Here is a 56834-nt window from a genome sequence, read left to right on the forward strand (position 1 = left end):
CAGGCTGCTCCACCCCGCGTCCGTGGATGCGCACTATACTCCGCTCGCGTTTTCATGCAACCTTTTTTTTACCCGGATCACGGATTCGGCATGATTTTGAACAAAAACAAAGCACTGAAGACTATTTTTTGTGCAAAGTTTGCATAAGGGAACGCTACGCATTTCATTAAAGGCAACGGTTTGTTATCTTCATTACGCCTTATTTTTTAACCTGAAGAAGAGAACAATGAAAGGACGTTGGGTAAAGTACCTTCTTATGGGCGCGGTTGTGACGATACTAGCTGCCTGCTCCTCCAAACCAACCGATCGCGGACAGCAATATAAAGACGGGAAATTTACCCAGCCTTTCTCTCTGGTGAACCAACCAGATGCCGTTGGCGCGCCGATTAACGCCGGTGATTTTGCCGAACAAATTAACCATATCCGTAACGCGTCGCCGCGTCTGTATGGCAACCAGAGTAGCGTTTATAACGCCGTGCAGGAGTGGCTGCGTGCGGGCGGTGATACCCGTAATATGCGCCAGTTCGGCATTGACGCCTGGCAGATGGAAGGCGCGGATAATTACGGTAACGTGCAGTTTACGGGCTATTACACGCCGGTGATTCAGGCACGCCATACTCGTCAGGGCGAGTTTCAGTATCCTATTTACCGTATGCCGCCAAAACGTGGGCGTTTGCCGTCTCGTGCAGAGATCTACGCGGGAGCATTGAGCGATAAATATATCCTCGCTTACAGCAACTCTCTGATGGATAACTTCATTATGGATGTGCAGGGTAGCGGGTATATCGATTTTGGTGATGGCAGCCCGCTTAACTTCTTCAGCTATGCCGGAAAGAACGGTCATGCCTACCGTAGTATTGGCAAGGTGCTGATCGATCGCGGCGAAGTGAAAAAAGAAGATATGTCGATGCAGGCGATTCGTCACTGGGGGGAAACACACAGTGAAGCTGAAGTTCGCGAACTGCTGGAGCAGAACCCGTCTTTCGTCTTCTTTAAACCGCAGTCTTTTGCGCCGGTGAAAGGAGCAAGTGCGGTGCCGCTGGTTGGTCGCGCGTCGGTAGCGTCTGACCGCAGCATTATCCCGGCGGGGACAACCTTGCTGGCAGAAGTGCCGCTGCTGGATAATAACGGCAAATTTAATGGTCAGTACGAATTGCGTCTGATGGTGGCACTGGATGTCGGTGGCGCAATCAAAGGCCAACACTTCGATATTTACCAGGGGATTGGACCGGAAGCCGGACACCGCGCAGGTTGGTATAATCACTATGGTCGTGTTTGGGTGCTGAAAACGGCTCCGGGCGCAGGTAACGTCTTTAGTGGCTGATGTGTTATTCTTTATGCCGTTTTTACGGATAAGGCAGGGTGAGGGGTAACCTCACCTCCTGATTGTTGACTAAGTGTGCGTTGTTCGTGCCGGATGCGGCGTGAACGCCTTATCCGGCCTACAAATTATGCAAATTCAATATATTGCAGGAGTTATGTAGGCCTGATAAGCGTAGCGCATCGGGCATTTATGCGTTTAGGGTGAGGGATAACCTCGCCCTTTTTAATTCTGAGGTGCTATGTCTGTTGTAATTAGTGATGCATGGCGTCAGCGTTTTGGTGGCACAGCGCGTCTGTATGGTGAAAAAGCGTTGCAACTGTTTGCTGATGCGCATATTTGTGTGGTGGGTATCGGTGGCGTCGGTTCCTGGGCGGCGGAAGCGCTGGCGCGCACGGGGATTGGCGCAATCACGCTTATCGATATGGATGATGTGTGTGTCACTAATACCAATCGGCAAATTCACGCCCTGCGAGATAACGTTGGGCTGGCAAAGGCGGAAGTAATGGCGGAGCGTATTCGCCAGATTAACCCGGAGTGCCGTGTAACGGTGGTGGATGACTTCGTGACGCCGGATAACGTAGCGCAATATATGAGTGCCGGTTATTCGTATGTAATTGATGCCATTGATAGCGTACGACCCAAAGCAGCCCTTATTGCTTATTGCCGTCGCAATAAAATCCCCCTGGTCACGACCGGCGGTGCTGGCGGGCAGATTGATCCGACGCAGATTCAGGTTACCGATCTGGCGAAAACGATTCAGGACCCGCTGGCGGCGAAGCTGCGCGAGCGTCTAAAAAGCGATTTTGGCGTAGTGAAAAACAGTAAAGGTAAGCTCGGCGTGGATTGCGTGTTCTCTACCGAAGCATTGGTGTACCCGCAGTCAGACGGCACGGTCTGTGCAATGAAAGCCACGGCAGAAGGGCCAAAGCGGATGGATTGTGCATCTGGATTTGGCGCGGCGACGATGGTGACCGCCACCTTTGGTTTTGTTGCGGTTTCCCATGCGCTGAAGAAGATGATGGCGAAAGCGGCGCGTCAGGGGTAAACATTAGGTCGGATGCGACGTCTGGTGTGTCTTATCCGACCAGGAACTGTGTAACATCAAGCTTGCTTCGCCGCGGCGAGAATTGCCTCGCTTAGCGCATTCAATCCCTGACTGCGAGAGGCGCTAAGTTGCGCACGCAATCCCAGCTCATCAAACAATGCCAGCGGCGACTGTGCCTGTAACTCGGCGGCAGTTTTGCCCTCAACGGCGGTCAATAATACGGCCAGCAGGCCGCGCACAATGCGCCCTTCGCTATCACCAAAGAAATGCATCCTACCGTTTTCTGCAACGGTATATCCAAGCCAGACGCGGTTTTCACATCCGGCAATCTCTTTAGCCTGTGCTTTTAATTCGTCTGGTAAAGCAGGAAGCTGTTTCCCCAACATAATCAGCTGGCGATATTTGTCTTCCCATTGCGTCAACGGCGCGAAAGTATCGCGTAACGTCTCTACGGTAACGGTTGTGCCGAACGGATGTCCGGCGAATTGCGGGTTCGTCATTAATCCACCAATAATTCCAGCGCACGGTCAACGGCATTCACCAGCGCATCCACATCACTCTTTGTATTATATGGCGCAAAAGAGGCGCGCAGTGTGCCGGTTACGCCTAATTCTGCCAGTAGCGGCTGAGCGCAATGCTGCCCGGCCCGCAGGGCAATACCGTACTCCGCCAGCAGCGTCACCATATCGCTGTGATGAATGCCAGCGAAATCAAAGGCCAGCAGGCTGGAATCCTGGCAGCGAAATGAGCGGAAGCCCGGACGTTTTGCCAGAGCGTCTTCTGCAAGCGTAGCTAAGCTACGGCTCCAGCTTTCGGCCTGGTTGATATCGTAATCTGCCAACCATTCCAGCGCCGCGCTTAATCCTATGACACCAGCGACATTTGGCGTTCCTGCTTCCAGTTTCCACGGCGCCGATTGAGTAGTGAAGCCGTCAAAACTCACTTCGTGAATCATTTTGCCGCCGCCCAGCCAGGGCGACATTGCTTCCAGCAGTTCTGGTTTGCCGTAAAGTACGCCGATACCCGTCGGGCCATACATTTTGTGACCAGAGAAAGCATAGAAATCGATGTCCAGTTTCTGAACATCGGCAGGGAAATGCACTGCGCCCTGAGCACCATCAACCATCACCACCATCCCGGCTGAATGAGCAAAGGTAATCGCTCGCGCCAGATCCGGGCAACCGCCAGTGACATTCGACATCTGGCCCAATGCCAGAATTCGACTACGGGGGGTAATCAACTCCGGCAATAAATCGACATCCGGCAACCACTGCGCATTAAGCGGCAATTTCACCACTTTGGCTCCGGTTTGTTGGGCGACCATTAGCCAGGGCACGAGGTTAGCGTGATGTTCTGCCACGCTGACAATAATTTCATCACCCGGCTGCAAGCGCGGACGGGCATAACATTGCGCCACCATGTTGATGGATTCGGTGGTGCCGCGCGTCCAGACGATAGTTTTATCATCCGGTGCATTTAGCAATTGCGCCACTTTCTCCCGAGCGGCCTCATAACGCGCGGTCAGGCGTTGGGCTTCGGCAAACTGGCTGCGATGAACGTTTCCGGCGCTCAGACTATAGAACTGCCGGGTTGCTTCAACCACAGCTTCGGGTTTGAGTGCGGTCGCGGCACTATCGAGATAAACGCCCGCATCCTGTAGCGCGGGAAACTGGGCGCGAAATTGCGCGGGATTAAAAACGTTCATGAGACTCCTCGGCTTGATTCGCCGATCGTGACGCAAAATTCACTTTGATACAAGGAGAGTGCTAACCATCGGAATCGTCTGGATATCCTGTCGAAGCCGCGTCAGTAACATATGCTGAATAGTGTTAGGCGTTAATTTTAGCCTGTTAATCAATATTATTAAGATTTAGTAATCGTTTTAAGGAGAAGAAGATGAAAAAGACTGCCGCAATTATCTCTGCCTGTATGCTGACTTTTGCCCTGAGCGCCTGTTCCGGTTCGAACTATGTGATGCACACCAATGACGGACGTACCATTATATCTGATGGTAAGCCGATGACGGATGATGAAACCGGTATGATTTCTTATAAAGACGCTAATGGCAACAAACAGCAGATCAACCGTACCGACGTGAAAGAGATGGTCGAACTGGATCAGTAATTCGCGATCGCAAGGTAAAAAAAAGCACCGCAATTAGGCGGTGCTACATTAATCACTATGGACAGACAGGGTAAATGTACAGGAAGTGAAAAAAGGTAGCTTTGCTACCATGGTCTGAATCGCAGACCAATTGCAAACACAACAACACAACATCACAACCGTAAGCCAAAAGTTCACCAGAACACGCATTCCGATAAAACTTTTCGTTCCGGCTCAGGAAGTGCCGCCACTATAGGTATTTGCTGGTAGAAGCTCAACGGACAAATTATAATGGCTCAGATTAAAAAAACTAATAGGTTGCACAATGCGGCCTAATTGTTAAATTCTTTTAACATCAAAGTTTAAAAGCCATGTCAAAACGATTACCACCGCTAAATGCCTTACGAGTTTTTGATGCCGCCGCCCGCCATTTAAGCTTCACGCGCGCAGCAGAAGAGCTTTTTGTGACCCAGGCCGCAGTAAGTCATCAAATCAAGTCCCTTGAGGATTTTTTGGGGCTAAAACTGTTTCGCCGCCGTAATCGTTCACTTCTGTTGACCGAGGAAGGGCAAAGCTATTTTCTCGATATCAAAGAGATATTTTCGCAATTAACCGAAGCGACGCGTAAACTCCAGGCCCGTAGCGCCAAAGGGGCATTGACGGTCAGCTTACTCCCCAGTTTTGCCATCCACTGGCTGGTACCGCGACTTTCCAGCTTTAATTCAGCTTATCCGGGAATCGACGTTCGAATCCAGGCGGTTGATCGTCAGGAAGATAAACTGGCGGATGATGTCGATGTGGCGATATTTTATGGTCGAGGCAACTGGCCGGGACTTCGGGTGGAAAAGCTTTACGCTGAATACCTGTTGCCAGTGTGTTCGCCTTTACTATTAACCGGTGAGAAATCCTTGAAGACGCCGGAAGATCTGGCTAAACATACGTTATTACACGATGCCTCCCGGCGAGACTGGCAGACATATACCCGCCAGTTGGGGCTAACTCATATCAACGTACAGCAAGGGCCTATCTTCAGCCATAGCGCCATGGTGCTACAAGCAGCCATTCACGGGCAGGGCGTGGCGCTGGCAAATAATGTGATGGCGCAATCTGAAATTGAGGCCGGACGCCTTGTTTGCCCGTTTAATGATGTACTGGTCAGTAAAAATGCTTTTTATCTGGTATGTCATGACAGCCAGGCAGAACTGGGTAAAATAGCCGCCTTTCGTCAATGGATCCTGGCGAAGGCCGCTGCTGAACAAGAAAAATTCCGCTTTCGTTATGAACAATAATTTATGTAGGGTACGACCATGACCAGCCGTTTTATGCTGATTTTCGCCGCCATTAGCGGCTTCATTTTTGTCGCTCTGGGTGCTTTTGGTGCGCATGTTTTAAGTAAAACTATGGGCGCCGTTGAAATGGGCTGGATCCAGACCGGCCTCGAATACCAGGCCTTCCATACGCTGGCGATTTTAGGTCTGGCGGTGGCGATGCAACGTCGCATCAGTATCTGGTTTTACTGGAGTAGCGTTTTCCTCGCGTTAGGCACGGTGCTGTTCAGCGGCAGCCTTTATTGTCTGGCGCTGTCCCATCTGCGTTTGTGGGCGTTTGTCACACCGGTTGGCGGCGTGAGTTTCCTCGCGGGCTGGGCGTTAATGTTAGTGGGTGCTATCCGTTTAAAGCGCAAGGGCGTAAGTCATGAATAAGGTTGTATTGTTGTGCCGTCCGGGCTTTGAAAAAGAGTGCGCCGCAGAAATTACCGATAAAGCCGGGCTGCGGGAAATATTCGGTTTTGCCCGTGTAAAAGAGAATGCGGGTTATGTGATTTATGAATGTTATCAAGCGGAAGATGGTGATAAGTTAATCCGTGAACTGCCATTTAGTTCATTAATTTTTGCCCGCCAGTGGTTTGTGGTGGGTGAACTGCTCCAGCATTTGCCGCCGGAAGACCGTATTACGCCAATAGTTGGCATGTTGCAGGGTGTGGTAGAGAAGGGCGGTGAACTTCGCGTTGAAGTTGCGGACACCAACGAAAGCAAAGAGTTACTGAAATTCTGCCGCAAGTTTACCGTACCGCTACGGGCTGCTTTGCGTGATGCGGGCGTCCTGGCGAACTATGAAACGCCGAAGCGTCCGGTGGTGCATGTCTTCTTTATCGCACCAGGCTGCTGTTATACCGGCTACTCCTACAGCAATAATAATTCGCCGTTCTATATGGGCATTCCACGGCTGAAGTTTCCGGCAGATGCGCCGAGTCGTTCCACGCTCAAACTGGAAGAGGCATTTCATGTGTTTATTCCTGCGGATGAATGGGATGAACGCCTGGCGAACGGGATGTGGGCTGTGGATCTGGGCGCTTGCCCGGGTGGCTGGACCTACCAACTGGTGAAGCGCAACATGTGGGTTTACTCCGTTGATAACGGCCCGATGGCGCAAAGTCTGATGGATACCGGACAAGTAACATGGCTGCGGGAAGATGGTTTTAAATTCCGCCCGACACGTAGCAATATCTCGTGGATGGTGTGTGACATGGTGGAAAAACCGGCGAAGGTCGCGGCTTTGATGGCGCAGTGGCTGGTTAATGGCTGGTGTCGTGAAACCATCTTCAACCTTAAGTTGCCGATGAAAAAACGCTACGAAGAAGTATCACACAATCTGGCGTACATTCAGGCACAGCTTGATGAACATGGCATTAACGCCCAGATTCAGGCGCGTCAGTTGTATCACGATCGCGAAGAAGTGACGGTGCATGTCCGTCGCATCTGGGCTGCGGTAGGTGGTCGTCGCGACGAACGCTAATCGCTGACTACGTGTGCCGGAAGCTCTTTCTGTCTGCTTCCGGCATTGGTTTATCAGCGTTTAAGTCTTAGCTGTTGTAAATTGCCGTCGATATGCAAATCGGTTTGTAAGCGGGCAATATCGCGGCACAGGAACGCCATCTCTTTATGAGCTTCTAATTTCTTGCGCCACTTTTCGGCAACCGCATCCAGATTCGCATAGATCCCTTCCAGACTCTGAAACTCGACCAGCAGCTGCGTGGCGCTTTTTGGTCCGATTCCCGCAACACCCGGTACCTTTGAACTGCTGATCCCCGCAAGCCCCCAGTAATCGGGCAACTGCTGCGGTTGAACGCCAAATTCTTTATCAATAAATGGCGCATCCAGCCAACGTTTCTGGAAGTAATCACGAATACGTAATGTAGGTGAAAGTAACTGACAGTAGCCTTTATCTGTCGAAACAATCGTTGCCTGATGCCCGGCCTGTGTCACTTTGACCGCCAGCGTGGCGGCTAAGTCATCGGCTTCGTTGCCGCTGGCTGACCAGCACGGAACACCGCGTTGCTCAAAGGCGGCGCGTAACGCGGGCATTTCGTTGTGCAACTCTTCCGGCATTGGCGGGCGACCCGCTTTGTAATCTGGCAGGCGCTGATGACGCCAGCCGCTACTACGGTTTTCATCATCGAAAACGGCGACCGCGTGGGTTGGCTGGCTGTGCATAATGAGCTGATCGAGCGCGTGCTGGCAGGTTTCGATACAGGGCGAGCCCTGAACGGCATGAATGCGACGAATAAGATTCAGTGCATCGACGATGAGCAAATGAACAGCCACGATAACCCCCTTAAAGATCAGGCGATAAGGGTAACATTCGATGCCGGAACAGGCTATGGCTGGTTGAGAAAACAGGAAGAGGCCTCGCAAAACGAGGCCTCTGGAGAGCGATTAATCGCAGGCAACGATCTTCATCGCCAGGCCGCCGCGAGAGGTTTCGCGGTACTTGGCGTTCATATCTTTACCTGTTTCGTACATGGTTTCGATAACTTTATCGAGGCAGACGCGTGGTTCGCTGGTACGGCGCAGCGCCATACGTGCAGCGTTCACCGCTTTCACTGCCGCAATGGCGTTACGCTCAATGCACGGTACCTGAACTTGCCCAGCGACTGGGTCACAAGTCAGACCGAGGTTGTGCTCCATGGCGATTTCTGCCGCGATGCACACCTGCGCCGGGCTTGCGCCTAACAGTTCTGCCAGACCAGCCGCCGCCATTGAGCACGCCACGCCAACTTCACCCTGGCAACCCACTTCGGCACCGGAAATCGACGCGTTCATCTTATAAAGAGAACCAATCGCGCTGGCTACAAGCAGGTAGCGAGCCAGTGAGTTAGCGTTCACTTCGCGGATAAACTTATCGTAGTATGCCAGCACTGCCGGGATAATCCCGCATGCACCGTTAGTCGGTGCAGTCACCACACGACCACCTGCCGCGTTCTCTTCGTTCACTGCCAGTGCGAACATGTTGATCCAGTCAACAACCGCCATCGGGTCAGTGGTGGTTTTATCCTGGCTGACCAGCATCCGGCGCAGTGCCGCGGCACGGCGTGGAACGCGCAGTTTGCCTGGCAACACGCCTTCGGTGGAAATACCGCGTTCAATACCGCCGCGCATCACTTCCCAGACGTTCGCCAGGTGCTGTTCCAGCTCTTCTTTGCTGTGCAGCGCCAGCTCGTTTTTCATCATCAGGCCAGAGAGTGACAGCCCGGTTTCCTGACAATGTTTTTGCAGATCGGCTGCTGAACTATACGGATAAGGAACTTCAACCGGTGCGCTATCTTGCTGACCAAAATGTTCTTCATCAACGATAAAGCCACCGCCGATAGAGTAGTAAGTCTGGCTGTAAACGACTTTATCGCCCGCCAGCGCGGTAATGCGCATACCGTTCTCATGCAGAGAAAGGTTATCGGCATGGAAGTTCATGCATTGATCAACCGGGAACTCCACTTCGTGCTGGCCGTTTGCCAGCAACAGGCGACCGTGAGTATTCACATCCTGAATAAAACCTGGGATGGAATCGATATCCACGGTATCCGGCAGATTCCCTGCCAGGCCCATAATAATGGCGATATCAGTGTGGTGCCCTTTGCCGGTCAGAGAGAGCGAACCATAGACGTCAACCACCACGCGGGTTACGTCTTTAAGCAGGTTACGGGCAATCAGATCGTCGGTAAATTGTTTACCCGCTTTCATTGGTCCAACGGTATGAGAACTGGAAGGGCCAATGCCGATTTTGAAAATATCGAATACGCTAATCATAGGAAATACATCGCGTTAAAACGGAGGAAGCGCCGCCCGAAAGCGGCGCGAAAGAACTTAGCTGAACAGAGAGTAGAAGATTGCGGAGATTGCAATCAGACCCATCACGACAACGAATACGTTGCTGATGTGACCGCTGTACTTACGCATTGCCGGTACTTTCTGAATGGCGTACATCGGCATCAGGAACAGGATCATCGCGATGATTGGGCCGCCCAGGGTTTCAATCATACCCAGGATGCTCGGGTTCAGGGTGGCAACAATCCAGGTCGTTACCAGCATGAACAGCGCAGTGATACGGTTCAGCTTGTTGATTTCGATTGACTTACCTTTACCACGCAGTGATTTGATCACCATACCGTTGAAGCCTTCACGTGCGCCCAGGTAGTGGCCCAGGAAGGATTTGGTGATAGCGATAATCGCGATAATCGGAGCCATCCACGCGATGATCGGCGCGTTAAAGTGGTTAGCCAGGTAAGACAGAATCGAGATGTTCTGCTCTTTAGCCGCAGCCAGGTCTGCCGGAGTCAGGCTCAGTACGCAGCTGAATACGAAGAACATTACGGTCAGCACCATCATGATGTGAGCGAATGCCAGGATCTTCGAGCATTTCTGTTCTGCCATATCGCCGTACTCTTCACGCTTCGCAACGGCGAAAGAAGAGATGATCGGAGAGTGGTTGAACGAGAACACCATTACCGGAATCGCCAGCCACAGGGTCATCCACAGACCGTTTCCGGTTGCAGATGCAGTGTCCAGAGACAGCGTTTCCAGTGCTGCGCCGTTCCACTGCGGGATCAGGTACAGAGCCAGCAGCATCAGTACGCCCACAAATGGGAATACCAGAATACTCATTGCTTTAACGATCATCTGCTCACCGAAGCGAACGATGGTCATCATACCCACGATCAGGATCAGCGACAGAATCGCACGCGGCGGCGGCGTCATACCCAGCTGGTGAGACATGAAGCTTTCTACCGTGTTGGTGATTGCCACGCTGTAAACCAGCAGAATCGGGTAGATAGCGAAGAAGTAGAGCAGGGTAATCAGTTTACCTGCGCCAATACCAAAGTGTTCTTCTACAACCTCGGTGATGTCTTCGCCTGGGTTTTTACCAGACAGCACGAAGCGAGTCAGTCCACGGTGCGCAAAGTACGTCATCGGGAACGCAAGAATAGCCATGATGATCAGCGGGATCATACCGCCAACACCGGCGTTGATTGGCAGGAACAGCACACCCGCGCCGATCGCTGTGCCGTAAAGGCCCAGCATCCACATAGTGTCTGTCTTGCGCCAGGCACTGCGAGAGTCTTTCGACGCAATCGTGCTGGTTTGAGTCGTTTCCATCTATTTCTCCTGGAGGAATGCAAATAATTCAGCTTTTAGCCAGTTCAGCCCGGGAAGGTGCCTGGCCGTAAAAATGAAATCTGTCTATCGGCGATGGCTCAATCATTTTCCGCCGTAATAATTTGAGGGCGGAAAGATACACACAAGTTATGTATCTATCAGTGATCTTGATCTCAAATACAATAATCTACTTGGAAGATAGATAATCCCAACGCTTTACTCTGTAAATCAAAAGTAAAAGAGAATTTAAGGGCAATATTTGGCAGATTAACGACATCTGATTTCTTCCGGGGCGCGCAATATATGTAGGTTGAACTGCAAAAATCAATACTTTTAGTTAATGATTGCAGGATTTTCTTTTTTGCAGCGATAAAATGCGGTCTTCAAATTAAGGTAAACGTTTGCGCCACAGCATAAATTGTATGACATATTACAAGTGGTGATATTAATGACATGATGACGCGCTGAAACATTCAAATAACAAATGAAATAGATTGATTGGTAAGCAACCAAAAAAGAGAAAACCCGGCAACAAACGTTACCGGGGGAAGGGAGATTAGGTGCAGATTTCGTAGCAAGGGATGTAGGCAGAGCCTGGCAACTTCATACGATGTTGGGCAACAAACCCCTGAAGCAGGTCGTCCATACGACGCATGATCTCTTTATCGCCGTTAATTTTGTAAGGACCAAACTCTTCAATGGCGCGAATACCGACTTCTTTTACGTTACCCGCTACAATGCCAGAAAACGCACGACGCAGGTCGGCGGCCAGCACTTCAACTGGCTGATCTGGATAAAGCTTCAGATTAGCCATATTCTCGTGAGACGGCTCAAACGGCATTTGCAAATCTGGCGTAATACGCATTGACCAGTTAAAGCTGTAGGCATCGCCCGTATCGCGACGGTTTTCTTTCACCTGTGGCATCGCTTTTTTCATCTGACGGGCTACTTCTGCAGCGTCATCAATGATGATGCGATAATGGCGGCGCGCGTTTTCTCCCAATGTATGCACGACAAACTCATCCAGTACGCGGAAGTAATCAGCACTCTCTTTCGGGCCGGTGAGGATCAATGGCAAGACCTGATCTTTATTGGCCGGATTCATTAAAATTCCCAGCAAATACAGCAACTCTTCCGCTGTACCCACACCACCAGGGAAGATAATGATGCCGTGGGCGATACGGACAAACGCTTCCAGACGTTTTTCGATATCTGGCATGATGATCAGTTCGTTAACCAGCGGGTTAGGCGGTTCAGCGGCGATAATCGATGGTTCAGTCATACCAATAAAACGGCTGTCTTTGTAACGCTGTTGGGCGTGTCCGACCGCCGCGCCTTTCATCGGCGCTTCCATCGCGCCTGGACCACAGCCAGTGCAGATATTTAACTCACGCAGCCCCAACTGATTACCAACGCGACGGGCATATAAATACTCGTTTTCATTGATGGAGTGACCGCCCCAGCACACCACCATATTTGGCGCTTCGCCCACATGCAGCGCGCGAGCATTGCGCAAGATAGAAAAGACCAGGTTGGTAATGTGAACAGAGTTGTCGAGATTCAGGTTTGGAAAACGAACGGTGTTATGGATTTGCCCATAGACGAAGAGAATGTCGCGCAGAACGGCAAACAAGTTGGCCTGCAAGGAGCGAATTATACGCCCATCGACAAAAGCTTCTTCCGGGGGATTGATCAGTTCTAGCTTCACGCCGCGTTCACGGCGTAACACGTTAATGTCGAAATTCTCAAAACGGGACAGCAATTCTTTGCTGTTATCTGTGAGGCTACCGGAGTTCAGAACAGCGAGTGAACAGTTGCGAAATAATTGATAGAGGTCGCTGCTGGCGGTGCGTTTAAGCATGTCCACTTCCAACTGCGACAACATATCCATGGAGCCAAGCGGGCTAATATGTGTAATCAAGAAAAACTCCTTATGGGACGATTATCGTCATTCCCTTTGATTACAATAGCCCTGCCTGATGACCTTTCACAACCTTATGCGTGAATCCAGCACGCAAAATTGAGAAAAATTTTATTGCCGTGCCAGACGGGTTGTTGATGGGACAAAATCACAGTTACTGCGCCAGGGGTTAATGTCCAGACCGCCACGACGGGTATAACGTGCGTAAACACTTAATTTCTCTGGCTGGCAGAAGCGTAACAGGTCATTAAAAATGCGTTCTACGCACTGTTCATGGAACTCGTTATGATGACGGAAAGAAACCAGATAACGCAGCAGTTTTTCCCTGTCAATCTTGGGTCCACGATACTGAATTTGGATAGAGCCCCAGTCTGGCTGATGAGTAATCAGGCAGTTTGATTTCAGCAGGTGGCTAACGAGAGTTTCCTCCACCACCTTTTCGCCGCTGGTGGCATTTTCAAGATAGTCAGTGGTGAATTCATAGTTATCGATAGCGATATCCTGGTCATCAATGCAGGTGCCGTTGAAATGCCCTACCGGCTGACCTTCCAGTTCATCAAGACGATATAACGCCACGCTAACGTTACCCTGGGCGCAGGTGCTTAAGTCGCGCTCCAGCGTCTGACGCACTTCTTCCCAATTGTTAAAGCGTGTCTGGTTAAAGCTGTTGAGATAGAGCTTAAAACTCTTCGACTCAATGAGATTCACGCTGGTGTAATCAAGTTCAACATGACCCACGGCGACCTGCGGCAAACCTTTCGCATTCAACCAGGACAGTTCATATAGCGTCCAGATATCCGTACCGTGAAAAGGCAGATTATTTGCGTTCAGGCCCAGCGGATCGCGATTCAAACTACGTGGAACGCCTTGTAGCAGGCTGGCGTCATAGGTATCCCGGTAATCGGTTGATTTTCCAAGAGTCAGGCCCGCAAGTGCCTGATGGTTTGCATAAGAAGACATGTTTCACCGTCATAAACCAGATAAACTAAACGACAAGTGTATCTGGTTTAAGTGAAGAGAGAAATTAGTGGACGAATTGACCGCACAAGCCTTGAAAGATTTTACCTCGCGTTACTGCGATGCCTGGCACGAACAGCACAATAGTTGGCCGTTAAGCGAGGAGTTGTATGGCGTTCCTTCACCATGCATTATTTCAACCACTAATGATGCTGTGTTCTGGCAACCGCAGCCGTTTAGCGGTGAGCAAAATGTAAACGCGGTTGAACGTGCGTTTGACATTGTGATACAACCCGCAATTCATACCTTCTATACGACCCAGTTTGCCGGGGATATGCATGCGCAGTTTGGCGATATCAAACTGACATTACTGCAAACCTGGAGTGAAGACGACTTCCGCCGGGTACAGGAAAACCTGATTGGACATCTGGTTACCCAGAAACGCCTGAAACTGCCCCCCACGTTATTTATCGCCACACTGGAAGAAGAGTTGGAAGTGATTTCGGTATGTAATCTCTCTGGCGAAGTATGCAAAGAGACGCTGGGGACGCGGAATCGTACGCATTTAGCCTCAAATCTTGCGGAATTCCTTACGCAGCTTAAGCCTCTTCTGTAATCCAAATACCCCGTCTTGTTGTGAGAGATCTCTTACAGACCCTGTAGGAGATCGCCAGGAAGTAAGTGAATACTTAAAAAGATAAGAATCAATATTTCTATTTTAAATCAATGCATTGAAGAAAAATCCTTAACTTTCATATGAAATTTCCCTTAAGGCATTGTCTGTAAGCGCCTTGTAAGACTCAGCGAAAAAGACGATTCTATCTTCGTCGACAGGGAGTCAGACAACGAAGTGAACATCAGGATGATGACACTTCTAAAGGACACGCCAGGATGGTGCTTCAGGGAAAGGCTTCTGGACGAAGCGAAGAGGAAAACGCTGGATGCGTTAAAGGACACCTCCAGGATGGAGAATGAGAACCGGTCAGGATGATTCGGTGGGTCAGGATGGCCAGGGACACTTCAGGATGAAGTATCACATCGGGGTGGTGTGAGCAGGAAGCATTAGTTCAGGATGAACGATTGGTCGCAAGGCCACAGGAAAAGTTGTCAAGGATGAGCAGGGAGCAACAAAAGTAGCTGGAATGCTGCGAAACGAACCGGGAGCACTGTGAATACAGTGCTCCCTTTTTTTATTCCTGCTATCCTTCGCGGCAGTTTTTTCTTCTTGAGGTTGTTTTATGACCACTCATGACCGCGTTCGTCTTCAGTTGCAGGCGCTTGAAACCTTACTGCGTGAACATCAGCACTGGCGGAGCGATGAACCGCAGCCGCATCAATTCAACAGTACCCAACCTTTCTTTATGGACACCATGGAGCCCCTGGAGTGGTTGCAATGGGTACTGATCCCGCGAATGCACGATCTCTTAGATAATAATCAGCCATTACCAGGGGCTTTCGCCGTGGCGCCGTATTATGAGATGGCGCTGGCGACAGACCATCCCCAGCGCGCGCTTATTCTGGCGGAGCTGGAAAAACTGGATGCGCTTTTTGCGGATGATACAAACTGATGCTGGAAATACTCTACCAGGATGAATGGCTGGTTGCGGTCAACAAACCGTCTGGCTGGCTGGTCCACCGAAGCTGGCTGGATCGCGACGAAAAAGTGGTGGTCATGCAAACCGTGCGTGACCAGATTGGGCAACATGTTTTTACCGCGCATCGTCTGGATCGACCGACTTCCGGCGTATTGTTGATGGGGTTGTCCAGCGAGGCCGGGCGACTGTTAGCGCAACAGTTTGAACAGCACCAAATCCAGAAACGCTACCATGCAATTGTGCGCGGCTGGCTGATGGAAGAAGCGGTGCTGGATTATCCACTGGTGGAAGAACTGGATAAAATTGCTGATAAATTCGCCCGCGAAGATAAAGGCCCGCAGCCGGCGGTAACGCATTATCGCGGTCTGGCGACGGTTGAAATGCCAGTCGCGACCGGGCGTTACCCGACGACACGCTACGGTCTGGTGGAACTGGAGCCGAAAACCGGACGCAAACACCAGCTTCGTCGCCATCTTGCCCATTTGCGCCATCCGATTATTGGCGACAGCAAACATGGCGATTTACGCCAGAATCGCAGCGCGGCTGAACATTTTGGCCTCCAGCGGTTAATGTTGCACGCCAGCAAGTTGTCTTTGACGCATCCTTTTACTGGCGAGTCGCTGACTATTCACGCCGGTCTGGACGACACCTGGATGCAGGCGTTATCACAATTTGGCTGGTGCGGTCTGCTTCCTGAAAATGAAAGGGTTGAGTTCAGCGCGCCATCGGGTCAGGATGGTGAGATAAGTTCCTAATCCAGGGTGAAAACGGTATGGCGGAAATTGGTATTTTTGTCGGCACCATGTACGGGAATTCACTGTTAGTGGCCGAAGAAGCGGAAGCGATTCTGACCGCGCAGGGCCACAAAGCAACGGTATTTGAAGATCCTGAATTAAGCGACTGGCTACCTTATCAGGACAAGTATGTTCTGGTGGTTACGTCCACGACCGGGCAGGGCGACCTTCCTGATAGCATTGTGCCGCTCTTTCAGGGAATCAAAGATAGTCTGGGCTTCCAGCCGAATCTGCGTTATGGCGTGATTGCGCTCGGCGACAGTAGTTATGTGAATTTCTGCAATGGCGGCAAACAGTTCGATGCCTTGTTGCAGGAACAGAGTGCTCAGCGGGTTGGCGAAATGCTGTTGATTGACGCCAGTGAGAACACGGAACCGGAAACGGAATCAAATCCGTGGGTCGAACATTGGGGCACGCTGTTGTCCTGATATGTTCAGCGAGCGGTAAATGCCGTTTTAGCGGTGCTGAATCGAATCTTTTTAGGCAAATGCCAGTAAAAACTGCTTATTAGCGCAGGTTTTTATTGGCGTTTGCCTCGAGTCAAGCGATCTATTTCATACTCTTCTTTATTTCTTCGTTTTAACCCTTCCTTTCTTGTCCTTGTTTTCATTTCCGTGAAGTGGATTCCACCGTCCAGGGCTAATGCCAAAATCGAGCCTCATTGAACGCATTAATGTTGTGTTGTTGCACGGTGAGCCGCTATGGCGCGCTTTTTATACTGCTACAGCCAGATATAAACACGCGCCGTATTCGGCGAACGACCTATAAAAACGGCAAAAACACCCTACGTCACCTCTGATTTCCTGGCGATGTCGCAGTCCAGAGTGAGCGTGGCTAACGCGAATTTTCAGGAGTGCAACAATGAGTTCTGTAAGTCAGGCTGCGAGCAGTGTGGAAAAACGCACGAATGCTCGATACTGGATAGTGGTGATGCTGTTTATTGTCACATCTTTTAACTACGGTGACCGCGCTACGCTTTCCATTGCCGGTTCAGAAATGGCCAAAGATATCGGCCTTGATCCGGTGGGAATGGGCTATGTGTTCTCTGCTTTCTCATGGGCTTATGTTATCGGACAGATTCCTGGCGGCTGGTTGCTGGATCGTTTTGGCTCAAAACGCGTCTACTTCTGGTCGATCTTTATCTGGTCGATGTTTACCTTGCTGCAAGGTTTCGTCGATATCTTTAGTGGATTCGGCATTATCGTTGCCCTGTTTACTCTCCGCTTCCTGGTAGGGCTTGCCGAAGCACCTTCTTTCCCCGGCAACAGTCGCATTGTTGCGGCCTGGTTTCCGGCGCAGGAAAGGGGAACGGCGGTGTCGATTTTTAACTCCGCTCAATACTTCGCAACGGTGATCTTCGCGCCGATTATGGGCTGGCTGACTCATGAAGTGGGCTGGTCACACGTCTTCTTCTTTATGGGCGGTCTGGGCATTGTCATCAGCTTTTTCTGGCTGAAAGTCATCCACGAGCCAAATCAACATCCGGGCGTAAATCAGAAAGAGCTGGAGTACATCGCCGCGGGTGGCGCGCTGATCAATATGGATCAGCAAAACACCAAAGTTAAAGTGCCGTTCAACGTGAAGTGGGGGCAGATCAAACAGCTGCTCGGATCACGGATGATGGTCGGTGTTTATATCGGTCAGTACTGTATCAACGCCCTGACTTACTTCTTCATTACCTGGTTCCCGGTTTATCTGGTGCAGGCGCGCGGGATGTCGATTCTGAAAGCGGGCTTTGTGGCTTCCGTTCCGGCGGTTTGCGGTTTTATCGGCGGTGTGCTGGGTGGGATAATTTCCGACTGGCTGATGCGCCGCACGGGGTCGCTGAACATTGCGCGTAAAACACCGATCGTAATGGGCATGTTGCTGTCGATGGTGATGGTGTTCTGCAACTACGTCAACGTTGAGTGGATGATCATCGGCTTTATGGCGCTGGCCTTCTTCGGTAAGGGCATCGGGGCGCTGGGTTGGGCAGTAATGGCAGATACTGCGCCAAAAGAGATCAGCGGTCTTTCCGGCGGCCTGTTCAATATGTTCGGTAACATTTCCGGTATCGTCACGCCAATCGCAATTGGTTATATCGTTGGCACGACTGGCTCGTTTAATGGGGCGCTGATTTATGTTGGTGTTCATGCCTTAATCGCGGTACTGAGCTACCTGGTGCTGGTGGGCGATATCAAGCGTATCGAGCTGAAACCTGTCGCGGGGCAATAAGATGACGACACAATCCAGTCCTGTTATTACTGATATGAAAGTCATTCCGGTCGCCGGGCACGACAGCATGTTGCTTAATATTGGTGGGGCGCATAACGCATATTTCACTCGCAATATTGTGGTACTCACCGATAACGCCGGGCATACCGGCATTGGTGAAGCGCCAGGCGGAGAGGTGATTTATCAGACATTGGTCGATGCTATTCCGATGGTGCTGGGCCAGGAAGTTGCGCGCCTGAATAAAGTGGTTCAGCAGGTGCATAAAGGTAATCAAGCAGCCGATTTTGATACCTTCGGTAAAGGGGCCTGGACCTTTGAATTGCGCGTTAACGCCGTGGCGGCGCTGGAAGCCGCCTTGCTTGACCTGCTAGGTAAGGCGCTGAATGTTCCGGTCTGCGAACTGTTAGGGCCAGGCAAGCAACGCGATGCTATTACCGTCCTCGGTTATCTGTTTTATATCGGTGATCGGACCAAAACCGATCTTCCTTATCTGGAAAATACGCCGGGCAACCATGAGTGGTATCAGTTGCGCCATCAGAAAGCGATGAACAGCGAAGCCGTTGTGCGTCTGGCGGAAGCCTCACAGGATCGCTACGGCTTTAAAGATTTCAAACTTAAGGGCGGCGTGTTACCTGGCGAGCAAGAAATCGACACTGTTCGTGCATTGAAGAAACGCTTCCCGGATGCGCGGATTACCGTTGATCCCAACGGTGCATGGCTGCTTGATGAAGCCATTTCTCTGTGCAAAGGGCTGAATGATGTTCTTACCTATGCCGAAGATCCATGCGGCGCAGAACAGGGCTTCTCCGGACGTGAAGTGATGGCGGAGTTTCGGCGGGCGACCGGCTTGCCCGTCGCGACTAATATGATCGCCACCAACTGGCGCGAAATGGGTCATGCGGTGATGCTCAATGCGGTAGATATTCCACTTGCCGATCCGCACTTCTGGACGCTTTCCGGTGCAGTCCGAGTGGCGCAGCTTTGCGACGACTGGGGGCTGACCTGGGGCTGCCATTCCAACAACCATTTCGATATCTCTCTGGCGATGTTTACCCATGTGGGCGCGGCGGCACCGGGTAATCCTACCGCTATCGATACCCACTGGATTTGGCAGGAGGGCGATTGTCGCCTGACCCAAAATCCGCTGGAGATTAAAAACGGAAAAATTGCCGTTCCTGATGCGCCCGGTCTGGGCGTGGAACTGGACTGGGAACAGGTACAAAAGGCACATGAGGCCTATAAACGTCTGCCTGGCGGTGCGCGTAACGACGCAGGCCCGATGCAGTACCTGATCCCCGGCTGGACCTTTGACCGTAAACGTCCCGTTTTCGGCCGTCATTGATTCTGAAAAAGGACATAAATATGAGTTCTCAATTTACGACGCCTGTTGTTACTGAAATGCAGGTCATCCCGGTGGCGGGCCATGACAGTATGCTGATGAATCTGAGTGGTGCACACGCACCGTTCTTCACGCGTAATATTGTGATTATCAAAGATAATTCTGGTCACACTGGCGTAGGGGAAATTCCCGGCGGCGAGAAAATCCGTAAAACGCTGGAAGATGCAATTCCGCTGGTAGTGGGTAAAACGCTGGGTGAATACAAAAACGTTCTGACGCTGGTGCGTAATACTTTTGCCGATCGTGATGCCGGCGGGCGCGGTTTGCAGACATTTGATTTGCGTACCACTATTCATGTAGTTACCGGGATAGAAGCGGCAATGCTGGATCTGCTGGGGCAGCATCTGGGGGTTAACGTGGCATCCCTGCTGGGCGATGGTCAACAGCGTAGCGAAGTCGAAATGCTCGGTTATCTGTTCTTCGTCGGTAATCGCAAAGCCACACCTCTGCCGTATCAAAGCCAGCCGGATGACTCATGCGACTGGTATCGCCTGCGTCATGAAGAAGCGATGACGCCGGATGCGGTGGTGCGCCTGGCGGAAGCGGCGTATGAAAAATATGGCTTCAACGATTTCAAACTGAAAGGCGGTGTACTGGCCGGGGAAGAAGAGGCCGAGTCTATTGTGGCACTGGCGCAACGCTTCCCGCAGGCGCGTATTACGCTCGATCCTAACGGTGCCTGGTCGCTGAACGAAGCGATTAAAATTGGTAAATACCTGAAAGGTTCGCTGGCTTATGCAGAAGATCCGTGTGGTGCGGAGCAAGGTTTCTCCGGGCGTGAAGTGATGGCAGAGTTCCGTCGCGCGACTGGCCTGCCGACTGCAACCAATATGATCGCCACCGACTGGCGGCAGATGGGCCATACGCTCTCGTTACAATCCGTTGATATCCCGCTGGCGGATCCGCATTTCTGGACGATGCAAGGTTCGGTACGTGTGGCGCAAATGTGCCATGAATTTGGCCTGACCTGGGGTTCACACTCTAACAACCACTTCGATATTTCCCTGGCGATGTTTACCCATGTTGCCGCCGCTGCACCGGGTAAAATTACTGCTATTGATACGCACTGGATTTGGCAGGAAGGCAATCAGCGCCTGACCAAAGAACCGTTTGAGATCAAAGGCGGGCTGGTACAGGTGCCAGAAAAACCGGGGCTGGGTGTAGAAATCGATATGGATCAAGTGATGAAAGCCCATGAGCTGTATCAGAAACACGGGCTTGGCGCGCGTGACGATGCGATGGGAATGCAGTATCTGATTCCTGGCTGGACGTTCGATAACAAGCGCCCGTGCATGGTGCGTTAAGACAGAAAACCAAAACCGGCTCTGTCAGGAGCCGGTTTGAGACTGATGCCAAACACAAAATTGCCTGATGCGCTACGCTTATCAGGCCTACATGCTTTTTAATTTATTGAATTTAATTGGTTTTGTAGGCCGGATAAGGCGTTAACGCCGCATCCGGCATAAACACAGGCACTTTGTCACCAATCTGAAACCAGCGTCATAAAAAGCCGATTGCTACTCGACAAGACGTCCGTTACCCGAGAATTTTGCTGGCTTCGCGCGCGACATTATCCATCTCGTCCAACAGTTCCAGCAGCTCCGGCTCCAAATCTTCTTCTTTAGTACCGCTACGTAGCTGTTGTTCGATCAGTTGGCAGAGATTCTTCATACGCGGCACACCGCTATAGCCGCAACTGCCATGCAGTTTATGAATCAAATCAACCAGGCCTTCCGGGTTTTCTCCAACCAGCTGTTCCTCAACTTTGTTGCGAACTTCAGGCAGGAAATCGAGTAACATTTGCAGCATATCGCGCGCTAAATCGGTTTTTCCTGCTGCCTGGCGTAGTGCCAGTTGCCAGTCGAGGGTCGCATTCGGGTTCACCACAATTTCGTTGACTTCGGGCGTCACGACGCGAGACGAAATACCGCTGCCAGGCTTGTAGCGCAACAACAAATTATGCAATCGCTCTTCTTCAATCGGTTTCGCCAGATAATCGCTCATCCCTGCGCCAAGCAGCTTCTCTTTTTGCCCGGCCATTGCATGCGCCGTTACCGCGATAACCGGCGTTTGTTGCTGATGGGGGAGCTGGTGGATGAGCTCGCAGGCCCGAATGCCATCCATGTCAGGCATTTGAATATCCATTAAGATCAAATCGAACGGCATCTGTTTCGCCCGTTCAACCGCCTGATGCCCGCTATCGCAAAGTTCCACATGTTGCACCATATCTTCCAGCAATGCGCCGATAAGTTTCAGGTTAGCGGGGTTGTCATCAACCGCCATGACTGTCATTGCCAGCTTACTTTCATCGGTTACAGGCAAAAGCGTGTTTTGTTTGTGATGACAAAATTCCGTCAGGGCAGGCAGCAGGCGCGTAGGTGTTAATGGTTTCAGCAGACACGCGCCGATACCATCTTGCTTGAGTTTTTCAGCATTGACTTGTGCATGGCAAGGAAGTGCCAGCATCAGGAAATCGGTCATCGATACCGCTTTCGCTAATCGCTCATGTTGCATTGTTAGCGGCTCGCGGAAGGTCACCGCGATGCCTAACAACATCATGTCGTAATGCGCGGGAGGCAGCGCGGAGAACGTTGGGCTATAAACCACTTCCAGCGGCGTTTCACTTAAAATATCCAGCGTGCATTGCGCTGCTGCGGAGTTTGGTTCGACATAGGCCAGGCGTTTACCGGCGAGGCACTGGGTGGATGGTCCTTCAATAATAATATTCGGGTTCAGATCGAGATTAATATGGAACCAGAAAGTTGAACCACGATTCGGCTGGCTATGGAACGAAATATCTCCGCCCATCTCATTAACCAGTTTTTGCGTAATCACCAGCCCCAGCCCGGTGCCGCCATGACGGCGTGAAATACTGGCATCTGCCTGTCTGAAGGCCTGGAACAGGCGTGATTGATCGCGTTCAGGAATACCAATACCGGTATCGCGGATCTGTACTTCAATCTGAACTTTGGTATTACTCAGCGCACGTTTTTCCACCAGAATATCGATGTTGCCATTCTCGGTGAATTTAATCGCATTCCCTACCAGGTTAGTGATGATTTGCTGTAAGCGCAGCGGGTCGCCTATCACGTTATCTGGCACGTCGCTCTTAATATTGAGCGTCAATTCGAGCCCTTTATCGTGAGAAGAATGCGCCAGAAGAGTAACCACTTCATCCAGCGTGCTGCGCAGCGGGAACGGAATACTTTCCAGAATCAGCTTGCCGGCTTCCAGTTTAGAGAAGTCGAGAACATCATTAATAATTGCCAGCAAATTATTTGCCGAACGTTCAATCGTATTCAGGTGATCGCGCTGCGTTGGTGTTAATTCTGTTTTCAGCGTCAGGCGGGTAAAGCCAATAACACCATTCAGCGGTGTACGCAGCTCATGTGACATATTTGCCAGAAACTCGGACTTAATACGCGCCGCTTCCTGGGCGCGCTTTTTCGCCAGATCCAACTCAACGTTCTGAATTTCCATCTGCTCCAGCGTTTCACGCAGATCGGACGTCGCCTGGTCGATATTGTGCTGCATCTCTTCGTGATAAGCAGCCAGCGACATTGCCATCGAGTTGATACCGTTTTTTAGCATATCCAGCTCGCCGAGCATAAATCCTTCCACCCGGCTGTCGAGTTGCCCGCGACGGATGCGGTCGACGGTATTCACCATGTTGCGAATCGGGCCGGTTACATCGCGCATGAGTCGCCAGCCAAAAATAAGTGCAATACCAATACAAAACAGCATCATCACGCTGGAAATAAAAATCTCTTTATATTGCTGCAAGCGCACCGATTTAAGGTCCAGCTCAAGGGCAATATACCCCAGCATATTCTGACTATTTTTGGCATCGCTAATGGGTGATTCGTCGGGAGAATAACTCTCGGAGATAATCGGCGTACGCAAAATCATAATGTCGCCATCACGTGTGACAGTGAGCTGGCGCGGAAATGGCACGTTACTACCGAGCTGCATTGATGAAGGGTCGAGATGAAAATTGGAGGTGACAAAGAGTCGGTTATTTTCATCGTAAACCGAAATGGCGCGAACAATATCAGAATGGCGACGATGCAAAACGCTTATCAACTGACCGATAGATTCGCGATTTTGCAGGCTCATGCCATATTCAGTAGAAACTGCAAGCGGCTCAATAATGCTGGCACCGGCATCTTCCAGTTGACGCTGCAAGTCGTTATAGCGATGCACGACGAAAAAGATACTGAGCAATAAACCAATAAGGACGGTCGGCGCCAGGATCAGAATCATCATGCGTGCGCGCAGGCTGTAGTTGGTCATGGAGTTCCGTTATGGGACAATTAAGGTCACACTGTTAAATTGAGAAAGTCTCGCCAATGGCGCAATTCTACTCTGCAAAACGACGCGTGACGACGCGTCAGATCATAACCGTTTCAGTCAACGACCTCGACTCTTTTGGTCAGGGCGTGGCACGACATAACGGAAAAGCGTTATTTATCCCCGGATTATTGCCGCAGGAAGACGCGGAAGTTACTGTTACTGAAGATAAAAAACAGTATTCTCGCGCTAAAGTCGTGCGCAGGCTAAGCGACAGCCCGGAACGCGAAACACCACGCTGCCCTCATTTTGGCGTATGCGGCGGTTGTCAGCAACAACACGCCAGCATCGAACTACAGCAGCGAAGCAAAAGTGCGGCGCTCGCCCGGTTAATGAAGCACGACGTCTCTGAAGTGATCGCCGATGTTCCCTGGGGTTATCGTCGCCGAGCGCGCTTAAGCCTGAACTATCAGCCGAAAACACAACAATTACAGATGGGATTTCGCAAAGCGGGTTCCAGTGACATTGTCGATGTTAAGCAATGCCCCATTTTAGCGCCCCAACTTGAAGCATTGCTGCCCAAAGTCAGGGCATGCCTGACCAGCTTACAAGCCATGCGCCATCTTGGCCACGTTGAACTGGTGCAGGCAACCAGCGGCACGTTGATGATTTTGCGCCATACCGCACCGCTAAGTTCGGCAGATCGTGAAAAACTGGAACGCTTTTCGCATTCTGAAGGCCTGGATCTGTTTCTCGCCCCTGATAGTGAGATACTCGAAACCGTCACTGGCGAGATGCCCTGGTATGACTCAAACGGGTTGCGTTTAACTTTTAGCCCGCGTGATTTTATTCAGGTTAACGCTGGCGTGAACCAGAAAATGGTGGCGCGCGCGCTGGAGTGGCTGGATGTGCAAGCTGAGGACAGCGTGCTTGATCTGTTCTGCGGTATGGGCAATTTCACACTGCCATTAGCGACACGAGCGGCTAGCGTGGTGGGTGTAGAAGGTGTTGCGGCGCTGGTGGAAAAAGGTCAGGAAAATGCGCGAATCAACGGTTTACAAAATGTGACGTTTTATCATGAAAATCTTGAAGAAGATGTCACAAAGCAGCCGTGGGCTAAAAACGGCTTTGACAAAGTGTTGCTGGACCCGGCGCGAGCAGGTGCTGCTGGCGTCATGCAGCAAATTATAAAACTGGAACCCATTCGTATAGTTTATGTATCCTGTAACCCTGCGACGCTGGCTCGGGATAGCGAGGCGTTATTAAAAGCAGGATATACCATTGCGCGACTGGCGATGCTGGATATGTTCCCACACACGGGGCATCTGGAATCGATGGTGCTTTTTTCGCGCGTTAAATAGTTACGATTTGCTGATTTCGGCAGGTCAGGTCCCTAAAGGAGAGGACAATGGTTGCGGTAAGAAGTGCACATATCAATAAGGCTGGTGAATTTGATCCGGAAAAATGGATCGCAAGTCTGGGGATTGCCAGCCAGAAGTCGTGTGAGTGCTTAGCCGAAACCTGGGCGTATTGTTTGCAGCAGACGCAGGGGCATCCGGATGCCAGTTTGCTGTTGTGGCGTGGTGTCGAGATGGTGGAGATCCTCTCGACATTAAGTATGGACATTGACACGCTGCGGGCGGCGCTGCTGTTCCCTCTGGCCGATGCCAACGTAGTCAGCGAAGACGTACTGCGCGAGAGCGTCGGTAAGTCGGTCGTTAATCTTATTCACGGTGTGCGCGATATGGCGGCAATCCGCCAGCTTAAAGCTACGCACACCGATTCTGTTTCCTCCGAACAGGTCGATAATGTTCGCCGGATGTTGCTGGCGATGGTCGATGACTTCCGTTGCGTGGTCATCAAACTGGCGGAGCGAATTGCCCATTTGCGCGAAGTAAAAGACGCGCCGGAAGATGAACGCGTACTTGCAGCAAAAGAGTGCACCAATATCTACGCGCCGCTGGCGAACCGTCTCGGGATCGGGCAACTGAAATGGGAACTGGAAGATTACTGCTTCCGTTATCTCCACCCGACCGAATACAAGCGCATCGCCAAACTGTTGCATGAGCGCCGTCTCGATCGCGAACACTACATTGAAGAGTTTGTCGGCCATCTGCGTGCAGAGATGAAAGCTGAAGGCGTTAAAGCTGAGGTGTATGGCCGCCCAAAACACATCTACAGCATCTGGCGCAAAATGCAGAAAAAAAATCTCGCCTTTGACGAGCTGTTTGATGTCCGTGCAGTACGTATTGTTGCCGAGCGTTTACAGGACTGCTACGCCGCGCTGGGGATAGTGCACACTCACTACCGTCACTTGCCGGATGAATTTGATGATTACGTCGCAAACCCGAAACCAAACGGCTATCAGTCTATTCATACTGTGGTACTGGGGCCGGGTGGCAAAACCGTTGAGATCCAAATCCGTACCAAACAGATGCATGAAGATGCAGAGCTGGGCGTCGCTGCGCATTGGAAATACAAAGAAGGTGCGGTTGCTGGCGGGGCGCGTTCGGGGCACGAAGACAGGATTGCCTGGCTGCGTAAACTGATTGCGTGGCAGGAAGAGATGGCCGACTCTGGTGAAATGCTCGACGAAGTACGCAGCCAGGTGTTTGACGACCGGGTATACGTCTTTACGCCGAAAGGGGATGTTGTTGATTTACCCGCGGGATCAACGCCGCTGGATTTCGCTTATCACATCCACAGCGATGTCGGACACCGCTGCATTGGCGCCAAAATTGGCGGGCGGATTGTGCCGTTCACCTACCAGTTACAGATGGGTGACCAGATTGAAATTATCACCCAGAAACAACCCAACCCCAGCCGTGACTGGTTAAATCCAAACCTGGGCTATGTCACAACCAGCCGTGGGCGTTCGAAAATTCACGCCTGGTTCCGTAAACAGGATCGTGACAAAAACATTCTGGCTGGACGACAAATTCTTGACGACGAGCTGGAACATTTGGGGATCAGCCTGAAGGAAGCAGAAAAACACCTGCTGCCGCGTTACAACTTCAATGATGTCGACGAGTTGCTGGCGGCGATTGGGGGCGGGGATATCCGTCTCAATCAGATGGTGAATTTCCTGCAATCGCAATTTAATAAGCCTAGTGCCGAAGAGCAGGACGCCGCCGCGCTGAAGCAGCTTCAGCAAAAAAGCTATGCCCCGCAAAACCGCAGTAAAGATAACGGTCGCGTAGTAGTAGAAGGTGTCGGCAACCTTATGCACCACATCGCGCGCTGCTGTCAGCCGATTCCTGGTGATGAAATTGTTGGTTTCATTACTCAGGGACGCGGTATTTCTGTGCACCGCGCCGATTGTGAACAACTGGTGGAGCTACGCTCCCATGCGCCAGAACGAATTGTTGACGCGGTATGGGGCGAGAGCTACTCCGCCGGATATTCGCTGGTGGTCCGCGTGCTGGCTAATGATCGTAGTGGGTTGTTACGTGATATCACGACCATTCTCGCCAATGAGAAAGTGAACGTGCTTGGCGTTGCCAGCCGTAGCGACACCAAACAGCAACTGGCAACCATCGACATGACCATTGAGATTTATAACCTGCAAGTGCTGGGCCGCGTGCTGGGTAAACTCAACCAGGTGCCGGATGTTATCGACGCGCGTCGACTGCACGGGAGTTAGGCCGAAATTTGCTCGTATCTACGATGTAGATTGATAGATACTGTATCTACATATGATAGCGGTTTGAGGAAAGGGTTATGATCCACAGTAGCGTAAAGCGTTGGGGAAATTCACCGGCAGTGCGGATCCCGGCTACGTTAATGCAGGCGCTCAATCTGAATATTGATGATCAAGTGAAGATTGACCTGGTGGATGGCAAATTAATTATTGAGCCAGTGCGTAAAGAGCCCGTATTTACGCTTGCTGAACTGGTCAACGACATCACGCCGGAAAACCTCCGCGAGAATATCGACTGGGGGGAGCCGAAAGATAAGGAAGTCTGGTAATGGTAAGCCGATACGTACCCGATACGGGCGATCTGATTTGGGTTGATTTTGACCCGACAAAAGGTAGCGAGCAAGCCGGACATCATCCGGCTGTTGTCCTGAGTCCGTTCATGTACAACAACAAAACAGGTATGTGTCTGTGTGTTCCTTGTACAACGCAATCAAAAGGATATCCGTTCGAAGTTGTTCTATCCGGTCAGGAACGTGATGGCGTAGCGTTAGCTGATCAGGTAAAAAGTGTCGCCTGGCGGGCAAGAGGAGCAACGAAGAAAGAAACGGTTGCCCCAGAGGAATTACAACTCATAAAAGCCAAAATTAACGTGCTGATTGGGTAGTGTTACTAACTCACTTCTATTCTGGTCACAGGTTTCCACCTGACAGACCCGTAATTTTCAGGACATTTCAATGAATCAAATCGACCGTTTGCTCACTATTATGCAGCGCCTGCGCGACCCGGAAAACGGCTGCCCGTGGGATAAAGAGCAGACATTTTCTTCTATTGCGCCTTACACCCTTGAAGAAACCTACGAGGTGCTGGACGCTATTGCCCGCGAAGACTTTGACGATCTGCGCGGTGAACTCGGCGATCTGCTGTTCCAGGTGGTGTTTTACGCCCAAATGGCCCAGGAAGAAGGGCGCTTTGATTTTAATGATATTTGCGCCGCGATTAGCGATAAGCTAGAACGCCGCCACCCGCATGTTTTTGCTGACGGTTCTGCCGATAATAGCAGTGAAGTTCTCGCCCGTTGGGAGCAGATTAAAACCGAAGAACGCGCGCAGAAAGCACAGCACTCTGCGCTGGACGACATTCCTCGCAGCTTGCCTGCCTTAATGCGTGCGCAAAAAATCCAGAAACGTTGCGCCAACGTTGGCTTCGACTGGACGACGCTTGGCCCGGTGGTCGATAAAGTCTACGAAGAGATCGACGAGGTGATGTACGAGGCGCGGCAGGCTGTTGTCGACCAGGCTAAACTGGAGGAGGAAATGGGCGACCTGCTGTTTGCAACGGTTAATCTGGCTCGCCATTTAGGGACGAAAGCAGAAATTGCATTGCAAAAAGCGAACGAAAAATTCGAGCGTCGTTTTCGCGAAGTGGAACGGATTGTTGCCGCGCGAGGCCTGGAAATGACAGGTGTTGATCTCGAAACAATGGAAGAAGTCTGGCAACAGGTAAAACGGCAGGAAATTGATCTCTAAGGGAATTACGTGGTCAAGCGCCATTTGTGTCATTTTTTAAATGACAAGCGCTTGATTTGCGTCAAAAACATTTACCCCAAAGGGGCTATTTTCTCACTCCTGATTTCAATAGTGCGCTGTCGAAGAGGAGGGATAATGAAAGTTTGTGGCACAGGTCATGTTCGGGTATACTGCTTTCCCGTCCTGGTTATTCCATCGTCTTTTCAACCTAACTTCTCAGGTTCAGCATGACAACGAACTATATTTTTGTGACCGGCGGGGTCGTATCCTCTCTGGGTAAAGGCATTGCCGCAGCCTCCCTCGCAGCCATTCTTGAAGCCCGTGGCCTCAATGTGACCATCATGAAACTGGATCCGTACATCAACGTCGATCCAGGTACTATGAGCCCAATCCAACACGGGGAAGTGTTCGTTACTGAAGACGGCGCTGAAACCGACCTGGACCTGGGGCACTACGAGCGTTTCATTCGTACCAAAATGAGCCGCCGCAACAACTTCACCACGGGTCGTATCTACTCTGACGTTCTGCGTAAAGAACGCCGTGGCGACTACCTTGGCGCAACCGTACAGGTTATTCCGCACATCACTAACGCTATCAAAGAACGCGTTCTTGCAGGTGGCGAAGGCCACGACGTGGTTCTGGTAGAAATCGGCGGTACTGTAGGTGATATTGAATCCCTGCCGTTCCTCGAAGCGATTCGCCAGTTGGCTGTTGAAATTGGTCGCGAACACACTCTGTTTATGCACCTGACGCTTGTGCCGTATATGGCTGCGTCTGGTGAAGTCAAAACCAAACCGACTCAGCACTCTGTAAAAGAGCTGCTCTCCATCGGTATTCAGCCTGATATCCTGATTTGCCGCTCTGACCGCGCTGTACCGGCGAACGAACGTGCGAAGATTGCATTGTTCTGTAATGTTCCGGAAAAAGCGGTTATTTCTCTGAAAGACGTCGATTCCATCTATAAAATTCCGGGCCTGTTGAAATCTCAGGGGCTGGACGATTATATTTGTAAACGATTCAGCTTGAACTGCCCGGAAGCGAATCTGTCTGAATGGGAACAGGTTATCTTTGAAGAAGCGAATCCGGTGAGTGAAGTCACAATCGGTATGGTCGGTAAGTACATTGAACTGCCGGACGCTTACAAATCCGTGATTGAAGCACTGAAACACGGCGGGCTGAAGAATCGTGTCAGCGTCAACATCAAACTGATCGATTCACAAGATGTTGAAACGCGGGGAGTTGAAATCCTTAAAGGTCTGGATGCAATCCTCGTACCTGGCGGATTTGGCTATCGTGGCGTAGAAGGCATGATTACTACCGCGCGTTATGCGCGTGAGAACAATATTCCTTATCTGGGCATTTGCCTGGGTATGCAGGTGGCGTTAATTGATTACGCTCGCCATGTTGCCAACATGGAGAACGCCAACTCTACGGAATTTGTGCCAGACTGTAAGTACCCGGTTGTGGCGCTGATTACCGAGTGGCGCGATGAAAACGGCAACGTTGAAGTTCGTAGCGAGAAGAGCGATCTCGGTGGCACTATGCGTCTTGGCGCACAGCAGTGCCAGCTGGTTGACAATAGCCTGGTTCGCCAGCTGTACAATGCGCCGACAATTGTTGAGCGTCATCGTCACCGCTATGAAGTCAACAACATGCTGCTGAAACAGATTGAAGATGCAGGTCTGCGCGTTGCGGGCCGTTCCGGGGATGATCAGTTGGTCGAGATCATCGAAGTTCCGAATCACCCGTGGTTCGTGGCTTGTCAGTTCCATCCGGAGTTTACTTCTACTCCACGTGATGGCCACCCGCTGTTTGCTGGCTTTGTAAAAGCCGCCAGCGAGTTCCAGAAACGTCAGGCGAAGTAAGTAAAAAAGTTAGAACGGCAACGCGTACCCTGGGTACGCGTTGTTTGTCTGGAGTTTCAGTTTAACTAGTGACTTGAGGAAAACCTAATGTCCAAAATCGTAAAAATCATCGGTCGTGAAATCATCGACTCCCGTGGTAACCCGACTGTTGAAGCCGAAGTACATCTGGAGGGTGGTTTCGTCGGTATGGCAGCTGCTCCGTCAGGTGCTTCTACTGGTTCCCGTGAAGCTCTGGAACTGCGCGATGGCGACAAATCCCGTTTCCTGGGTAAAGGCGTAACCAAAGCTGTTGCTGCGGTAAATGGCCCGATCGCTCAGGCGCTGATTGGCAAAGATGCCAAAGATCAGGCTGGCATTGACAAGATCATGATCGACCTGGACGGCACCGAAAACAAATCCAAATTCGGCGCAAACGCAATCCTGGCTGTATCTCTGGCTAACGCCAAAGCTGCTGCAGCTGCTAAAGGTATGCCGCTGTACGAGCACATCGCTGAACTGAATGGTACTCCGGGCAAATACTCCATGCCGGTTCCGATGATGAACATCATCAACGGTGGTGAGCACGCTGACAACAACGTTGATATCCAGGAGTTCATGATTCAGCCGGTTGGCGCGAAAACTGTGAAAGAAGCCATCCGCATGGGTTCTGAAGTTTTCCATCACCTGGCAAAAGTTCTGAAAGCGAAAGGCATGAACACTGCTGTTGGTGACGAAGGTGGCTACGCGCCGAACCTGGGTTCCAACGCTGAAGCTCTGGCTGTTATCGCTGAAGCTGTTAAAGCTGCTGGTTATGAACTGGGCAAAGACATCACCCTGGCGATGGACTGCGCAGCTTCTGAATTCTACAAAGACGGTAAATACGTTCTGGCTGGCGAAGGCAACAAAGCTTTCACCTCTGAAGAATTCACTCACTTCCTGGAAGAACTGACCAAACAGTATCCGATCGTTTCTATCGAAGACGGTCTGGACGAATCTGACTGGGACGGTTTCGCATACCAGACCAAAGTTCTGGGCGACAAAATCCAGCTGGTTGGTGACGACCTGTTCGTAACCAACACCAAGATCCTGAAAGAAGGTATCGAAAAAGGTATCGCTAACTCCATCCTGATCAAATTCAACCAGATCGGTTCTCTGACCGAAACTCTGGCTGCAATCAAGATGGCGAAAGACGCTGGCTACACTGCAGTTATCTCTCACCGTTCTGGCGAAACTGAAGATGCTACCATCGCTGACCTGGCTGTTGGTACTGCTGCAGGCCAGATCAAAACTGGTTCTATGAGCCGTTCTGACCGCGTTGCTAAATACAACCAGCTGATTCGTATCGAAGAAGCTCTGGGCGAAAAAGCACCGTACAACGGTCGTAAAGAGATCAAAGGCCAGGCATAAGTCTGACTTTATCTGATTTAAAAATGCCAGCCTCCGGGCTGGCATTTTTTATGGTTGAGTTACCAGCGGCCGGATGCGCCGCCACCGCCAGAAGAACCGCCACCACCGCTAAATCCGCCGCTTGAGCCTCCGCCACTTGAACCTCCACTGGAAGAGGATGAAGAAGAACCTTTTCTTGAGGCTCTTTCTTTACCGAGCTTCTTGTATTTAGCGCGTAGCTTTTTATTAACGGTAAGCCAAAAGATAAGCAGCGCTACGATCGCAAAAGGCGTTAGCATACCGCAGGCTACGATTAAATTCGTCCATGGTCCAGGCTCGGCAACATAGAGGAATACCATCCCGTAAATGGCGCCAGTGAGAGTTATCCATGGTAAATTCGAGGGATCGGTAAAAACAATAAAATATGAAAGTACCGCCAGCAATATAATTACAGCAAGCGATAATGGAATAGGGGGATTGATACTGTAATAATCCCCCCTGTCTTCCGGTAATTCACCATTCAACAGAAGCGCGCCGATATTTTCGCTGGCCAGTGTTAACCCACCCATCAGGTCATCACTTTTGAAGGCAGGGATTAATATATCACGGATAATCTTCGCTGCTTGCAGGTCGGTAACCACTCCTTCCAGCCCGTAGCCAACCTCAATACGGACAGCATGATCCTCCCTGGCAACCAGAAGTAAAATACCATCGTTTCGCTGCTTATCTCCCAGTTTCCAGCTATCAAAAACGCGTGTTGCATATTGTTCAATGGTATCGTCTCCGGTGGATGGCACTATTAATACGGCGACCTGTGCCCGTGTTTTTTGTGTAATATCCTGCAGCTGTTGTGTCAGTGATTGCTGTTCAGACGTGCTTAACGTACCAGTAATATCGGTCACCTGTTGGCGCAGTTCCGGCACAGCAATTTGCTGGGCAAGTACAGGAAGGCACCATAAAACGAGTAGAATAAAGATTAAGCGCATTACGATCACCAACGGCCGGATGAACCGCCGCCTCCTGAAGAACCGCCACCACCGCGGAAATTGTCATTGTCGAATGAAGAGGATGACGATGACGAATAGTGGGAGGAAGAATTGCTTCTTGTATTGCGTGATGGCTGGTTGGCATTACGCATCGAATCCCGAACCTTTTTGCCGAAGGGGGTAAAAGCGATGGCGACAGCCAGGAACGGTGTGGCAAAGCAGAGTAATGTTGCGAGCACTCTCCAGCTACCGCTGAAACCTGCAATAGGTAAAACAAAGGCCAGAACAATAGCTGTGAAGCAAATCAATCCCAGCGTTTTGCAATATCCTCTGGCGGAAATAAAGGTCAGTACTACCGCCCAGACTAACAAAGCCCACCAACCGCTAAAGGGCAAAGGGTGATCGGCCGGTGTTATCGTTGCTAAATTATTCCCCGCCAGACAACCTTCAATATCGCTGATTCCCTTTTGCAAACCGCCAGCCAGGTCGCCTTTTTTAAATGCCGGAATAATACTGCTGCGAATAATTTTCCCGGACTGCGCATCCGTAATAACGCCTTCTAGTCCGTAACCGATTTCAATACGCACGGTATGATCCTGCCAGGCGACTAACAGCAGAACTCCATCATCGCGGTCTTTAGCACCCGGTTTCCAGCTATCGAATACCCGCGTTGCGTACTGCTCGATGGTTTCATCGCCTGTGGTTTCAACCACCAATACCACAAGCTGCGCCTGGTATTTTTGCGTAAGGGCTTTAATCTGGTTGGTCAAGGTGTTTACTTCGTTGTTCGTCAATGTGCCAGTTAAGTCATTCACATACCTGGGCGTTTCAGGTACTGAAATTTGCGTGGCAAACGCAGATGAACAGAAGAAAGCCATAAGGAAAATAAAATTTCTCATAGGACTTCCCCACTTAATGAGCATTAGCATTCTGGCTAAAATCAATTGTCGGTGCTTTACTTACTGCGGCGACATCATCCGGCAGATAATTTTTCTTCGGTGTGTAATCCATTACCTTTGCCGTTAATACAGCGGGAAATTTGCGGATGGTGACATTATATTTTTCAATGGCTTTAATATATCTTCCTCGCGCGACAGCAATTCGATTTTCACTACCTTCGAGTTGTACCATTAAATTTTGATAGAGTTCCTGAGCCTTTAATTCAGGATAGCGCTCACTAATAATCGTTAACTGACCGAGAGTGCGAGTCACCTGCGCCTGAGCTTGTTGCCAGGCTTGTAATTTTTGCTCATCTCCTGGCGTTTGCTGAAGATCGCTGCTGGCACGATTAGCCTGACTACGAGCTAACGTAACGGCCTCCAGAACCTCTTCTTCATGGCTGGAATAACCTTTAATGCTGGCGACAAGATTAGGAATAAGATCGGCACGGCGTTGATACTGATTCAGTACTTCTGACCAGGAGGCATTAACCTGTTCATCATAGGTTTGAATATCGTTATAACCGCAACCTGATAAATTGAAAATAAATATAAATACGATGAATATTCTAAACATGTTTACATCCCTTTTATTTAATCCTTTAAAACATAATACGCCGCTTCATTTTATTCTTAATGATCTGAGCCACTTTTAGCGTCAAACCTGCCTGTAACAGAATGTTAATAAAGCATGAATATTGCGGCGAGATCTGCAATAATTAACAATTATCCACTTCACAGAGAATGCTATGCAGTACCCGATTAACGAGATGTTCCAGACCCTGCAAGGTGAGGGTTACTTTACCGGCGTCCCCGCTATTTTTATTCGTTTACAGGGATGCCCGGTCGGCTGTGCCTGGTGCGACACCAAACACACATGGGAAAAGCTTGAGGATCGGGAAGTCTCACTTTTCAGCATTCTGGGTAAAACGAAAGAGAGTGATAAGTGGGGAGCAGCAAGCAGTGAAGATTTGCTCGCAGTTATCGGTCGTCAGGGATACACCGCGCGCCACGTGGTGATTACTGGTGGTGAACCTTGTATTCATGATTTGCTGCCACTGACTGACCTGCTCGAAAAGAACGGTTTTAGTTGCCAGATAGAAACCAGCGGTACTCATGAAGTGCGTTGTACACCGAATACCTGGGTCACCGTGTCGCCAAAACTGAATATGCGTGGCGGTTATGAAGTATTGTCGCAAGCGCTGGAGCGAGCTAACGAAATCAAACACCCTGTTGGACGCGTACGTGATATCGAAGCACTGGATGAATTGCTGGCGACGCTGACCGATGATAAACCGCGAGTCATTGCACTTCAGCCAATTAGCCAGAAGGAAGATGCTACGCGTTTATGTATCGATACCTGCATTGCGCGCAACTGGCGTTTGTCGATGCAAACGCATAAATATTTAAATATTGCCTGACAGGTAATGTGAGTAGAGGTTTTGACGATTAAGCCTCTACTCTTACATCAATCTGTAAATGCCCCCATTTCACCTCTCTTTGGTCCGACTCCGTAATTTCGTGTGTTTTTCAATAGTGTTAATGTTTTGCCCGACATTCGGAAGTTTTTAACCAACATTTATACTGGGTAAGTTGGCGAGATACGCTTAACCTTATAAATTAGTATAAACAATAGATTATGATTAGTGTTTTCCTTATCGGATTAACTAATTTAAGTGGAGTACTAAATGGCTACTTTAATGGAAAAAGAATCTCTCCTGAATGGTGTAAGTCAAAACATTGCATTTTTATCAAATGTATTTGAAGTGATTTACAAGTCTCAGAATGAAGAATTAAAAAAAGAGATATATGAATTGGTGAGCTATAGAGACTATTTACATTCAACAGGCTATGAACTTGTTGATTTCCAGGAAGGGGTATTACTATTTCAGCAAGTTAGAAAAAAATACATGCAGGATCTAAAAGCGCTAGGCTATCCTGTAACTAATTGATAAATATGTCTTTATATTAATTCCAGGATATTGATAACCTGCTGAAATTTATATTAAAAATGAAGAAAAATATTAAACTCATATCATGCTTGCGTCTTGTCCTCGATAACGCGTAATTTTGTTGAATACTTTCTCCTGTGAATGCAAAACCGGGCGGTTTCCCGCCCGTTCTTCTCACTTATGCATTCGACCAGCTTTGAATCGCGTCCATATTCCCCAGCTTACCATGCATCACTTCATACGATTTTTTCAGGATCACCTCAGTGTGTTTGGTTAAATCTTTGAAAATGCCTTTATTCATCGCATCGTAGCGTTTGGCATTGCTCTCAATCGGCATAAAGATATCTTTCACGCGAACCATTTTGTCGACAGCCGTTGCGTAATCCGGATACAGACCAAGTCCTACAGCCGTGTTTCGCCGCTCCCAGGCTTGCACAGCCGTTAATAGCATTACGTCGTGCAGGAAGGTTGAATATATCGGCAAAAATCTGCATAAATAGATCGCTGTTCGAACCGCCGCCAGTAATGATTACATGCTTCGCAAACTGATTCATTTCATTACACATATTGTCGTAATTATTCTTCAGCGTTAGTGCCACGCTTTCCAGAATCGAACGATAAATCCATGCGTAATCCATACTGGAATCAAAACCGATCATAATCCCGCGTTTATACGGTTCCCACGGATTGGTCAGCCAGTCCAGCACCGTCATCAGCCCATTACAGCCTGGTGGCACGTAAGATGCCTTTTTGTTGAGTAAATCTTCCGGCTAAAGCTTCTGTGCTTTGGCATCCTGAATTAACGACTCGCCCAACATGTCGCGCAGCCAACTCACTGTCCACATGCCTTTGCGGATACCATAACCTTCATACAGCAACGTTTGCGGAGTAGAAGACATAATCGGCCAGTACGCCAGCGGATTTTTCGGCAGTGCTTTGCCGTTCATCATCAGCGCGATGTAGGTGCCAAGAGAAATCACTGCCGTTTTATCATCCAGTAACCCGGCGCCAGATGCTTCTACTGGTTTAGCGCTGGTGTTAATAAAGAAAGGCTTTCGTGGGTGATGCGGCGCTCAAGGGGCGCGGTCAGATGAAATTGCGGGAGAAGTTCAGCGAGCGCATGGGTATATAAACGCCCGCCGGAAAGGTTTTTACTGCCGGGAATTTCAGCGCGTTCCAGCAGCAGAACGGACAAACCTGCCCGCGCGCAGCGTAAAGCACAAGCGGTGCCTGCTATACCCGCGCCGATGATAATAATGTCGCAGTCATCTTCCATGGTGTGCTCCAGATATCCTGAGCGCAACACCCTAACATGGCGTTACTTAAGGAAAATTGACCACCGACACACTCTTATCATTCGCCGCGATAGATACAGCCCGCAGTGCAGGTTTCTTTCACCATCACCGCACTTAATAGCGGCACAACGGGTTTAACTTGATCCCAAATCCATTTTGCTAAAACTTCGCTGGTCGGGTTTTCCAGACCGGGTATATCATTGAGATAATAGTGGTCGAGGCGATCGTAGGTCGGTTTAAACGCCGCTTTCAGTTCAGCGAAATCGATAATCCAGCCCGTATGTGGATCGACTTCCCCTGTAATTTCCAGGCGCACCATAAAAGAATGCCCGTGTAAGCGCCCGCACTTATGTCCCTGTGGGACGTGCGGCAGACGGTGAGCGGCTTCGAAGGTGAAATCTTTAAATAACGTGGTGGACATCATAATTTCTCTACAGGACGATAAAACCGCCGTAGAGTACCGGAAAGCCTGTTTTTTCGCATTACTAAAAACGGGTTTGTTGCGCAAAATGACCGATTTAACTTAATTGCGGTCGATATTTATCTATTTTTCATTGAGTTAATAAATCTATTTTGTTGTTAAAGACTATTGCTAAAACAGGTTAGTCGATTTGGTTATTAGTTATCGCTATCCCGTCTTTAATCCACCCCCTTCGCGCCGTTAACCTTACCTTCTCTTCTGTTTTATGGGCGCTGACAGGGCCGATAAACAGCTTTGCTTACTGGAACATAACGACGCATGACGACACAGGTCCCACCTTCCGCGTTGCTTCCGTTGAACCCGGAGCAACTGGCACGCCTTCAGGCGGCTACTACCGATTTAACACCCACTCAGCTTGCCTGGGTTTCTGGTTATTTCTGGGGAGTGCTTAATCAGCAGCCTGCTGCGCTTGCAGCGACGCCAGCTCCTGGCGCAGAAATGCCGGGTATAACTATTATCTCTGCTTCGCAAACCGGCAATGCGCGTCGGGTCGCCGAAGCGTTACGTGATGACTTATTAGCGGTAAAACTGAACGTTAAGCTGGTGAACGCGGGCGACTATAAATTCAAACAAATTGCCAGTGAAAAACTGCTTATCGTGGTGACCTCAACACAAGGGGAAGGGGAACCGCCGGAAGAAGCCGTTGCGTTACACAAGTTTTTGTTCTCCAAAAAAGCGCCAAAACTGGAAAACACCGCTTTTGCCGTGTTTAGCCTCGGCGACACCTCTTATGAATTTTTCTGCCAGTCCGGGAAAGATTTCGACAGCAAGCTGGCGGAACTGGGCGGTGAACGGCTGCTCGATCGTGTTGATGCTGATGTGGAATATCAGGCAGCGGCCAGCGAATGGCGCGCCCGCGTGGTTGATGTTCTGAAGTCCCGCGCACCTGTCGCGGCACCTTCGCAATCCGTCGCTACTGGTGCGGTAAATGAAATCCACACCAGCCCATACAGCAAAGAAGCGCCGCTGGCGGCGAGCCTTTTGGTTAACCAGAAAATTACCGGACGTAACTCTGAAAAAGACGTTCGCCATATCGAAATTGACTTAGGTGACTCTGGCCTGCGTTATCAGCCGGGCGATGCGCTGGGTGTCTGGTATCAGAACGATCCGGCACTGGTGAAAGAACTCGTCGAACTACTGTGGCTGAAAGGCGATGAACCCGTCACCGTTGATGGCAAAACGCTACCGTTGAACGAGGCGCTACAGTGGCACTTCGAACTGACGGTTAACACCGCCAATATCGTTGAGAACTACGCTACCTTAACGCGCAGCGAAATGCTGCTGCCGCTGGTGGGCGATAAAGCGAAGTTACAGCATTACGCCGCGACGACGCCGATTGTCGACATGGTGCGTTTCTCCCCGGCACAACTGGATGCCGAAGCGCTGATTAATCTGCTGCGTCCGCTGACCCCGCGCCTGTATTCCATCGCTTCCTCGCAGGCGGAAGTTGAGAACGAAGTACACGTCACCGTTGGCGTGGTGCGTTATGACGTGGAAGGCCGCGCCCGTGCCGGTGGTGCCTCCAGCTTCCTCGCGGACCGTGTGGAAGAAGAGGGCGAAGTCCGCGTCTTTATCGAACATAACGACAACTTCCGCCTACCAGCTAACCCGGAAACGCCGGTGATTATGATTGGTCCAGGCACCGGTATTGCGCCGTTCCGCGCCTTTATGCAGCAACGTGCAGCTGACGAAGCGCCGGGCAAAAACTGGCTGTTCTTTGGCAATCCACATTTTACGGAAGATTTCCTCTACCAGGTGGAATGGCAGCGTTACGTCAAAGAGGGTGTGCTGACGCGTATCGATCTCGCCTGGTCGCGCGATCAAAAAGAAAAAATTTACGTACAAGACAAACTGCGCGAACAGGGCGCAGAACTGTGGCGCTGGATCAATGACGGTGCCCACATTTATGTCTGCGGCGACGCTAATCGCATGGCGAAAGACGTTGAACAGGCACTTCTGGAAGTGATTGCTGAATTTGGTGGCATGGACACCGAAGCGGCGGATGAATTTTTAAGTGAGCTGCGCGTTGAGCGCCGTTATCAGCGAGATGTCTACTAATGAGCGAAAAACATCCAGGGCCTTTAGTGGTCGAAGGTAAACTGGCAGACGCCGAGCGCATGAAGCTTGAAAGCAACTATCTGCGCGGCACGATTGCTGAAGATGTAAACGACGGTCTGACCGGTGGGTTTAAGGGCGATAACTTCCTGCTGATCCGTTTCCACGGTATGTATCAGCAGGATGACCGCGACATCCGCGCCGAACGTGCTGAGCAGAAGCTGGAACCGCGTCATGCCATGATGCTCCGTTGTCGCTTGCCGGGTGGTGTTATTACCACCAAACAGTGGCAGGCGATCGACAAATTTGCGGTGGAAAACACCATTTACGGTAGCATCCGCCTGACCAACCGCCAGACGTTCCAGTTCCACGGTATTCTGAAAAAGAATGTCAAACCTGCACACCAGATGCTGCACTCGGTTGGTCTGGATGCGTTAGCCACCGCCAACGACATGAACCGTAACGTGCTGTGTACCTCGAACCCGTTCGAGTCGCAGCTGCACGCGGAAGCCTATGAATGGGCGAAGAAAATCTCCGAACATTTGCTGCCGCGTACTCGCGCTTACGCGGAGATCTGGCTCGATCAGGAAAAAGTCGCCACCACTGATGAAGAGCCGATCCTTGGTCAGACCTATCTGCCGCGTAAGTTCAAAACCACGGTAGTGATCCCCCCGCAGAACGATATCGATCTGCATGCCAACGACATGAACTTCGTGGCGATCGCGGAAAACGGCAAGCTGGTGGGCTTTAACCTGCTGGTGGGTGGTGGGCTTTCCATGGAGCACGGTAACAAGAAAACCTACGCCCGCACCGCGAGCGAGTTTGGGTATCTGCCACTGGAGCATACGCTGGCCGTGGCGGAAGCCGTCGTGACGACTCAGCGCGACTGGGGTAACCGTACCGATCGTAAAAATGCCAAAACCAAATACACGCTTGAACGCGTGGGTGTTGAGACATTTAAAGCGGAAGTGGAACGTCGTGCAGGGATCAAGTTTGAGCCGATCCGCCCGTATGAATTTACCGGACGTGGCGATCGTATCGGCTGGGTAAAAGGGATCGACGACAAATGGCACCTGACGCTGTTTATCGAAAATGGTCGAATTCTTGATTATCCGGGGCGTCCGCTGAAAACCGGCCTGTTGGAGATCGCGAAGATCCACAAAGGCGATTTCCGTATTACGGCTAACCAGAATTTGATCATTGCCGGCGTACCGGAAAGTCAGAAAGCGAAGATCGAGAAAATTGCGCAGGCGAGCGGCCTGATGAATGTCGTCACTCCGCAGCGTGAAAACTCAATGGCCTGCGTGTCGTTCCCAACGTGTCCGTTGGCGATGGCCGAAGCTGAGCGATTCCTGCCGTCGTTTATCGACAATATCGATAATTTAATGGCAAAACATAGCGTCAGTGATGAGCATATCGTGATGCGTGTGACGGGCTGCCCGAACGGCTGTGGGCGCGCGATGCTTGCGGAAGTTGGCCTGGTGGGTAAAGCTCCGGGGCGCTACAACCTGCATCTTGGCGGTAACCGCATTGGGACACGTATCCCACGAATGTATAAAGAAAACATCACCGAACCGGAAATCCTGGCATCGCTTGATGAACTGATAGGGCGCTGGGCGAAAGAGCGTGAAGCGGGTGAAGGCTTCGGCGACTTTACGGTGCGTGCGGGCATCATTCGCCCGGTGCTCGATCCGGCGCGCGATTTGTGGGATTAACGCATCTCCTGACCATTCCCTCTCCCTCTGGGAGAGGGTTCGGGTGAGGGAAAAAGTGCAGAGGTAATTATGTCCAAACTCGATCTAAACGCCCTGAACGAACTGCCGAAGGTAGATCGCATTCTGGCGCTGGCCCAAACCAACGCCCAACTGGAAAAACTGGACGCTGAAGGTCGCGTCGCCTGGGCGCTGGATAATCTGCCCGGTGAATATGTGCTTTCTTCCAGCTTCGGCATTCAGGCGGCGGTGAGCCTGCATCTGGTGAATCAGATTCGCCCGGATATTCCAGTGATCCTCACCGATACGGGTTATTTGTTCCCGGAAACCTACCGCTTTATTGACGAGTTAACGGACAAACTCAAGCTCAACCTGAAAGTGTACCGCGCCACCGAAAGCGCTGCCTGGCAGGAAGCGCGGTACGGTAAACTGTGGGAGCAGGGCGTTGAAGGCATTGAAAAATACAATGACATCAACAAAGTTGAACCGATGAACCGGGCGCTGAAAGAGCTGAATGCGCAAACCTGGTTTGCTGGCCTGCGCCGCGAACAATCCGGTAGCCGCGCCAATTTACCGGTGCTGGCAATTCAGCGTGGCGTATTTAAAGTGCTGCCGATTATCGACTGGGATAACCGAACTATTTATCAGTACCTGCAAAAACATGGCCTTAAATATCACCCATTATGGGATGAAGGATATTTATCGGTTGGTGATACCCATACAACCCGTAAATGGGAACCCGGCATGGCTGAAGAAGAAACGCGTTTCTTTGGCTTAAAAAGGGAATGTGGATTACACGAAGGCTAATAAATCGGTACCGTTAATAAGCGCCTCTGTCGGAAACGATGGGGGCGTATTTATTTTGCGAGCAGCATTCCTGCTTTTAAACGTGAATGTAGCAAGGGGAATCTACAGGCCTAGAATGGCGTCGGGTGCTTGAGGCTGTCTGGCGTTAAGCATTCGCGAGGTTCCAGATGGACAAAAGCCCCAGGCGATATTTCTATCAACCTGAGGCCAGCGTTCGAACCTAAGCAATTCGGATGTTAGTCTCTTCTTTGCAGGGAGGCAAGACATGCTAACAAAATATGCCCTTGTGGCAATCATCGTACTGTGTTTAACAGTACTGTGTTTCACGCTCATGGTAGGCGACTCGTTATGTGAGTTGAGTATCAGAGAGCGTGGTATGGAGTTTAAGGCAGTTCTCGCTTACGAATCGAAGAAGTAGCCACCACGCGGGGGTAAAACCCCGCGTATTGAATTGTTATAGTTTGGCCTCCTGCACCCTTTTTTATTCTCTGTTTGAGGTGGTATTGAGTCCTTGCAGGCACGGGAGTCATCATTTCAGACCCCTCAAGACGCCTTCGCCAGCTCCTTCACCAGCGGTAGCATTATCCGCATAACATCACGGCAGCGGCGTTCTATTCTTCCAGGAAGTGCCTTATCAATATGCTGCTGATTATCCAGTCTTACGTCATGCCAGCTATTTCCCGTAGGAAATGCGGCTGTTTTTGCTCGTTGCTGATAACCGTCTTTATTTCCCAGATTCCAGTTTGTCGCTTCCACCGAAAGTACAGCAATGCCCGCTTTGTCGAATATTTCTGCGTCATTGCAACACCCGGTGCCTTTCGGATAATTTTTATTCAAACCTGGATTTGTGGTGGCGGCAATTCCGTGACTGCGGGCAATTGCCAGCGCCCGGTCGCGCGTTAATTTCCTTACTGCTTCAGGTGTTTTTACGCCACTGTTGAAATACAGCTTATCGCCAACGATCAGATTATCGAGATTAATCACCAATAAAGTATTTTTCTTTTCGGTATCACTCATGCGCTTGAGTAAATTCTCAGCGCCTAATTTCCCTTCTTCTTCGCCACTGGTTGCTACAAAACGAATGCCATATTCGGTTGGCGTATTTTTCAGGCGTTCTGCCAGCTCCAGCATGACACCTAAACCTGCGGCATTATCATCCATTCCTTGTAACGTCAGCCCGCCGAGATTGGCATCTGCATCTGCGTCGCTCTGCGGGGCATAGGTATCCAGATGCGCCATAATAATGATCTGCTGCGGCACTTTGCCTTCATGAGCGGCAATCACCGTACTTGCCGTCACGTTGTGCCAGTTTTTGCGGTTATCGCGGGCGGTATAAATATATCGGCTATTAAATGTCCGAATATCACTGCGGTAACCCATTTGCTGAAACTGTTGCCGAATATAATCGGCAGATAACATTTCTGCGGGTGTTCCGGTCATTCGTCCCGGAAAGAAAGTGGCAATATGTCGCGCCTGTGTATTGGCAAAATCGCCAGGTTTAGGTGACGAGGCGTGTACGGGGAGAATAAAGCATACGCCGAGCGCCAGGGCAGCGGTACGGTGGCGCAATGCGGAAAACATAGTGAGTCCTTAAATACCATGCAAATTTTTTACCGCCATAGTATGAAACTGCCGCTGCGCTAAAACAATTTCAAATCTTCCTAAATGCCCGAAATTCGGTGGCTTAAGCACTTTTTGATATTTGCTTTGCCAAAGCGTTATTCCGTTAAGGAACTACTCATTCCAATTGGTAATTTCATTCGTTCTCCTGCGCTCCCTATAGTCGAAACATCTGATGGCAAGAAAATAGCGGTATTGCAAAGGAACGGTTATGGATCAAAAACGACTTACCCACCTACGACAGCTGGAGGCGGAAAGCATCCACATCATTCGCGAGGTGGCGGCAGAATTCTCAAATCCGGTGATGCTCTACTCCATCGGCAAAGATTCCAGCGTCATGCTGCATCTGGCGCGCAAGGCGTTTTATCCAGGTACGCTGCCGTTCCCACTGCTGCATGTCGATACCGGCTGGAAATTCCGCGAGATGTATGAGTTTCGCGATCGCACGGCGAAAGCCTACGGCTGCGAGCTGCTGGTGCATAAAAACCCGGAAGGCGTGGCGATGGGGATTAACCCGTTCGTTCACGGCAGCGCGAAACATACCGATATTATGAAGACCGAAGGCCTGAAGCAGGCGCTGAATAAATACGGTTTTGATGCCGCCTTCGGTGGTGCGCGCCGCGACGAAGAGAAATCCCGCGCTAAAGAGCGTATCTACTCTTTCCGTGACCGCTTCCATCGCTGGGACCCGAAAAATCAGCGCCCGGAGCTGTGGCACAACTATAACGGGCAGATCAACAAAGGCGAAAGCATCCGCGTTTTCCCGCTCTCTAACTGGACCGAGCAGGATATCTGGCAATACATCTGGCTGGAAAATATCGACATTGTTCCACTGTATCTCGCTGCGGAACGTCCGGTTCTGGAACGCGACGGTATGTTGATGATGATTGATGACAACCGTATCGACCTGCAACCGGGCGAAGTGATTAAAAAACGGATGGTGCGCTTCCGCACGCTGGGCTGCTGGCCGCTGACCGGTGCGGTTGAGTCGAATGCACAAACGCTGCCGGAGATCATCGAAGAGATGCTGGTTTCTACCACCAGTGAACGTCAGGGGCGCGTGATTGACCGCGACCAGGCTGGTTCTATGGAGCTGAAAAAACGTCAGGGGTATTTTTAAGATGAACACCGCACTTGCACAACAAATCGCCAATGAAGGCGGCGTCGAAGCCTGGATGATTGCGCAACAACATAAAAGCCTGCTGCGTTTTCTGACCTGTGGCAGCGTCGATGACGGCAAAAGCACTCTGATTGGTCGCCTGCTGCACGATACTCGCCAAATCTATGAAGATCAGCTCTCATCGCTGCATAACGACAGCAAACGACACGGTACCCAGGGCGAGAAGCTGGATTTGGCGTTGCTGGTGGATGGCCTGCAAGCTGAACGCGAACAGGGTATTACTATCGACGTGGCTTACCGTTATTTCTCTACCGAGAAGCGTAAATTTATTATCGCCGACACCCCCGGGCACGAGCAGTATACCCGCAATATGGCGACCGGCGCGTCAACGTGTGAGCTGGCGATCTTATTGATCGACGCCCGTAAAGGCGTGCTCGATCAAACCCGTCGTCACAGTTTTATCTCCACGCTGCTGGGGATCAAACATCTGGTCGTAGCGATCAACAAAATGGATCTGGTGGATTACAGTGAAGAGACATTCACCCGCATTCGTGAAGACTACCTGACTTTCGCTGAACAGTTACCTGGCAATCTGGATATTCGCTTTGTGCCGCTCTCTGCGCTGGAAGGCGACAACGTGGCTTCGCAAAGTGAAAGTATGCCGTGGTACAGCGGTCCGACATTGCTTGAAGTGCTGGAAACCGTGGAGATCCAGCGAGTGGTGGATGCCCAGCCAATGCGCTTCCCGGTGCAGTACGTTAACCGCCCGAATCTCGATTTTCGTGGCTACGCCGGAACGCTGGCATCCGGTCGCGTGGAAGTCGGGCAACGTGTCAAAGTGTTGCCTTCGGGCGTGGAGTCAAACGTCGCGCGGATAGTTACTTTTGATGGCGATCGCGAAGAAGCCTTTGCCGGAGAAGCGATCACCCTGGTGCTGACGGATGAGATTGATATCAGCCGTGGCGATCTGTTGCTGGCGGCAGATGAAGCGTTACCGGCAGTGCAGAGCGCGTCAGTTGATGTGGTATGGATGGCTGAACAACCGCTTTCCCCTGGTCAGAGTTATGACATCAAAATCGCCGGTAAGAAGACGCGCGCCCGCGTTGATGGTATTCGCTATCAGGTTGATATTAATAACCTTACTCAGCGTGAAGTTGAAAACCTGCCGCTGAATGGAATCGGCCAGGTGGATCTCACCTTTGACGAGCCGCTGGTGTTAGATCGTTATCAACAAAATCCGGTGACGGGTGGGCTGATTTTTATCGATCGCCTGAGCAACGTGACTGTTGGCGCCGGTATGGTGCATGAGCCGAAAAACGAGGCTGCCGTTGCGCCGTCGGAATTTAGCGCGTTCGAGCTGGAACTGAATGCGTTAGTACGCCGCCACTTCCCGCACTGGGGCGCGCGCGATTTACTGGGAGGTAAATGATGGCGCTGCATGACGAAAACGTCGTCTGGCACAGCCACCCAGTCACTCCGCAACAGCGCGAGCAACACCACGGTCACCGTGGTGTTGTGCTGTGGTTTACCGGCCTCTCCGGTTCCGGTAAATCAACGGTCGCGGGCGCGCTGGAAGAAGCACTGCATAAACTCGGCGTCAGTACGTATTTGCTGGATGGTGACAATGTCCGCCACGGGTTATGTAGCGATCTCGGTTTTAGCGATGCCGATCGCAAAGAAAATATCCGTCGGGTGGGGGAAGTGGCGAATTTAATGGTTGAAGCCGGTCTGGTGGTGCTAACTGCATTTATTTCCCCACACCGTGCCGAACGTCAGATGGTTCGCGAACGCGTAGGGAAAGGACGGTTTATCGAAGTATTTGTCGATACGCCACTGGCGATTTGTGAAGCCCGCGATCCAAAAGGCTTATATAAGAAAGCGCGTGCTGGTGAACTGCGTAACTTTACCGGAATAGATGCAATTTACGAAGCGCCCGAATCAGCAGAAATTCATCTCAATGGTGAACAATTAGTAACAAATTTGGTTCAGCAATTATTAGATCTACTGAGACAGAACGATATTATCAGATCCTGAGACACCACCGGGTTTTCATGCCCGGTTCGTCAAAGTGACAGGAACTGATATGCGTAATAGCCATAACATTACACTAACAAATAGTGATAGCCTTACCGAGGACGAAGAAACCACATGGTCGCTACCAGGTGCCGTGGTCGGTTTTGTGTCCTGGCTGTGCGCACTGGCGATTCCGATGTTGATTTATGGCTCTAACACGCTGTTTTTCTTTATCTACACCTGGCCTTTCTTTCTGGCGCTGATGCCTGTTGCGGTGGTGGTAGGTATTGCGCTGCATTCCTTGATGGACGGAAAATTACGCTACAGCATTGTTTTCACTTTTATCACCGTTGGCATTATGTTTGGTGCACTGTTTATGTGGTTGTTGGGCTAATCTGTTCTTTCCTGTTCATTCTGTCCATAATTCAAACCGTAACCAATAATGAGATTATGTTCTGCGCGCCCTGGGTATACGTAACAATGGACAAATGTGGTACATTTGCCCGCGTTGTCGCGGTATCCCCAACAGAGGATGTAGAGTCGTCTTCGGATGCATGGGATGAGGATGCCGTTTTTCAGGGGGCAGGATGGGTAAACTAACGCTGCTGTTGCTGGCTATTCTGGTCTGGCTACAGTATTCGCTGTGGTTCGGTAAGAACGGTATACATGACTATACCCGCGTCAATGATGATGTGGCGGCACAGCAAGCTACAAACGCGAAACTTAAAGCGCGAAACGATCAGCTTTTTGCCGAAATTGACGATCTCAATGGCGGCCAGGAGGCGCTCGAAGAGCGTGCGCGTAATGAACTCAGCATGACCAGGCCGGGCGAAACTTTTTATCGTCTGGTGCCTGACGCGTCGAAGCGCGCACAGTCTGCGGGGCAAAACAATCGATAAATCAGCCCAGGAATTAACATGGCAACCACTCATTTGGATGTTTGCGCCGTGGTTCCGGCGGCCGGATTTGGCCGCCGAATGCAAACGGAATGTCCTAAGCAATATCTCTCAATCGGTAATCAAACCATTCTTGAACACTCGGTGCATGCGCTGCTGGCGCATCCCCGTGTGACGCGTGTCGTCATTGCAATCAGCCCTGGCGATAACCGCTTTGCTCAACTTCCACTGGCGAATCATCCGCAAATCACCGTTGTTGCTGGTGGTGAAGAGCGTGCTCATTCCGTGCTGGCAGGTCTGAAAGCCGCTGGCGATGCGCAGTGGGTGTTAGTGCATGACGCTGCTCGCCCTTGTCTGCATCAGGATGACCTCGCGCGCCTGTTGGCGTTGAGCGAAACCAGCCGCACGGGGGGGATTCTCGCTGCGCCGGTGCGCGATACCATGAAACGCGCCGAACCAGGCAAAAACGCCATTGCTCATACCGTTGATCGCAACGGCTTATGGCACGCGCTTACGCCGCAATTTTTCCCTCGTGAGCTGTTACATGACTGTCTGACGCGTGCTTTAAATGAAGGCGCTACCATTACTGACGAAGCCTCAGCGCTGGAATACTGCGGTTTTCATCCACTGCTTGTCGAAGGCCGAGCGGATAACATTAAAGTCACGCGCCCGGAAGATTTAGCACTTGCCGAATTTTACCTCACCCGAACCATCCATCAGGAGAATACATAATGCGAATTGGACACGGTTTTGATGTTCACGCCTTTGGCGGCGAAGGCCCAATTATCATTGGTGGCGTGCGCATCCCTTATGAAAAAGGGTTGCTGGCGCATTCTGATGGCGATGTGGCGCTGCATGCGTTGACCGATGCATTACTTGGTGCAGCGGCGCTGGGGGATATCGGCAAGCTGTTCCCGGATACCGATCCTGCATTTAAAGGCGCCGACAGCCGCGAGCTGCTTCGCGAAGCCTGGCGACGCATTCAGGCGAAGGGCTATACCCTCGGCAACGTCGATGTCACTATCATCGCTCAGGCACCGAAGATGCTGCCGCATATTCCACAAATGCGCGTGTTTATTGCCGAAGATCTCGGCTGCCATATGGATGATGTTAACGTGAAAGCCACTACTACGGAAAAACTTGGATTTACCGGACGTGGGGAAGGGATTGCCTGTGAAGCTGTGGCGCTACTCATTAAGGCAACAAAATGATTGAATTTGATAATCTCACTTACCTCCACGGCAAACCGCAAGGAACCGGGCTGCTGAAAGCTAACCCGGAAGATTTTGTGGTGGTGGAAGATTTAGGCTTTGAGCCTGATGGTGAAGGTGAGCATATCCTGGTGCGGATCCTCAAAAACGGTTGCAATACCCGTTTTGTGGCCGACGCACTGGCGAAATTCCTGAAAATTCATGCTCGCGAAGTCAGCTTCGCCGGGCAGAAAGACAAACATGCCGTTACGGAACAATGGTTATGCGCTCGCGTACCGGGCAAAGAGATGCCTGATCTAAGCGCGTTTCAACTGGAAGGCTGCCAGGTGCTGGAGTATGCGCGCCACAAGCGCAAACTGCGCTTAGGGGCACTGAAAGGCAACGCCTTTACCCTTGTGCTACGAGAAGTGAGCAATCGTGATGACGTTGAACAGCGACTAATCGATATTTGCGTGAAAGGTGTACCGAATTACTTTGGCGCACAGCGTTTTGGTATTGGCGGTAGTAACTTGCAGGGCGCGTTGCGCTGGGCGCAAACCAATACTCCGGTGCGCGATCGCAATAAGCGCAGTTTTTGGTTGTCGGCAGCTCGTAGTGCGTTGTTTAATCAGATTGTTGCTGAGCGTCTCAAAAAAGCAGAAGTTAATCAGGTTGTTGACGGTGATGCGCTACAATTAGCCGGGCGCGGCAGTTGGTTTGTTGCCACTAACGAAGAACTGGCAGAATTACAGCGTCGCGTGAACGATAAAGAGCTGATGATTACCGCTGCAATGCCGGGTAGCGGCGAATGGGGAACTCAGCGTGAGGCACTGGCATTCGAACAAGCGGCGGTTGCCGAAGAAATTGAGTTACAAGCCTTACTGGTGCGCGAAAAAGTTGAAGCCGCGCGCAGAGCGATGCTGTTATATCCGCAACAATTAAGCTGGAACTGGTGGGACGACGTCACTGTCGAAATCCGTTTCTGGCTTCCGGCAGGAAGCTTTGCGACCAGCGTTGTCAGGGAACTTATCAACACAACAGGTGATTATGCGCATATTGCTGAGTAATGATGACGGGGTACATGCGCCCGGTATACAAACGTTGGCGAAAGCTCTGCGTGAGTTTGCTGACGTTCAGGTGGTCGCCCCCGATCGTAATCGCAGCGGCGCTTCAAACTCCCTGACACTGGAATCCTCCCTGCGCACGTTTACCTTTGAAAATGGTGATATCGCCGTGCAAATGGGAACCCCGACCGATTGTGTCTATCTTGGCGTGAATGCTCTGATGCGTCCGCGCCCGGATATTGTGGTTTCGGGTATTAACGCCGGGCCGAATCTGGGAGATGATGTTATTTATTCCGGTACGGTAGCCGCCGCGATGGAAGGCCGTCATTTAGGTTTTCCGGCACTGGCCGTTTCACTTGACGGGCATAAACATTACGACACCGCTGCAGCGGTCACCTGTTCCATTTTGCGCGCACTGTGTAAAGAACCGCTGCGTACCGGGCGTATTCTCAATATCAACGTACCTGATTTACCGCTGGATCAGATTAAAGGTATCCGCGTGACTCGCTGCGGTACACGACATCCGGCGGATCAAGTGATCCCGCAGCAGGATCCGCGCGGTAATACGCTGTACTGGATTGGCCCTCCGGGCGGTAAGTGTGATGCTGGTCCGGGGACCGATTTTGCTGCGGTAGATGAAGGCTATGTCTCCATCACGCCGCTGCATGTAGATTTAACCGCGCACAACGCGCAAGATGTGGTTTCAGACTGGTTAAACAGCGTGGGAGTTGGCACGCAATGGTAAGCAGACGCGTACAAGCACTTCTGGATCAATTACGTGCGCAAGGTATTCAGGATGAGCAGGTGCTTAATGCACTTGCTGCCGTGCCGCGTGAAAAATTCATCGATGAAGCGTTTGAACAAAAAGCCTGGGACAATATCGCGTTGCCGATAGGTCAGGGGCAGACAATTTCGCAGCCGTATATGGTGGCGCGAATGACCGAATTACTCGAACTGACGCCGCAGTCGCGAGTACTGGAAATCGGCACTGGTTCGGGATATCAAACGGCAATTCTGGCACATCTTGTCCAGCATGTATGCTCGGTCGAGCGGATTAAAGGGTTGCAGTGGCAGGCACGCAGGCGTCTGAAAAATCTTGATTTACACAATGTTTCAACCCGTCACGGCGATGGATGGCAAGGTTGGCAAGCACGCGCGCCGTTTGACGCTATCATTGTAACGGCTGCACCGCCCGAAATTCCGACAGCGTTAATGACGCAACTGGACGAAGGCGGCATTCTCGTCTTACCCGTAGGGGAAGAGCACCAGTATTTAAAGCGGGTGCGTCGTCGGGGAGGCGAATTTATTATCGACACCGTGGAGGCTGTGCGCTTTGTTCCCTTAGTAAAGGGGGAGCTGGCTTAAAGCGTGAGGAAAATACCTGGAATTTTCCTGGTTATTTTGCAGCAGGTCAGCGTATCGTGAACATCTTTTCCAGTGTTCAGTAGGGTGCCTTGCACGGTAATTATGTCACTGGTTATTAACCAATTTTTTCCTGGGGGATAAATGAGCGCGGGAAGCCCAAAATTCACCGTTCGCCGTATTGCGGCTTTGTCACTGGTTTCGCTTTGGTTGGCTGGCTGTTCTGACACTTCAAATCCACCGGCACCGGTCAGCTCCGTTAATGGCAATGCGCCTGCAAATACCAATTCTGGTATGTTGATTACGCCGCCGCCGAAAATGGGGACAACGTCTACAACGCAGCAACCGCAAATTCAGCCGGTACAGCAGCCACAAATTCAGGCTACTCAACAACCGCAAATCCAGCCAGTGCAGCCAGTAGCTCAGCAGCCGGTGCAGATGGAAAACGGACGCATCGTCTATAACCGTCAGTATGGGAACATTCCGAAAGGCAGTTATAGCGGCAGTACATACACCGTGAAAAAAGGCGACACACTTTTCTATATCGCCTGGATTACCGGCAACGATTTCCGTGACCTTGCCCAACGCAACAATATTCAGGCTCCTTACGCTCTGAACGTAGGTCAGACCTTACAGGTGGGTAATGCTTCCGGTACGCCAATCACTGGCGGAAATGCCATTACCCAGGCCGATGCAGCAGAGCAAGGAGTTGTGATCAAGCCTGCACAAAATTCCACCGTTGCTGTTGCGTCGCAACCGACAATTACGTATTCTGAATCTTCGGGTGAACAGAGTGCTAACAAAATGTTGCCGAACAACAAGCCAACTGCGACCACGGTCACAGCGCCTGTAACGGTACCAACAGCAGGCACAACCGAGCCAACTGTCAGCAGTACAACAACCAGTACGCCGATCTCCACCTGGCGCTGGCCGACTGAGGGCAAAGTGATTGAAACCTTTGGCGCTTCTGAGGGAGGCAACAAGGGGATTGATATCGCAGGTAGCAAAGGACAGGCAATTATCGCGACCGCAGATGGCCGCGTTGTTTATGCCGGTAATGCGCTGCGCGGCTACGGTAATCTGATTATCATCAAACATAATGATGATTACCTGAGTGCCTACGCCCATAACGACACAATGCTGGTCCGGGAACAACAAGAAGTTAAGGCGGGGCAAAAAATAGCGACCATGGGTAGCACCGGAACCAGTTCAACACGCTTGCATTTTGAAATTCGTTACAAGGGGAAATCCGTAAACCCGCTGCGTTATTTGCCGCAGCGATAAATCGGCGGAACCAGGCTTTTGCTTGAATGTTCCGTCAAGGGATCACGGGTAGGAGCCACCTTATGAGTCAGAATACGCTGAAAGTTCATGATTTAAATGAAGACGCGGAATTTGATGAGAATGGAGTTGAGGTTTTTGACGAAAAGGCCTTAGTTGAAGAGGAACCCAGTGATAACGATTTGGCCGAAGAGGAGCTGTTATCGCAGGGTGCAACACAGCGTGTGCTGGACGCGACTCAGCTTTACCTTGGTGAGATTGGTTATTCGCCACTGTTAACGGCCGAAGAAGAAGTTTATTTTGCGCGTCGCGCACTGCGTGGTGATGTCGCCTCTCGCCGCCGGATGATCGAGAGTAACTTGCGTCTGGTGGTAAAAATTGCCCGCCGTTATGGCAATCGTGGTCTGGCGCTGCTGGACCTTATCGAAGAGGGCAACCTGGGGCTGATCCGCGCGGTTGAGAAGTTTGACCCGGAACGTGGTTTCCGCTTCTCAACTTACGCAACCTGGTGGATTCGCCAGACGATCGAACGGGCCATTATGAACCAAACCCGTACTATTCGTTTGCCGATTCACATCGTAAAGGAGCTGAACGTTTACCTGCGAACCGCACGTGAGTTGTCCCATAAGCTGGACCACGAACCGAGCGCGGAAGAGATCGCAGAGCAACTGGATAAGCCAGTTGATGACGTCAGCCGTATGCTTCGTCTTAACGAGCGCATTACCTCGGTAGACACCCCATTGGGTGGTGATTCCGAAAAAGCGTTGCTGGATATCCTGGCCGATGAAAAAGAGAACGGTCCGGAAGACACCACGCAAGATGACGATATGAAGCAGAGCATCGTCAAATGGCTGTTCGAGCTGAACGCCAAACAGCGTGAAGTACTGGCACGTCGATTCGGTTTGCTGGGGTACGAAGCGGCAACACTGGAAGATGTAGGTCGTGAAATTGGCCTCACCCGTGAACGTGTTCGCCAGATTCAGGTTGAAGGCCTGCGCCGTTTGCGCGAAATCCTGCAAACGCAGGGGCTGAATATCGAAGCGCTGTTCCGCGAATAAGTAAGCATCTGTCAGAAAGGCCAGTCTCAAGCGAGGCTGGCCTTTTTCTTTTGGTTGGTGAGTCGGTGTGTTTGTAGGCTGGATAAGACGCGATAGCGCCGCATCCGGCAATTTGCACCCTATGTGTTCATCATCTTGCGCACCAGTTGCATAAACAGCTCTTGCTCATCTCTACTTAAACGCCCCAAAAATTCCTCATCCACACTGTCACCAATGGGGATCGCCGCCGCAAGGACCTTTTCTCCTTCGGCAGTCAGCCAGACAAAACGCCGCCGCTTATCGACGGTGTCATGCTCTCGTCTGACCAGGCCACGATTTTCCATTCTTGCCAGAATTTCCGCCAGCGTTGCCTTAGTACTGACAGCCGCTTCTATCAGCGCAACCTGCTCTATACCGGGTTGTTCAGCAATAGCGCGCAGTACCGCGTACTGCGGTTTAGTCAGGTCAGGTAACTCATGCTGCCAGCGTGCGGTGTGCTGCTGAAAAAGCTGTCGTAACTGATGGAACGCTTTATTTCGTAACGCCATGTAAACTCCGGGCTAATTCTATGCCGATATCATAGCGGTTTTTCAGTGACGAAGGGATGTTGTTACTTTTCCGCACTTGCCGCCAGGTGAATAGAAGGGTATGTTAATAATAACGTTCGTGTACGAACAATTAAGGAAATAAAAAATGAGACTGATCGTCGGGATGACTGGGGCTACAGGTGCGCCTCTTGGTGTGGCATTACTGCAAGCACTAAAGAAGATGCCCTGTGTTGAAACACATCTCGTGATGTCGACGTGGGCGAAAACCACCATTGAACTGGAAACGCCCTACAGCGTCCGCGATGTCGCTACCCTGGCAGACTATTGCCATAACCCAGCGGATCAGGCGGCGGCTATCTCCTCAGGTTCCTTTCGTACCGATGGCATGATCGTTATTCCGTGCAGCATGAAGACGCTGGCTGGCATTCGTGCTGGTTATGCCGATGGGCTGGTGAGGCGCGCTGCTGATGTTGTTCTTAAAGAAGGGCGCAAGCTGGTGCTGGTGCCGCGTGAAATGCCGCTCAGTACTATCCACCTTGAAAATATGCTCGCGCTTTCCCGTATGGGCGTGGCGATGATACCGCCCATGCCTGCCTTCTATAACCATCCCGAAACGGTAGATGACATTGTCCACCACGTGGTAGCCCGCGTACTGGATCAATTTGGCCTCGAACATCCTCAAGCCAGGCGCTGGCAAGGATTGCCGCAGCCCGGGAGTTTTTCTCAGGAGAATGCATAATGGCTTTTGATGATTTACGCAGCTTTTTACAAGCGCTCGACGACCATGGGCAATTGCTGAAAATCAGCGAAGAGGTGAACGCGGAGCCTGATCTGGCTGCTGCTGCCAACGCCACCGGGCGTATCGGCGACGGCGCGCCCGCGCTGTGGTTTGATAATATTCGCGGTTTTACCGATGCCCGCGTGGCGATGAATACCATTGGTTCCTGGCAGAACCATGCGATTTCCCTCGGCCTGCCACCAAACACGCCGGTCAAAAAGCAGATTGATGAGTTTATCCGCCGCTGGGATAACTTCCCGATCGCCCCGGAGCGTCGCGCCAGTCCAGCGTGGGCGCAGAACACCGTCGATGGCGAAGAGATTAATCTGTTCGATATTCTGCCGCTGTTTCGCCTGAACGATGGTGATGGTGGTTTCTATCTCGACAAAGCGTGCGTGGTTTCCCGCGATCCGCTCGACCCGGATAACTTCGGCAAGCAGAATGTCGGCATCTACCGTATGGAAGTGAAGGGCAAACGTAAGCTCGGCCTGCAACCGGTGCCGATGCACGATATCGCTCTGCATCTGCATAAAGCGGAAGAGCGCGGCGAAGATCTGCCGATTGCGATTACCCTTGGTAACGATCCGATCATCACCCTGATGGGCGCTACCCCGCTGAAATACGATCAGTCCGAGTACGAAATGGCAGGCGCGCTGCGCGAAAGCCCGTACCCGATCGCCACCGCCCCGCTGACCGGTTTTGATGTGCCGTGGGGTTCAGAAGTGATCCTCGAAGGCGTTATCGAAAGCCGTAAGCGCGAAATCGAAGGGCCATTCGGTGAGTTTACCGGGCACTATTCCGGCGGGCGCAACATGACCGTGGTGCGCATCGATAAAGTCTCTTACCGCACCAAACCGATTTTCGAATCGCTGTACCTCGGCATGCCGTGGACAGAAATCGACTACCTGATGGGGCCTGCCACCTGTGTACCGCTGTATCAGCAACTTAAAGCCGAGTTCCCGGAAGTGCAGGCGGTAAACGCCATGTACACCCACGGCCTGCTGGCAATTATCTCCACCAAAAAACGCTACGGCGGCTTTGCCCGCGCAGTGGGCCTGCGCGCGATGACCACGCCGCACGGTCTGGGCTACGTGAAGATGGTGATTATGGTCGATGAAGACGTTGATCCGTTCAACCTGCCGCAGGTGATGTGGGCGCTCTCGTCGAAAGTGAACCCGGCAGGGGATTTGGTGCAGTTGCCAAATATGTCAGTACTGGAACTCGACCCAG

53 protein-coding genes and 3 pseudogenes (1 of these 56 running past the window's edge) are annotated in these 56834 nt (G+C 51.0%); 40 read left to right on the forward strand and 16 right to left on the reverse strand.

Features of this window, described 5'->3' with window-relative positions:
- Window positions 1-226: 226 nt before the first annotated feature.
- On the forward strand, window positions 227-1324 hold the full coding sequence (gene mltA, locus D9742_RS03380) for a murein transglycosylase A (protein WP_130235985.1): 1098 nt from the start codon (window positions 227-229) through the stop codon (window positions 1322-1324).
- Window positions 1325-1562: 238 nt separating this feature from the next.
- The gene (gene tcdA, locus D9742_RS03385; RefSeq protein WP_000117724.1) at window positions 1563-2369 is read left to right on the forward strand and encodes a tRNA cyclic N6-threonylcarbamoyladenosine(37) synthase TcdA; all 807 of its coding nucleotides are present in this window, start codon (window positions 1563-1565) and stop codon (window positions 2367-2369) included.
- Window positions 2370-2425: 56 nt separating this feature from the next.
- On the opposite strand, the gene csdE is transcribed toward tcdA, so the two are convergent.
- Both csdE and csdA read right to left on the reverse strand, forming a co-directional pair.
- Window positions 2426-2869: a cysteine desulfurase sulfur acceptor subunit CsdE gene (csdE, locus tag D9742_RS03390; protein WP_130235986.1), complete on the reverse strand. Its 444-nt coding sequence runs from the start codon at window positions 2867-2869 to the stop codon at window positions 2426-2428.
- Window positions 2869-4074, reverse strand: a complete 1206-nt coding sequence (gene csdA, locus D9742_RS03395) for a cysteine desulfurase CsdA (protein WP_130235987.1) — start codon at window positions 4072-4074, stop codon at window positions 2869-2871. Before csdA ends, csdE begins: the two co-directional genes overlap by 1 nt.
- 191 nt (window positions 4075-4265) lie before the next feature.
- Between csdA and D9742_RS03400 the strand changes: the two genes are divergently transcribed.
- The 4 genes from D9742_RS03400 to rlmM all read left to right on the forward strand — a co-directional run bounded on the left by D9742_RS03400 (window position 4266) and on the right by rlmM (window position 7268).
- Entirely contained in the window at window positions 4266-4493 is a 228-nt protein-coding gene (locus D9742_RS03400; RefSeq protein WP_130235988.1) for a YgdI/YgdR family lipoprotein, read from the forward strand.
- 350 nt (window positions 4494-4843) lie between these two features.
- Window positions 4844-5761: a glycine cleavage system transcriptional regulator GcvA gene (gene gcvA / locus D9742_RS03405; protein WP_130207706.1), complete on the forward strand. Its 918-nt coding sequence runs from the start codon at window positions 4844-4846 to the stop codon at window positions 5759-5761.
- 18 nt (window positions 5762-5779) lie between these two features.
- A complete protein-coding gene (locus D9742_RS03410; protein WP_000203905.1) occupies window positions 5780-6175 on the forward strand; it encodes a DUF423 domain-containing protein in 396 nt (131 codons plus the stop codon).
- Window positions 6168-7268, forward strand: a complete 1101-nt coding sequence (gene rlmM / locus D9742_RS03415) for a 23S rRNA (cytidine(2498)-2'-O)-methyltransferase RlmM (protein WP_130235989.1) — start codon at window positions 6168-6170, stop codon at window positions 7266-7268. Before D9742_RS03410 ends, rlmM begins: the two co-directional genes overlap by 8 nt.
- Before the next feature lie 53 nt (window positions 7269-7321).
- Here the strand turns inward: rlmM and xni are convergent, their stop codons facing one another.
- The 5 genes from xni to queF form a co-directional block, all read right to left on the reverse strand.
- Complete coding sequence (gene xni / locus D9742_RS03420) at window positions 7322-8077, reverse strand: flap endonuclease Xni (RefSeq protein ID WP_130235990.1); 756 nt, start codon at window positions 8075-8077, stop codon at window positions 7322-7324.
- A 111-nt stretch (window positions 8078-8188) separates the two neighbouring features.
- Window positions 8189-9556: an L-serine ammonia-lyase II gene (gene sdaB, locus D9742_RS03425; RefSeq protein ID WP_130235991.1), complete on the reverse strand. Its 1368-nt coding sequence runs from the start codon at window positions 9554-9556 to the stop codon at window positions 8189-8191.
- 57 nt (window positions 9557-9613) lie between these two features.
- Entirely contained in the window at window positions 9614-10903 is a 1290-nt protein-coding gene (gene sdaC, locus D9742_RS03430; RefSeq protein WP_064528228.1) for an HAAAP family serine/threonine permease SdaC, read from the reverse strand.
- Between the two features lie 556 nt (window positions 10904-11459).
- On the reverse strand, window positions 11460-12824 hold the full coding sequence (ppnN, locus tag D9742_RS03435; protein WP_130235992.1) for a nucleotide 5'-monophosphate nucleosidase PpnN: 1365 nt from the start codon (window positions 12822-12824) through the stop codon (window positions 11460-11462).
- A 111-nt stretch (window positions 12825-12935) separates the two neighbouring features.
- Window positions 12936-13784, reverse strand: coding sequence for an NADPH-dependent 7-cyano-7-deazaguanine reductase QueF (gene queF, locus D9742_RS03440; protein ID WP_130235993.1), 849 nt, complete (start codon window positions 13782-13784; stop codon window positions 12936-12938).
- Window positions 13785-13851: 67 nt separating this feature from the next.
- On the opposite strand from queF, the gene syd reads away from it, so the two are divergent.
- From syd to gudD, 7 genes are all read left to right on the forward strand, one after another.
- Complete coding sequence (syd, locus tag D9742_RS03445) at window positions 13852-14397, forward strand: SecY-interacting protein (RefSeq protein ID WP_130235994.1); 546 nt, start codon at window positions 13852-13854, stop codon at window positions 14395-14397.
- A gap of 622 nt (window positions 14398-15019) precedes the next feature.
- Window positions 15020-15349 (forward strand): YqcC family protein, encoded by a 330-nt coding sequence (locus D9742_RS03450; protein WP_130207692.1) that lies wholly within the window; start codon window positions 15020-15022, stop codon window positions 15347-15349.
- Entirely contained in the window at window positions 15349-16131 is a 783-nt protein-coding gene (truC, locus tag D9742_RS03455) for a tRNA pseudouridine(65) synthase TruC (RefSeq protein WP_130235995.1), read from the forward strand. Before D9742_RS03450 ends, truC begins: the two co-directional genes overlap by 1 nt.
- A gap of 17 nt (window positions 16132-16148) precedes the next feature.
- On the forward strand, window positions 16149-16598 hold the full coding sequence (locus D9742_RS03460) for a flavodoxin (protein WP_130235996.1): 450 nt from the start codon (window positions 16149-16151) through the stop codon (window positions 16596-16598).
- 433 nt (window positions 16599-17031) lie between these two features.
- Window positions 17032-18384 carry a galactarate/glucarate/glycerate transporter GudP gene (gudP, locus tag D9742_RS03465; RefSeq protein ID WP_130235997.1) on the forward strand — a complete coding sequence of 451 codons (1353 nt, stop codon included), beginning with the start codon at window positions 17032-17034 and terminating at the stop codon, window positions 18382-18384.
- Between the two features lies 1 nt (window position 18385).
- Entirely contained in the window at window positions 18386-19726 is a 1341-nt protein-coding gene (locus tag D9742_RS03470) for an enolase C-terminal domain-like protein (protein WP_000211750.1), read from the forward strand.
- A gap of 20 nt (window positions 19727-19746) precedes the next feature.
- On the forward strand, window positions 19747-21087 hold the full coding sequence (gudD, locus tag D9742_RS03475) for a glucarate dehydratase (RefSeq protein WP_000098255.1): 1341 nt from the start codon (window positions 19747-19749) through the stop codon (window positions 21085-21087).
- Between the two features lie 232 nt (window positions 21088-21319).
- Here the strand turns inward: gudD and barA are convergent, their stop codons facing one another.
- A complete protein-coding gene (gene barA / locus D9742_RS03480; RefSeq protein ID WP_130235998.1) occupies window positions 21320-24076 on the reverse strand; it encodes a two-component sensor histidine kinase BarA in 2757 nt (918 codons plus the stop codon).
- 56 nt (window positions 24077-24132) lie between these two features.
- Between barA and rlmD the strand changes: the two genes are divergently transcribed.
- From rlmD to eno, 7 genes are all read left to right on the forward strand, one after another.
- Window positions 24133-25434, forward strand: a complete 1302-nt coding sequence (rlmD, locus tag D9742_RS03485) for a 23S rRNA (uracil(1939)-C(5))-methyltransferase RlmD (RefSeq protein ID WP_130235999.1) — start codon at window positions 24133-24135, stop codon at window positions 25432-25434.
- 47 nt (window positions 25435-25481) lie between these two features.
- Window positions 25482-27716 (forward strand): GTP diphosphokinase, encoded by a 2235-nt coding sequence (relA, locus tag D9742_RS03490; protein WP_130236000.1) that lies wholly within the window; start codon window positions 25482-25484, stop codon window positions 27714-27716.
- Between the two features lie 77 nt (window positions 27717-27793).
- Window positions 27794-28042, forward strand: coding sequence for a type II toxin-antitoxin system antitoxin MazE (gene mazE / locus D9742_RS03495; RefSeq protein ID WP_130236001.1), 249 nt, complete (start codon window positions 27794-27796; stop codon window positions 28040-28042).
- Entirely contained in the window at window positions 28042-28377 is a 336-nt protein-coding gene (gene mazF / locus D9742_RS03500; protein ID WP_130236002.1) for an endoribonuclease MazF, read from the forward strand. The genes mazE and mazF overlap by 1 nt, the downstream gene beginning before the upstream one ends.
- Window positions 28378-28447: 70 nt before the next feature.
- The gene (gene mazG, locus D9742_RS03505) at window positions 28448-29239 is read left to right on the forward strand and encodes a nucleoside triphosphate pyrophosphohydrolase (protein WP_130236003.1); all 792 of its coding nucleotides are present in this window, start codon (window positions 28448-28450) and stop codon (window positions 29237-29239) included.
- A 227-nt stretch (window positions 29240-29466) separates the two neighbouring features.
- Window positions 29467-31104, forward strand: coding sequence for a CTP synthase (glutamine hydrolyzing) (gene pyrG / locus D9742_RS03510; protein WP_130236004.1), 1638 nt, complete (start codon window positions 29467-29469; stop codon window positions 31102-31104).
- 87 nt (window positions 31105-31191) lie between these two features.
- Entirely contained in the window at window positions 31192-32490 is a 1299-nt protein-coding gene (eno, locus tag D9742_RS03515) for a phosphopyruvate hydratase (RefSeq protein WP_000036723.1), read from the forward strand.
- 59 nt (window positions 32491-32549) lie between these two features.
- Here the strand turns inward: eno and D9742_RS03520 are convergent, their stop codons facing one another.
- The 3 genes and pseudogenes from D9742_RS03520 to D9742_RS03530 all read right to left on the reverse strand — a co-directional run bounded on the left by D9742_RS03520 (window position 32550) and on the right by D9742_RS03530 (window position 34970).
- The gene (locus D9742_RS03520; RefSeq protein WP_130236005.1) at window positions 32550-33464 is read right to left on the reverse strand and encodes a YgcG family protein; all 915 of its coding nucleotides are present in this window, start codon (window positions 33462-33464) and stop codon (window positions 32550-32552) included.
- A gap of 218 nt (window positions 33465-33682) precedes the next feature.
- A pseudogene (locus D9742_RS03525) lies at window positions 33683-34354 on the reverse strand (YgcG family protein); the annotation flags it as partial.
- A 13-nt stretch (window positions 34355-34367) separates the two neighbouring features.
- Complete coding sequence (locus D9742_RS03530; RefSeq protein ID WP_130236007.1) at window positions 34368-34970, reverse strand: LemA family protein; 603 nt, start codon at window positions 34968-34970, stop codon at window positions 34368-34370.
- A 172-nt stretch (window positions 34971-35142) separates the two neighbouring features.
- Between D9742_RS03530 and queE the strand changes: the two genes are divergently transcribed.
- A complete protein-coding gene (gene queE / locus D9742_RS03535; protein ID WP_064528168.1) occupies window positions 35143-35814 on the forward strand; it encodes a 7-carboxy-7-deazaguanine synthase QueE in 672 nt (223 codons plus the stop codon).
- A gap of 267 nt (window positions 35815-36081) precedes the next feature.
- Complete coding sequence (locus tag D9742_RS03540; protein WP_130236008.1) at window positions 36082-36345, forward strand: hypothetical protein; 264 nt, start codon at window positions 36082-36084, stop codon at window positions 36343-36345.
- A gap of 178 nt (window positions 36346-36523) precedes the next feature.
- Here the strand turns inward: D9742_RS03540 and D9742_RS03545 are convergent.
- The 3 genes and pseudogenes from D9742_RS03545 to queD all read right to left on the reverse strand — a co-directional run.
- A pseudogene (locus tag D9742_RS03545) lies at window positions 36524-37382 on the reverse strand (FGGY-family carbohydrate kinase); the annotation flags it as partial.
- A pseudogene (locus tag D9742_RS03550) lies at window positions 37379-37621 on the reverse strand (FAD-dependent oxidoreductase); the annotation flags it as partial. The pseudogenes D9742_RS03550 and D9742_RS03545, both read right to left, overlap by 4 nt.
- A 77-nt stretch (window positions 37622-37698) precedes the next feature.
- Window positions 37699-38064: a 6-carboxytetrahydropterin synthase QueD gene (gene queD / locus D9742_RS03555; protein ID WP_016159619.1), complete on the reverse strand. Its 366-nt coding sequence runs from the start codon at window positions 38062-38064 to the stop codon at window positions 37699-37701.
- A gap of 315 nt (window positions 38065-38379) precedes the next feature.
- Here queD and cysJ point away from each other — a divergent pair, with 315 nt between their 5' ends.
- From cysJ to D9742_RS03580, 4 genes are all read left to right on the forward strand, one after another.
- Complete coding sequence (gene cysJ / locus D9742_RS03560; RefSeq protein WP_130236009.1) at window positions 38380-40179, forward strand: NADPH-dependent assimilatory sulfite reductase flavoprotein subunit; 1800 nt, start codon at window positions 38380-38382, stop codon at window positions 40177-40179.
- The gene (gene cysI, locus D9742_RS03565) at window positions 40179-41891 is read left to right on the forward strand and encodes an assimilatory sulfite reductase (NADPH) hemoprotein subunit (RefSeq protein WP_130236010.1); all 1713 of its coding nucleotides are present in this window, start codon (window positions 40179-40181) and stop codon (window positions 41889-41891) included. Before cysJ ends, cysI begins: the two co-directional genes overlap by 1 nt.
- Before the next feature lie 69 nt (window positions 41892-41960).
- Window positions 41961-42695 (forward strand): phosphoadenosine phosphosulfate reductase, encoded by a 735-nt coding sequence (gene cysH / locus D9742_RS03570; RefSeq protein ID WP_130236011.1) that lies wholly within the window; start codon window positions 41961-41963, stop codon window positions 42693-42695.
- A gap of 265 nt (window positions 42696-42960) precedes the next feature.
- Window positions 42961-43113: a Hok/Gef family protein gene (locus tag D9742_RS03580; RefSeq protein ID WP_024250286.1), complete on the forward strand. Its 153-nt coding sequence runs from the start codon at window positions 42961-42963 to the stop codon at window positions 43111-43113.
- 125 nt (window positions 43114-43238) lie between these two features.
- On the opposite strand, the gene iap is transcribed toward D9742_RS03580, so the two are convergent.
- Window positions 43239-44276, reverse strand: a complete 1038-nt coding sequence (iap, locus tag D9742_RS03585) for an alkaline phosphatase isozyme conversion aminopeptidase (protein ID WP_130236012.1) — start codon at window positions 44274-44276, stop codon at window positions 43239-43241.
- Between the two features lie 250 nt (window positions 44277-44526).
- On the opposite strand from iap, the gene cysD reads away from it, so the two are divergent.
- The 12 genes from cysD to rpoS all read left to right on the forward strand — a co-directional run bounded on the left by cysD (window position 44527) and on the right by rpoS (window position 54299).
- Window positions 44527-45435, forward strand: a complete 909-nt coding sequence (cysD, locus tag D9742_RS03590; protein WP_000372392.1) for a sulfate adenylyltransferase subunit CysD — start codon at window positions 44527-44529, stop codon at window positions 45433-45435.
- Window position 45436: 1 nt separating this feature from the next.
- The gene (gene cysN, locus D9742_RS03595; protein ID WP_130236013.1) at window positions 45437-46864 is read left to right on the forward strand and encodes a sulfate adenylyltransferase subunit CysN; all 1428 of its coding nucleotides are present in this window, start codon (window positions 45437-45439) and stop codon (window positions 46862-46864) included.
- Window positions 46864-47469, forward strand: coding sequence for an adenylyl-sulfate kinase (gene cysC / locus D9742_RS03600; protein WP_130236118.1), 606 nt, complete (start codon window positions 46864-46866; stop codon window positions 47467-47469). The genes cysN and cysC overlap by 1 nt, the downstream gene beginning before the upstream one ends.
- 49 nt (window positions 47470-47518) lie before the next feature.
- The gene (locus tag D9742_RS03605; protein ID WP_064528120.1) at window positions 47519-47842 is read left to right on the forward strand and encodes a DUF3561 family protein; all 324 of its coding nucleotides are present in this window, start codon (window positions 47519-47521) and stop codon (window positions 47840-47842) included.
- Between the two features lie 193 nt (window positions 47843-48035).
- Window positions 48036-48347, forward strand: a complete 312-nt coding sequence (gene ftsB, locus D9742_RS03610) for a cell division protein FtsB (protein ID WP_000517476.1) — start codon at window positions 48036-48038, stop codon at window positions 48345-48347.
- Window positions 48348-48365: 18 nt separating this feature from the next.
- Window positions 48366-49076, forward strand: a complete 711-nt coding sequence (gene ispD / locus D9742_RS03615; RefSeq protein ID WP_130236014.1) for a 2-C-methyl-D-erythritol 4-phosphate cytidylyltransferase — start codon at window positions 48366-48368, stop codon at window positions 49074-49076.
- On the forward strand, window positions 49076-49555 hold the full coding sequence (gene ispF / locus D9742_RS03620) for a 2-C-methyl-D-erythritol 2,4-cyclodiphosphate synthase (RefSeq protein WP_001219242.1): 480 nt from the start codon (window positions 49076-49078) through the stop codon (window positions 49553-49555). The genes ispD and ispF overlap by 1 nt, the downstream gene beginning before the upstream one ends.
- Complete coding sequence (gene truD / locus D9742_RS03625) at window positions 49552-50601, forward strand: tRNA pseudouridine(13) synthase TruD (RefSeq protein WP_130236015.1); 1050 nt, start codon at window positions 49552-49554, stop codon at window positions 50599-50601. Before ispF ends, truD begins: the two co-directional genes overlap by 4 nt.
- Window positions 50582-51343, forward strand: coding sequence for a 5'/3'-nucleotidase SurE (gene surE / locus D9742_RS03630; protein ID WP_001516955.1), 762 nt, complete (start codon window positions 50582-50584; stop codon window positions 51341-51343). The genes truD and surE overlap by 20 nt, the downstream gene beginning before the upstream one ends.
- A complete protein-coding gene (pcm, locus tag D9742_RS03635) occupies window positions 51337-51963 on the forward strand; it encodes a protein-L-isoaspartate O-methyltransferase (RefSeq protein ID WP_000254703.1) in 627 nt (208 codons plus the stop codon). Before surE ends, pcm begins: the two co-directional genes overlap by 7 nt.
- Window positions 51964-52104: 141 nt before the next feature.
- On the forward strand, window positions 52105-53244 hold the full coding sequence (gene nlpD / locus D9742_RS03640; protein ID WP_130236016.1) for a murein hydrolase activator NlpD: 1140 nt from the start codon (window positions 52105-52107) through the stop codon (window positions 53242-53244).
- A gap of 62 nt (window positions 53245-53306) precedes the next feature.
- Window positions 53307-54299: an RNA polymerase sigma factor RpoS gene (gene rpoS / locus D9742_RS03645; RefSeq protein WP_000081550.1), complete on the forward strand. Its 993-nt coding sequence runs from the start codon at window positions 53307-53309 to the stop codon at window positions 54297-54299.
- Window positions 54300-54418: 119 nt separating this feature from the next.
- Here rpoS and D9742_RS03650 read toward each other — a convergent pair whose 3' ends face one another.
- Window positions 54419-54826, reverse strand: coding sequence for a MarR family transcriptional regulator (locus tag D9742_RS03650; protein WP_130236017.1), 408 nt, complete (start codon window positions 54824-54826; stop codon window positions 54419-54421).
- 145 nt (window positions 54827-54971) lie between these two features.
- Here D9742_RS03650 and D9742_RS03655 point away from each other — a divergent pair, with 145 nt between their 5' ends.
- Both D9742_RS03655 and D9742_RS03660 read left to right on the forward strand, forming a co-directional pair.
- Window positions 54972-55565, forward strand: a complete 594-nt coding sequence (locus D9742_RS03655) for a non-oxidative hydroxyarylic acid decarboxylases subunit B (protein WP_130236018.1) — start codon at window positions 54972-54974, stop codon at window positions 55563-55565.
- Window positions 55565-56834 carry the 5' portion of a non-oxidative hydroxyarylic acid decarboxylases subunit C gene (locus D9742_RS03660; RefSeq protein WP_130236019.1) on the forward strand. The gene runs 158 nt beyond the window's last position, so 1270 of the gene's 1428 nt are visible here — the first part of the coding sequence; its start codon is at window positions 55565-55567; the stop codon falls past the right edge of the window. The genes D9742_RS03655 and D9742_RS03660 overlap by 1 nt, the downstream gene beginning before the upstream one ends.

The organism is Escherichia sp. E1V33 (assembly GCF_004211955.1).
Classification (GTDB): domain Bacteria; phylum Pseudomonadota; class Gammaproteobacteria; order Enterobacterales; family Enterobacteriaceae; genus Escherichia.

What these genes read in the sequence shown, in the direction of transcription:
- mltA (WP_130235985.1), top strand. Translation starts at nt 227, where the DNA reads ATGAAAGGACGTTGGGTAAAGTACCTTCTTATGGGCGCGGTTGTGACG.
- tcdA (WP_000117724.1), top strand. Translation starts at nt 1,563, where the DNA reads ATGTCTGTTGTAATTAGTGATGCATGGCGTCAGCGTTTTGGTGGCACA.
- csdE (WP_130235986.1), bottom strand. Translation starts at nt 2,869, where the DNA reads ATGACGAACCCGCAATTCGCCGGACATCCGTTCGGCACAACCGTTACC.
- csdA (WP_130235987.1), bottom strand. Translation starts at nt 4,074, where the DNA reads ATGAACGTTTTTAATCCCGCGCAATTTCGCGCCCAGTTTCCCGCGCTA.
- D9742_RS03400 (WP_130235988.1), top strand. Translation starts at nt 4,266, where the DNA reads ATGAAAAAGACTGCCGCAATTATCTCTGCCTGTATGCTGACTTTTGCC.
- gcvA (WP_130207706.1), top strand. Translation starts at nt 4,844, where the DNA reads ATGTCAAAACGATTACCACCGCTAAATGCCTTACGAGTTTTTGATGCC.
- D9742_RS03410 (WP_000203905.1), top strand. Translation starts at nt 5,780, where the DNA reads ATGACCAGCCGTTTTATGCTGATTTTCGCCGCCATTAGCGGCTTCATT.
- rlmM (WP_130235989.1), top strand. Translation starts at nt 6,168, where the DNA reads ATGAATAAGGTTGTATTGTTGTGCCGTCCGGGCTTTGAAAAAGAGTGC.
- sdaB (WP_130235991.1), bottom strand. Translation starts at nt 9,556, where the DNA reads ATGATTAGCGTATTCGATATTTTCAAAATCGGCATTGGCCCTTCCAGT.
- sdaC (WP_064528228.1), bottom strand. Translation starts at nt 10,903, where the DNA reads ATGGAAACGACTCAAACCAGCACGATTGCGTCGAAAGACTCTCGCAGT.
- queF (WP_130235993.1), bottom strand. Translation starts at nt 13,784, where the DNA reads ATGTCTTCTTATGCAAACCATCAGGCACTTGCGGGCCTGACTCTTGGA.
- D9742_RS03450 (WP_130207692.1), top strand. Translation starts at nt 15,020, where the DNA reads ATGACCACTCATGACCGCGTTCGTCTTCAGTTGCAGGCGCTTGAAACC.
- truC (WP_130235995.1), top strand. Translation starts at nt 15,349, where the DNA reads ATGCTGGAAATACTCTACCAGGATGAATGGCTGGTTGCGGTCAACAAA.
- D9742_RS03460 (WP_130235996.1), top strand. Translation starts at nt 16,149, where the DNA reads ATGGCGGAAATTGGTATTTTTGTCGGCACCATGTACGGGAATTCACTG.
- gudP (WP_130235997.1), top strand. Translation starts at nt 17,032, where the DNA reads ATGAGTTCTGTAAGTCAGGCTGCGAGCAGTGTGGAAAAACGCACGAAT.
- D9742_RS03470 (WP_000211750.1), top strand. Translation starts at nt 18,386, where the DNA reads ATGACGACACAATCCAGTCCTGTTATTACTGATATGAAAGTCATTCCG.
- gudD (WP_000098255.1), top strand. Translation starts at nt 19,747, where the DNA reads ATGAGTTCTCAATTTACGACGCCTGTTGTTACTGAAATGCAGGTCATC.
- barA (WP_130235998.1), bottom strand. Translation starts at nt 24,076, where the DNA reads ATGACCAACTACAGCCTGCGCGCACGCATGATGATTCTGATCCTGGCG.
- rlmD (WP_130235999.1), top strand. Translation starts at nt 24,133, where the DNA reads ATGGCGCAATTCTACTCTGCAAAACGACGCGTGACGACGCGTCAGATC.
- relA (WP_130236000.1), top strand. Translation starts at nt 25,482, where the DNA reads ATGGTTGCGGTAAGAAGTGCACATATCAATAAGGCTGGTGAATTTGAT.
- mazE (WP_130236001.1), top strand. Translation starts at nt 27,794, where the DNA reads ATGATCCACAGTAGCGTAAAGCGTTGGGGAAATTCACCGGCAGTGCGG.
- mazF (WP_130236002.1), top strand. Translation starts at nt 28,042, where the DNA reads ATGGTAAGCCGATACGTACCCGATACGGGCGATCTGATTTGGGTTGAT.
- mazG (WP_130236003.1), top strand. Translation starts at nt 28,448, where the DNA reads ATGAATCAAATCGACCGTTTGCTCACTATTATGCAGCGCCTGCGCGAC.
- pyrG (WP_130236004.1), top strand. Translation starts at nt 29,467, where the DNA reads ATGACAACGAACTATATTTTTGTGACCGGCGGGGTCGTATCCTCTCTG.
- eno (WP_000036723.1), top strand. Translation starts at nt 31,192, where the DNA reads ATGTCCAAAATCGTAAAAATCATCGGTCGTGAAATCATCGACTCCCGT.
- D9742_RS03530 (WP_130236007.1), bottom strand. Translation starts at nt 34,970, where the DNA reads ATGTTTAGAATATTCATCGTATTTATATTTATTTTCAATTTATCAGGT.
- queE (WP_064528168.1), top strand. Translation starts at nt 35,143, where the DNA reads ATGCAGTACCCGATTAACGAGATGTTCCAGACCCTGCAAGGTGAGGGT.
- D9742_RS03540 (WP_130236008.1), top strand. Translation starts at nt 36,082, where the DNA reads ATGGCTACTTTAATGGAAAAAGAATCTCTCCTGAATGGTGTAAGTCAA.
- queD (WP_016159619.1), bottom strand. Translation starts at nt 38,064, where the DNA reads ATGATGTCCACCACGTTATTTAAAGATTTCACCTTCGAAGCCGCTCAC.
- cysJ (WP_130236009.1), top strand. Translation starts at nt 38,380, where the DNA reads ATGACGACACAGGTCCCACCTTCCGCGTTGCTTCCGTTGAACCCGGAG.
- cysI (WP_130236010.1), top strand. Translation starts at nt 40,179, where the DNA reads ATGAGCGAAAAACATCCAGGGCCTTTAGTGGTCGAAGGTAAACTGGCA.
- cysH (WP_130236011.1), top strand. Translation starts at nt 41,961, where the DNA reads ATGTCCAAACTCGATCTAAACGCCCTGAACGAACTGCCGAAGGTAGAT.
- D9742_RS03580 (WP_024250286.1), top strand. Translation starts at nt 42,961, where the DNA reads ATGCTAACAAAATATGCCCTTGTGGCAATCATCGTACTGTGTTTAACA.
- iap (WP_130236012.1), bottom strand. Translation starts at nt 44,276, where the DNA reads ATGTTTTCCGCATTGCGCCACCGTACCGCTGCCCTGGCGCTCGGCGTA.
- cysD (WP_000372392.1), top strand. Translation starts at nt 44,527, where the DNA reads ATGGATCAAAAACGACTTACCCACCTACGACAGCTGGAGGCGGAAAGC.
- cysN (WP_130236013.1), top strand. Translation starts at nt 45,437, where the DNA reads ATGAACACCGCACTTGCACAACAAATCGCCAATGAAGGCGGCGTCGAA.
- cysC (WP_130236118.1), top strand. Translation starts at nt 46,864, where the DNA reads ATGGCGCTGCATGACGAAAACGTCGTCTGGCACAGCCACCCAGTCACT.
- D9742_RS03605 (WP_064528120.1), top strand. Translation starts at nt 47,519, where the DNA reads ATGCGTAATAGCCATAACATTACACTAACAAATAGTGATAGCCTTACC.
- ftsB (WP_000517476.1), top strand. Translation starts at nt 48,036, where the DNA reads ATGGGTAAACTAACGCTGCTGTTGCTGGCTATTCTGGTCTGGCTACAG.
- ispD (WP_130236014.1), top strand. Translation starts at nt 48,366, where the DNA reads ATGGCAACCACTCATTTGGATGTTTGCGCCGTGGTTCCGGCGGCCGGA.
- ispF (WP_001219242.1), top strand. Translation starts at nt 49,076, where the DNA reads ATGCGAATTGGACACGGTTTTGATGTTCACGCCTTTGGCGGCGAAGGC.
- truD (WP_130236015.1), top strand. Translation starts at nt 49,552, where the DNA reads ATGATTGAATTTGATAATCTCACTTACCTCCACGGCAAACCGCAAGGA.
- surE (WP_001516955.1), top strand. Translation starts at nt 50,582, where the DNA reads ATGCGCATATTGCTGAGTAATGATGACGGGGTACATGCGCCCGGTATA.
- pcm (WP_000254703.1), top strand. Translation starts at nt 51,337, where the DNA reads ATGGTAAGCAGACGCGTACAAGCACTTCTGGATCAATTACGTGCGCAA.
- nlpD (WP_130236016.1), top strand. Translation starts at nt 52,105, where the DNA reads ATGAGCGCGGGAAGCCCAAAATTCACCGTTCGCCGTATTGCGGCTTTG.
- rpoS (WP_000081550.1), top strand. Translation starts at nt 53,307, where the DNA reads ATGAGTCAGAATACGCTGAAAGTTCATGATTTAAATGAAGACGCGGAA.
- D9742_RS03650 (WP_130236017.1), bottom strand. Translation starts at nt 54,826, where the DNA reads ATGGCGTTACGAAATAAAGCGTTCCATCAGTTACGACAGCTTTTTCAG.
- D9742_RS03655 (WP_130236018.1), top strand. Translation starts at nt 54,972, where the DNA reads ATGAGACTGATCGTCGGGATGACTGGGGCTACAGGTGCGCCTCTTGGT.